Source organism: Thermus thalpophilus (assembly GCF_022760915.1).
GTDB classification, from domain to species: Bacteria; Deinococcota; Deinococci; order Deinococcales; family Thermaceae; genus Thermus; species Thermus thalpophilus.
The window spans coordinates 106,772-158,044 of sequence record NZ_JAKTNS010000002.1; the positions used below are offsets into that span (position 1 = coordinate 106,772).

Sequence of the window (51,273 nt, forward strand, 5' to 3'; positions counted from 1 at the left end):
CCCCGCACCACCTCGCCCCGCCTCGAGGGCCTCCTGCGAAGGGCCCTGGCCCGCTACCCCAACCTCAGGGTGGCCCGGTTTGAGGCCTGGAGCCTGGAAAACGTCTACTTGGGGGCGGAGCTCGCCTTCGGGCGCAGGGCCTGGCCCGTCTACCAGCCGGAGCGCGCCGAGAGGGTGCTCCTTCTGGACGTGGACCTCCACGAGCACCCAGCGGGCTACCTCTGGGGAGGCGCCCTGGCCCAAAGGCGCCTTCCCCCCATGAACCGCATCTACGCCGTGGAGAGCGGGGCGGGCCTCCTCGGAGCCTTGGCCGATCATCGCCTCGCCCTGAAGCCGAGCGGGGTGGAGGCCTTCCTCCTGGACCTGGCCCGGGCCCTGGGGGTGGTGCCGGGAAGCCCGGCCTCGGACTATGGGGGCTTCCTCCCCGCCTTGGTGGAGGACCTCGGGCGGGGTGGGGTGGTGCTTCCCGGGGTCCACCTCTCCCCCGGGGCCCAGGCTTTGGCCATGGCGGTGAACGCCCGCCTCGAGGCCCCGGTGGCCTACGTGGCCCCGCCCGAGGCGGAGCCGGCCACGCCCCAAGCCTTCCTGGAGGCGGAGCGGGCGAGCCGCCTGGTGTGGGCGGCGGAGGGGCCCTTGCCGAGCCTCATGGGCAAGGCCTTCGCCGCGGCGCTTTCCCTCTACCCCAAAGAGGCTCCCTATAGCCTCCCCCTGGCCCACCCCCTGGAGGCCTCGGGCCAGCACCGGGACGCCCTGGGGCGGCTTTGGCCTGCCCAGGCCCTGGTGAAGCCCCTCTGGGGAGGAAAGTCTCTGGAAGAGGTTCTGGCGGGCCTCCTGGGCGAGGAGCTCCCCGCCCTCTCCCCCGAGGAAAAGCGGGCCCTGGCGGAGGGCCGCCCCTTGGCGGAGGCGGAGGCCTTGGCGGTGGCCCTAAGGCCAGGCCTTATGGACCGGCTTCCCCCCTTGCGGGAGGAGGCCCCCCTGGAGCTCACCCTACGCCCGGATGCGAGCCTTTTTGACGGCCGCTACCGGGAAAACCCCTACCTCCAGGAGCTCCCCCGGCCCCTCACCCGCCTGGTCTGGGACGGGGCCCTGCTGGCGGGGGAGGGGCAGGCGGAGGCTTGGGGGCTTCTGGAGGGGGTCCGGGCCCGGGAGCGCAGGGCCGACCCCAGGAGGCCCCTCCTCCGGGTGCGGGCGGGGGCGCGGGAGGCCCTCCTGCCCCTTTGGCCTTTGCCCCTTTTGCCGGAAGGAAGCCTCGTGGCCCCCCTCTCCCACTTCTTCCACCCCGAGGGGGTGGTCTTCCCGGCGGAGGTCGCCCCCACGGGGCGGGAATACCCCTTGGTCTCCACCCAGTACCACGGCTATTTGGGGGAGGTGGAGGCGGTCCACGTTATGACCGAGGAGGAGGCCCTAAAGGAGCCCAAGGAGGAAAAGCGCCTTTCCTTCTACCCCCCTTGGCCCCAGGGGGAGCACGCCTGGGCCATGACCGTGGACCTGAGCCGCTGCCTCGGGTGCGGGCTTTGCGTGCTGGCCTGCCAGGTGGAGAACAACGTCCCCGTGGTGGGGAAGGAGGAGGTGCAGAAGGGGCGGGAGATGCACTGGATCCGCCTGGACCGCTACTTCACCCCCGAGGGGGCCCTCCACCAGCCCGTGATGTGCCAGCACTGCGAGAAGGCCCCTTGCGAGGCGGTCTGCCCGGTGGCGGCCACGGAGCACTCCGATGAGGGGCTAAACCTCATGGTCTACAACCGCTGCGTGGGCACCAAGTACTGCTCCGCCAACTGCCCCTATAAGGCCCGCCGCTTCAACTTCTTCCCCTACGCCGAGCGTTTCGTGGGCCAAGGGGACCCCCGGCGGGCCAAGGAAAGCCCCCTCGCCCTCCTCATGAACCCCGAGGTGACGGTGCGGAGCCGGGGGGTCATGGAGAAGTGCACCTACTGCGTCCAGCGGATAGAGCTCGCCCGGGCCGAGGCCGCCAAAGAGGGGCGCAAGATCCGCACCGGGGAGGTAAGGACCGCCTGCCAGGAGGTCTGCCCGGGGAAGGCCATCCACTTCGGCGACCTCCTGGACCCCGAGGACCCCATCCAGGCCCACCGCAAGGAGGGGCGGCACTACACCCTTTTGGAGGAGGCCAACACCTGGCCCCGCACCACCTACCTGGCCCACCTCAAAAACCCGAACCCGCGCCTAAGGAAGGAGGAGGCCCATGGCTAAGGAACCCCACCCGGACCGCGACCTCATCCAAGGGGAATGGACGGAGAGGAGCTTGGTGGAAAAGCTCTTGGAGCCCGTGGAGAAGCCCCCGCCAAGGCCCTGGAAGGTGGTTTTGGCCGTGGGTTTCGCCCTCACCCTGGCCTGGCTTTACGCCATCTTCGTGACCTTCGTCCAGGGCCTGGGCACCTGGGGCATCAACCAGCCCGTGGCCTGGGGGTACGATATCGTCCACTTCGTCTGGTGGATCGGCATCGGCCACGCTGGGACCCTCATCAGCGCCATCCTGGTTCTCATGCGGCAGAACTGGCGGGACTCCCTCAACCGGGTTACCGAGGCCATGACCCTCTTCGCCGTGCTCTGCGCCGCCACCTACCCCCTCATCCACATGGGCCGGCCACAACACTTCTACTGGGTCATGCCCTACCCCACCCACATGGCCCTCTGGCCCCAGTACAAGAGCCCCCTCTCCTGGGACGTGCTGGCCATCATGACCTACCTCACCATCTCCACCCTCTTCCTCTACCTGGGGCTCATCCCCGACCTGGCCCTTTTGCGGGAGAGGAGCACGGGCTGGCGGAGGAAGCTCTACGGCTGGCTTTCCTTAGGCTGGACGGGGAACGCCGTCCACTGGCAACGCTACCGGGCGGTGTACGTCCTCCTGGCGGGCCTCGCCACCCCCGTGGTCATCTCCGTGCACTCCGTGGTGAGCATGGACTTCGCCTACGGTCTGGTGCCGGGCTGGCACCTCACCGTCTTCCCCCCCTTCTTCGCCGCCGGGGCCATCTACTCGGGCTTCGCCATGGCCCTCACCCTCATCATCCCCTTGCGCCGGTGGTACCGGCTGGAGGGGGTCATCACCGACAGGCACCTGGACTGGATGGCCAAGGTGACCCTGGCCTCGGGGCTCGGGGTGGCCTACATCTACCTTTTGGAAATCTTCATCGCCTGGTATAGCGGGGAGCCGGCGGAGTGGGCCCAGCAGCTTTGGCGCATGACGGGGCCCTACGCCCCCTACTACTGGGCCATGATGCTCATCAACGTGGTCCTCCTCCAGACCCTATGGTTCCCCCGCTTCCGCAAAAACCTCACCTGGCTTTTCCTCTTTTCCATCCTGGCCAACGTGGGCATGTGGCTGGAGCGCTTCGTCATCGTGGTGATCAGCCTCTCCCACGACTTCTTGCCGGGCAACTTCCACCTCTACTACCCCACTTGGGTGGACTGGACGCTTTTCCTGGGGACCATCGGCTTCTTCCTCTTTGGCCTGGCCCTTTTCATCCGGATTTTCCCCCCCATCGCCGTGGCGGAGATGGTCCACCTCTTCCACAAGCTGCGCGGGCACTAGGAGGGCAGGATGCTCTACGGCTACATGGCCTACTTTGATACCCCAGAGGCCTTGCTGTCGGCCCTAAGGGCGCTCAAGAAGGAGGGTTACCGCCGCCTCGAGGCCCTCACCCCGAACCCCGTGGAGGGGATTGAGGAGGTTCTGGGGGGGGATGGGCGCATTCCTTGGGTGGCCTTCTTCCTGGGGGTCCTGGGGGCGGGGCTTGGGCTTTTCCTCCAGGTCTACACCACCCTGGACTACCCCCACAACGCCGGGGGCAAGCCCCTTTTGGGCTGGCCCGCCTTCATCCCCGTGACCTTTGAGCTCACCATCCTCACCATCACCGTGGGCATCTTCCTGTACCTCCTCTACATCAACGGCCTGCCCCTGGCCGCCCACCCGGCGGTGCGGGCTCCCCGGTACGTGGAGGTGCTTCTAGACCGCTACGGGGTCTTCCTCTACGCCACGGACCCCCGCTTTGACCCGGAGGCCACCCGGGCCCTCCTCCAGGCCCTGGGGGCGGAGGTGGAGGAGGTGCGGCGTGATTAGGCTCCTTCTCCTCCTCCCCCTCCTTTCCGCCTGCGGCTGGATGTGGGACCAGCCCAAGGCCAAAGCCTTCCGCCCTGCCCCCCTCCAGGTGGAGGTGCCCGAGGAGCGGGTGCGCTTCGGGGAGAACCTGAACCCCGAGGTGCGCCTTGGGGTGAAGCCGGAAGGGGGCTTTGCGGAAAACCCCTACACCTTCGCCGAGAAAGACCTGGTGCGGGGCAAGGCGCTTTACCAAAGCTTCTGCGCCATCTGCCACGGAATGAGGGGGGAAGGGGATGGCCGGGTCATCCCCTTGGGGGTTCCGAGGCCCCGCTCCTTCCACGACCCCGCCGTGCGGGGAATGCCCGAAGGCTACTTCTACTTCGCCGCCACCAACGGCTTTGGCAGGATGCTTTCCTACAAAAGCCGCATCCCCGAGAGGGAGCGCTGGCTCATCGCCCACTACATCAAGCGCTGCCTCCTGGATGCGGCCTGTCCCAAGGAGGTAATGGATGCAGAGGTCCATTGAGGCGCCCCGCGCTTGGCCTTGGGCCTTGGGCCTAGGGCTTTACGCCCTGGCCTTCCTCTTCGGTGCCCCCGCCGCCTACTTCCCCTTCGCCTTCTTCCTCCTCCTCTCCTTGGGGGCGCTCCTCGTCCTCCTCCTCCACAACGCCCTCACGAGCCGCTGGGGGGTTCCCCTGGAGCCCTACCTCTACCCCTTGGCCCGGCTCCTTCCCCTTATGGGGCTTTTGGGCCTACCCTTTTTCCTCTTCCTGCCCGAGCTTTTCCCCTGGGCGCGGCCCGAGGCCCTTGCCGACCCCATCCTGCGCCACCGCTCGGCCTACCTGAATGCCCCTTTCCTGCTCCTCCGCTACGTCCTCTTTTTCGCCCTCTTCGCCCTTATCCTGGCCCGGCTCCGCCCCGGGGAGCGCCGGGCGGAGGTGGGGGCTTATGGGCTTGCCCTCACCTTCGCCGCCGCCACCTTCCTCACCTACGACCTCTTCAAGAGCCTCGAGGCCCACTTCTACTCCGCCTCCTACGGGGCCATCCTGCTCCTTTCCGCTGTCCTCCTGGCCCTTTCCCTGGCCGTGGCCCTGGCGGTCCGGCGGGGGACGGCGGCCCTTCTGGGCCAGGCCCAAAACCACACCAACCTCCTCCTGGCCTTTTCCATCATCTGGATTTACGTGGAGGCCACCACCCTCATCATCGTCTGGGGCGGTGACCTCCCCCACGAGGTGGAGTTCTACCTGAAGCGCCTGGAGGGCCCCTGGGACGAGGTGGCGGCCTTGTGGGTGGTGGGGGGGTTTTTCCTCCCCTTCCTCTACCTCCTCACCAACCCGCCCAAGCGGGAGGCCCGCTTCCTCCTTCCCGTGGCCCTTTGGATCCCCTTCTTCCGCCTCCTCCACCTGGCCTGGTACCTCCTCCCCGCCTTGGGCCGGGGGGTGGGGGTGGGGGAGGTCCTGGGGTTCCTGGGCCTCGGCCTCCTCTTCGCCACCAGGCTACGCCAGGGCTAGGCGGGGCATTTGCACCTACCTTCACGAGGGGTCCAGGGGGAAACTGGACTTAGGGGTACACGGTATAGGTACCCAAGGAGGTAGAAGATGGCGACGAAGGTTCTGGTCCTGGGAGGCGGTTCGGGCGGCCTGGTGGCGGCCAACAAGGTGAAAAAGCTCCTCGGGAAGGAGGTGGAGGTCACCCTGGTGGACCGGAACGCCTACCACGAGTTCATGCCCGCCTACCCCTGGGTGGCCTTCGGCATGCGGGAGCCCGAGCAGGTGCGTAGGCCCCTCGCCAACCTGGAAAAGCGGGGCATCCAGTACCTCCAGGCCACGGTGGAGGCCCTGGACCCGGCCCACAACAAGGTGAGGACGAGCGCCGGGGAACTTACCTACGATTACCTCATCGTCTCCTTGGGGGCGGAGGCCATGCCTTCCCCCGCCCAGGACGGGTATGCCCCCTGGAGCCTCGAGGGGGCCCTTAGGCTCCGCCAGGCCCTGAAGGACTTCCGGGGCGGCCGGGTGGTGGTGGGGGTTTCCTCCCCCTACTACCCTTGCCCCCCTGCCCCGTACGAGGTGGCGGGCCAGGTGGAGTTCGCCCTCAAGGTGAAGGGGGTGCGGGAGAAGAGCACGGTGGAGGTCTTCCACCTAAACCCGGCGCCCTTGGCGGGTATGGGGCCGGTGATCTCCGGCAAGGTCATGGAGATCCTCCGCGCCAAGGGCATCGCCTTCCACGGGGAGTTTGAGCCGGTGGCCTTTGAGGGGGGCAAGGTGAAGGCCAAGGATGGGCGCGAGCTCGCCTACGACCTCCTCATCCTCACCCCGCCCTTCGCCCCCAACCGGGTGGTGCGGGAATCCCCCCTGGCCGGACCCAACGGCTTCCCCGAGGTGCACAAGTCCACCTTCCGCTCCCCCAAGTTCCCCAACGTCTTCGTCATCGGCGACACGGTGAACCCCTCCCTGATGCTGCCCCCCGCCGGGGTGGTGGCCCACTTCCAGGGGGAGTACGTGGCCGGGGTCATCGCCTCCGACCTCAAGGGGGCCTATATCGGCGAACCCTTCAACCCCGTGGCCATGTGCATCATGGACTTCGGGGACAACGCCCTCCTGCCCCAGTGCTCCTTTGAAAGGCTGCTGGCGGGCACGGGCATGCCCTCCTGCGGCGTGATGGCCGTGGGCAAGTGGGTGCGGGTGACCAAGATGCTCTTTGAGGGCTTCTGGTTCGCCACCCTAATCGAGTAGGAGGGGCCATGGAGAAGACCCTGACGGTGGAGGAACGCCTGGCCCGAATTGAGGAGGTTTTGGAGAAAAGCGGGCTTGGCCTGTTGGCGCAAATAGGCACGGGGGAGACCCTTGCCGAGAACCTGGGCCTCCTTCTAGATCCCAAGAACCTGGAGCTCGTTTCCCTCCTCGCCCGCTTCCTGGACCAGGCGGAGGCCCTGGGGAAGTTGGCGGAAACCCTGGAGAAGCTGGAGAAGTCCGGGGCTTTAGCCTTCCTCGGCCACCTCTCGGAGAACTTCGGCGAGGGCCTGGGGATGCTTATGGAGCCCCAGCTCCTCCGGCTCATCTCCCACGGGGCCAACGTTTTGGACATCCTCTCCCGCATTGAGCCCGCCGCCATCGGCATGATGGCGAGCGCCCTGGAGCGGGGGCTTGCGGAGACCTTCACCCCCGAGACCCTGCGGGAGCCTCCCCGGGTGGGCCTGGCGGGCATCCTCAAGCAACTGGCCGACCCCGAGGTGCAAAAGGCGCTCGGGGTGCTCTTCCTCCTCCTCAAGGCCCTGGGCAAGGCCTTTGGCCACATGAACGAGGACATGAAGGCCCTCGAGGGCCTCATGGCCAAGATGATGAAGAAGTAGCCCTGCCATGGGGGTGGGGGCCGGGAAGCTTCCCGGCCCCTTTTGTGGTAGCCTTTTCCCATGGCCGAGAACCCTGGGGGCCTTTCGGGCGAGGCGCTGCTCCTCCGCATCTTCCTCGGGGAGTCGGACCGGTTTGGGGGCCGCCCCCTTTACGAGGCCATTGTCCTGGAGGCGAAGCGGCGGGGCCTGGCGGGGGCCACGGTGCTCAAGGGCTTCATGGGCTATGGCGCCCATTCCCGCATCCACACCGCCAAGGTCCTCCAGCTTTCCGAGGACCTGCCCGTGGTGGTGGAGATCGTGGATACGGAGGAAAAGGTCCAGGCCTTTTTGCCGGTCCTGGAGGGGATGGTGAGGGAGGGGCTCATCACCTTGGAGAAGGTGCGGGTCCTCCGCTACCAAAGCCGGTAAGCGCCCTTCCTTTTTCCTTGGGCTTTCCCCGCTAGCCTAGGGGTATGGAGCGGATCCCTCCGGGCCAGATCGTCACCGAGCGCTTCCCCATCCTCACCTACGGGGAAGAGCCTAGGGTTACGCCGGAGGAGTGGCGCTTTGGCATCACGGGCCTGGTGGAAGCCCCCTTTACCCTCACCTACCAGGACCTCCTGGCCCTGCCCCAGGTGGAGGTGGTGCGGGACTTCCACTGCGTCACCCGTTGGAGCCGGCTGGACGTGGCCTGGAAGGGGGTGCGGGTCCGGGACCTTTTGGAAAAGGCCCGCCCCAAGCCCGAGGCGGTGGCCGCCTTGGTCCATTCCTACGGGGGTTACACCACCAACCTCCTCCTGGAGGACCTCCTGCGGGAGGATGTGCTCCTGGCCCACACCCTCTTCGGCAAGCCCCTTCCCCCGGAGCGGGGCGGCCCCGTGCGCCTTTTGGTCCCCCATCTCTACGCCTGGAAGAGCGCCAAGTGGGTGCGGGGCATAACGCTCCTAGACCACCTGGAGCTGGGCTTCTGGGAGCGGATGGGCTACCACTGGCGGGGGGATCCCTGGCGGGAGGAGCGCTTCCAGGAGGGCCCCATCCCCGCCGCAAGCCTTAGGTTTCGCAGTAAGAAAACTTGATATAATAGGGCTAAGGAGGTGGGAGGATGGCCCTGAGGGAAGCCCAGGTCAGGGTAGAGGAGGCCTTGCGGGCCTACGAGGCCTGTGTGGAACGGGAGGCCATGGAGTACGGGGAGGAGTACGAGCGGGTCACGTACATGGAGTACGAAGCCCCCGCGCCCGACCCCTGCGCCGAGGCCTTTTCCCGCCTGCTGGCGGCGGTGCGGGCCTACGAGGCGGCGGGGGGAAGGCGGGAGGAGCTGGACCTTAGGGGCAAGGAAGAAAAAGTCTACGAGGCCCTAGACAAGGGATAGGCCCGGGGCCTTCCCTCCTGGAAGTAGAAGGCTTCCCGGTAACCTGCCCGTAGGAGGAGCGCCGCCGCCTCCTGGAAGGCGAAGCCCACCTGGTCCGGCCGGTGGGCGTCCGAGCCCAGGACCACGCCAATGCCAAGCTCCCGGGCCCGCTTTAGAAGGACAAGGGCAGGGTAAACCTCCCGGGCCGGGTTGCGAAGCCCAGCGGTGTTCACATCCAGGAAGAGCCCCGCCTCGGCCACGGCCTTTAGGGCGGGCTCGGCCAGTTCCAAAAGGGCCTCCTCGGGCAAGCGGTGGCCGAACTTCTTGGGCAGGTCCAGGTGGCCGATGGCGTGGAAGAGGCCGCTTTGCGCCGCCCGTTCCACCTCGTGGAAATAGGAGCGGAAGACCTCCTTGAGCTCGCGCCAGGCGTACTCCTCCTGGTGGTCCGGGTGGTCCAGGGGCCAGGCGCCCAGGTAGTGGACGCTCCCGATGACGTAGTCAAAGGGGTAGCTCTTGAGGAGGGTTTGCACGAACGCCTCCGTGCCCGGGTGGAAGTCGGCCTCGAGGCCGATCCCCACATAGAGGTCCGGGTGAAGCTCCCGCACCCGTTCCAGGGCCAGGAGGTAGAAGGGAAGCTCGGAAAGGCGCATGCGGCTTTGGGGGTCGTACCAGGCGGGCATGGGGCTATGGTCGGTGAAGACGAGGCCCCTTAGCCCCACCTTCCTGGCCTGGAAGAGGTACTCCCCCGGGGCCCCTTCCGCATGGCCGCAGAGGGGGGTGTGGACGTGGCTATCCACCATGGGGCCATTCTATCCGGACGAGGCGCCCCTGCCAGGCGTAGGCCACCACCTCTTGGCCTAGGGCCTGGGCCAGGTCCAAGGACAAAAAGGGGTCCTCCTCCGGAGGCCCCGCCTCCTGCACCAAGACAGGGGTGAAGGGGGGAAGGAGGGCGGGGTAGCGTTCTAGGATGCTTTCCACCCGGAAAGCGCCCGCCCAGAGCCGCTTCAGGGCGAAGAGGGCCTCCTGGGGGGTGGGGGCGGGATGGGCCTCCCCTTTCCCTTCCCGGCGGAGGAGAAAAGGCCCTCGGCCCCTTAGCGCCGCCAGGAACGCCTCGGCCCGCTCGGGCAGGAGGTAGCTTTCCCTCACCGCCCGCATGGCCTCTTCGGCGGCCCAGACAAGCCTTTCCTCGTCAATGCGCACGCCGAAAACCCCTTGAAAAAGCCTTTCTATGCGCTCCGGAAGGTTATTTAGGCGGAAAAACTCCTCCTCTAGTCCCGCGACCCAGGTGGGGACCACGGGGAAGCCCAGGGCCTGGGCCCGCCGCAATAGGGCCACTTCCCCTTCCCCTACGGCCTTTTCCAGGGGGATTAGTCCAGGCTCCGCCATAGGTACCACGCCAGGTGGCTCCGGTAGGGGCGGAAGGGCGCGCCAAAGGCGGCTAGGGCCTCGCCCTCCACCCCGAAGAGGGCCTTGGCCGCCCGCCTTAGGCCCAGGTCCCCCACGGGCCAGACATCGGGGCGCCCTAGGCCGAACATGAGGAACATCTCCGCCGTCCAAGGGCCCACGCCCCGCACCTCCTGAAGCCGCGCCTTCACTGCCCCGTCCTCCAGGGCCTCGAGGCCCTCCAGGAGGCCTTCTTGGGCCTTCGCCGCCAGGTCCTTTAGCGCCATCGCCTTGGCCAGGGAAAGCCCCGCCTGGCGTAGGGCCTCGAGGGGGACCTGAAGCACCGCCTCGGGCCTCGGTTCCACCTGTTCCCAAAGCCTTTTGGCGATGGTTTTCGCCGCCTGGGTGGAAAGTTGCTGGGCCACGATGCTTTCCGCCAAGACCCGGAAGGGGTCCCGCTGGGGCACAGGGTGAGGGTGGAAGGGGGCGGGCCCGTAACGCTCCAAGAAGGCCAGAAGGAGGGGGTGCTCAAACAAACCGTACCCCTTCGGCCCGGGTCACCTTGCCCTGGTAGAGGAAGGTGACTTGGCGGAGGGCCGCCTGGAGGTCAAAGGGGGTGAGGGCGCTGGTGGCGTCCTCGGGCAGGACCACCTGGTACCAGCGCAAGGCGGCGGAGCCGGCGGTGTGGAGAACGCAGATGTTGGCCACGGTGCCCGTGACCACCACGTGCTTTACCCCCCATAGGTGCAGGTAGTGGTCCAAGGGGGTGCCGTAGAAGGCATCGTAGCGCACCTTCTGGACGATGAGGTCCCCGGGCTCGGGGCGGAGCTCTTCCAGGATCTCCGCCCCCCAGGTGCCGGCCACGGCGTGCCGGGGCCAGATCTGGAACTCGGGGTCGTCCTCCCGGTGCCAGTCCTGGGTGTAGACCACCCTGGCCCCCGCCGCCCGGGCCCTCTCCAGAAGGAGCCGGATGGCGGGAACGCTCTTCGGGGCGTCGGGCACGAAGAGGGCCCCTTGGGGGTGGGCGAAATCGTTCTGCATGTCCACCACGATGAGGGCCGTTTCCTTGGCGGGCAGATCTAGGCTTTCCACTTTGGGGATCTCGGGAACCTCCACCATACCCCCATTGTGCCACCCTTGACCGGGGGTGGGGGAGGGGCTACACTCCTATAGCATGAAAATACGGGACCTCCTCAAAAGCCGCCAGGGGCCCCTTTTCTCCTTTGAGTTCTTCCCCCCCAAGACGGCGGAGGGGGAGGAGGCGCTTTTCCGCACCATGGCCGAGCTCAAGGCCTTCCGCCCCGCCTTCGTGTCCATCACCTACGGGGCCATGGGGAGCACCCGGGAAAGGAGCGTGGCCTGGGCGAGGAGGATTTTGGAGCTCGGCCTAACCCCCCTGGCCCACCTCACCGTGGCCGGGCAGAGCCGGGAAGAGGTGGAGGAGGTCCTAGGGCGCTTCGTGGAAAGCGGGGTGGAAAACCTCCTTGCCCTCCGGGGGGACCCGCCCCAGGGGGAGCGGGTCTTCCGGCCCCATCCCAAAGGCTTCCGCTACGCCGCCGAGCTCGTAGCCCTCATTCGGGGGCGCTACGGGGAGAGGGTTTCCGTGGGCGGGGCTGCCTACCCGGAAGGCCACCCGGAAAGCGAAAGCCTTCAGGCTGACCTCCGCCACTTCAAGGCCAAGGTGGAGGCTGGCTTGGACTTCGCCATCACCCAGCTTTTCTTCAACAACGCCCACTACTTCGGCTTCCTGGAGCGGGCCCGGCGCATGGGCATCCACATCCCCATCCTCCCCGGCATCATGCCCATCACCAACTACGCCCAGCTCCGCCGCTTCACCGAGGTCTGCGGGGCCAGCATCCCTGGGCCCCTCCTTTCCCAACTGGAGCGCCACCAGGACGACCCCAAGGCCGTCCTGGAGATCGGGGTGGACCACGCCGTCCGCCAGGTGGCGGAGCTTCTAGAAGCCGGGGTGGAGGGGGTCCACTTCTACACCCTGAACAAAAGCCCCGCCACCCGCATGGTCCTGGAAAGGCTCGGCTTCCGCCCGGTGGCCTAGACCTCCACCCCCTCGCTGAAGGTCCCGAGCGCCACCTCCTGCCCCCGGAGGGCGAGGAGCTTGCCCAGGGCTAAAAGCTTCTCCTCTTCCCCGTGGACCAGGACCACCCGGGGTTGGCCTTCAAGCCAGTCCAAAAGCTCGTCCTGCCCCGCGTGGCCGGAGAAACCGCCCAGGGTGTGCACCTCGGCCCTAAGGGGCACCTCCTGCCCCAGGATGCGCACCCGCTCGGGCCGGGCGATGATCTCCGCTCCCAGGCCCCCTCGAGGCTGGTACCCCACGAAGACCAAGGCGTTTCGGGGATCGGCTAGCCCATGCTTCAGGTGGTGCAGGATCCTTCCCCCCGAAAGCATCCCGCTTCCCGCAATGACCACCATGGGCCCGGGTTCTTGAGCCAAGGCCCGGGACTCCTCCGCGCTTTCCACCACCCGTAGCGTCCGGGGACGGAAAGGGTTCTTCCCTTGGAGGAAGTAGGCCTGCACCTCCTCGCTAAGGTAGCGCACGAGCCTCGGGTAGAGCTCCAAAACCCGCTCCGCCATGGGGGAGTCCAGGAGGATGGGGGCCTTGGGGAGGCGGTGGCCGTTCTCGTAAAGGAGGAAAAGGATTTCCTGCGCCCGCTCCACGGCGAAGGAGGGGATGAAGACCTTCCCGCCCCGGCCCAGGACCCGCTCCAAAATCTCCAAAAACTCCACCACCGTGGCGGCGAAAGGGCGGTGAGGCCGATCGCCGTAGGTGCCTTCGCAGAGGACCAAATCCGCCTTGGGGGGAAGGGAGGGGTCGGGGAGCACCACCTTCTCGCGGTTACCCAGGTCCCCGCTATACACGAAGGTCTTCCCCTCCCCTTGGGCCACCACAAAGGCGCTCCCCGGCAGATGCCCCGCCTGGGAGAAGGAGAGGGTGAGGTCGCCTAGACGGAGCCACTCCCCGTACTCCAGGGGCTTGGCGTGGCGGAAGACCTCCTCCACGTCCTCCTCCTCAAAGAAGGGCCTTTCCATGACCTTCAGGGCGTCCTCCAGGACGATGCGCATCAGGAGGAAGGTGGCCTTGGTGGCGTACACGGGTCCGCGAAACCCCTCGCGGAAGAGCCGGGGGAGGCGGCCCACGTGGTCTAGGTGGGCGTGGGTGAGGATTACCGCCTCCACCTCCTTGGGGTCAAAGCCGAAGGGGGCGTGGTTTTTTTCCTCCTCCTTGCCCTGGAACATGCCGCAGTCCAAAAGCACCCGCCTCCCCTCGGCCAGAAGGAGGTGGCAGCTTCCCGTCACCTCCCGGGCGGCGCCAAAAGGTACGATGCGCATGCCCTTATCTTGACACTCACCCTGGGGTGTGTTAGCCTATTCCCTCGGACAGGGTCCCATCCCCGGTCCTGCCACCCTAGCTCAACAGGCAGAGCACCCGACTTGTAATCGGGGGGTTGGGGGTTCAACTCCCCTGGGTGGCTCCAAAGGAGGGCGTGGGCAGGTGCCCGAGCGGCCAAAGGGGACGGTCTGTAAAACCGTTGGCGCACGCCTACGCTGGTTCGAATCCAGCCCTGCCCACCAAACGGTGTGCCTAAGCACACCCCCATGCGGGAGTAGCTCAGTTGGTAGAGCATCGGCTTCCCAAGCCGAGGGTCGCGGGTTCGAGTCCCGTCTCCCGCTCCACGAGCTCGCGTAGCTCAGCAGGTAGAGCACACCCTTGGTAAGGGTGAGGTCGCCGGTTCGAGCCCGGCCGCGAGCTCCACTTTTTTGTCTGCCCTGGGCCTTAGGCCCCCAGGGCGGCCTTTGCGTGCAAGAAAAGAGGAGGAACCATGGCCAAGGGCGAGTTTATCCGGACGAAGCCTCACGTGAACGTGGGGACGATTGGGCACGTGGACCACGGGAAGACGACGTTGACGGCGGCGTTGACGTTTGTGACTGCGGCGGAGAACCCGAATGTAGAGGTGAAGGATTACGGGGAGATTGACAAGGCGCCGGAGGAGCGTGCGCGGGGGATAACGATCAACACGGCGCACGTGGAGTACGAGACGGCGAAGCGGCACTATTCGCACGTGGACTGCCCGGGACATGCGGACTACATCAAGAACATGATCACGGGTGCGGCGCAGATGGACGGGGCGATTTTGGTGGTATCGGCGGCGGATGGGCCGATGCCGCAGACGCGGGAGCACATTTTGTTGGCACGGCAGGTGGGGGTCCCGTACATTGTGGTGTTCATGAACAAGGTGGACATGGTGGACGACCCCGAGTTGTTGGACTTGGTGGAGATGGAGGTACGGGACCTTTTGAACCAGTACGAGTTTCCTGGGGACGAGGTTCCGGTGATTCGGGGGAGTGCGTTGCTTGCGCTTGAGCAGATGCACAAGAACCCGAAGACGAGGCGAGGGGAGAACGAGTGGGTGGACCGGATTTGGGAGTTGTTGGATGCGATTGACGAGTACATTCCCACGCCGCAGCGGGACGTGGACAAGCCGTTCTTGATGCCGGTGGAGGATGTGTTTACGATTACTGGGCGCGGGACGGTGGCTACTGGGCGGATTGAGCGTGGGAGGGTGAAGGTTGGGGACGAGGTGGAGATTGTGGGGCTATCTCCGGAGACGCGCAAGACGGTGGTGACGGGTGTGGAGATGCACCGGAAGACGCTGCAGGAGGGGATAGCTGGGGACAATGTAGGTTTGTTGTTGCGTGGGGTAAGCCGGGAGGAGGTGGAGCGGGGGCAGGTTTTAGCGAAGCCTGGGAGCATTACGCCGCACACCAAGTTTGAGGCCTCGGTGTACATCTTGAAGAAGGAGGAGGGGGGCCGGCACACGGGATTTTTCACGGGATACCGGCCGCAGTTTTACTTTCGGACCACGGATGTGACTGGGGTGGTGGAGCTGCCGGCGGGTGTGGAGATGGTGATGCCTGGGGACAATGTGACGTTTACGGTGGAGCTGATCAAGCCGGTGGCCTTGGAGGAGGGTTTGCGGTTTGCCATTCGTGAGGGTGGGCGGACCGTGGGCGCCGGCGTGGTCACCAAGATCCTGGAGTGAGGTGAGGCATGCCCAAGATCCGCATCAAGCTACGGGGCTTTGACCACAAGACCCTGGACGCCTCGGCCCAGAAGATCGTGGAGGCCGCGCGGCGCTCGGGGGCGCAGGTCTCGGGCCCCGTACCCCTGCCCACCCGGGTGCGGCGCTTCACCGTGATCCGGGGTCCTTTCAAGCACAAGGACTCCCGGGAGCACTTTGAGCTCCGCACCCACAACCGCCTGGTGGACATCCTGAACCCCAACCGCAAGACCATTGAAAGCCTCATGAACCTGGACCTGCCCACCGGCGTGGAGATTGAAATCAAGACCGTGGGAGGTGGCAAGTGAAGGGCATCCTGGGCACGAAGGTGGGCATGACCCGGATCTACAAGGACGACCGGGCCGTTCCCGTCACCGTGATCCTGGCCGGGCCCTGTCCCGTGGTGCAGCGGCGCACCCCGGAGAAGGACGGGTACCTGGCGGTCCAGCTGGGGTTTCTGCCCCAAAAGCCCAAGCGGGTGAACCGGCCCATGAAGGGCCACTTCGCCAAGGCGGGCGTGGCCCCGGTGCGGATCCTCAAGGAGATCCGGGACTTTAACCCCGAAGGCGACGTGGTGACGGTGGAGATCTTCAAGCCGGGGGAGCGGGTGGACGTCACCGGCACCTCCAAGGGCCGGGGCACCGCCGGCGTGATGAAGCGCTGGAACTTCGCCGGTGGGCCGGACTCCCACGGCGCCCACAAGATCCACCGCCACCCCGGCTCCATCGGTAACCGCAAGACCCCGGGCCGGGTGTACAAGGGCAAGCGCATGGCCGGCCGCTACGGGGCCGAGCGGGTCACGGTGATGAACCTCGAGGTGGTGGACGTCATCCCCGAGGAAAACCTCCTCTTGGTCAAGGGCGCGGTGCCGGGGCCCAACGGCGGCCTCCTGGTGGTGCGCGAAACCAAGAAGGTGGCCAAGTGAAGGCAGGTAAGGAGGACATGGTGTACCAGATCCCTGTGCTCTCCTCTTCCGGCAAGCGGGAGCTTGCCGCCGACCTCCCCGCCGAGGTCAACCCCCACCTCCTTTGGGAGGTGGTGCGCTGGCAGCTGGCGAACCGCCGCCGGGGCACCGCCAGCACCAAGACCCGGGGTGAGGTGGCCTACTCCAGCCGTAAGATCTACCCCCAGAAGCACACGGGCCGCGCCCGCCACGGGGACATCGGTGCCCCCATCTTCGTGGGCGGCGGTACTGTCTTCGGGCCCAAGCCCCGCGACTACGGCTACACCCTGCCCAAGAAGGTGAGGAAGGCGGGGCTAGCCATGGCCGTGGCCGACCGGGCCCGGGAGGGGAAGCTCCTTTTGGTGGAGGACTTCGCCGGGGTGAACGGCAAGACCAAGGAGTTCTTGGCCTGGGCGAAGGCGGCGGGACTGGACGGCTCGGAAACCGTGCTTTTGGTGGCGGAAAACGAGGTGGTCCGCCGCGCCGCCCGCAACCTACCCTGGGTGGTCACCCTGGCCCCCGATGGGCTCAACGTGTACGACATCCTGCGCACCGAGCGGCTTGTCATGGACCTGAAGGCCTGGGAAGCCTTCCAGGCCCGTTTGGGAGGTGAGGCGTGAAAACCGCTTACGACATCATCCTCGCCCCCGTCCTCTCGGAGAAGGCCTACGCTGGCTTCGCCGAGGGCAAGTATACCTTCTGGGTTCACCCTAAGGCCACCAAGACCGAGATCAAGAACGCGGTGGAGGAGGCCTTCAAGGTGAAGGTGGTGGGGGTCAACACCCTGCGGGTGCGGGGCAAGAAGAAGCGCCTGGGCCGCTACCTGGGCAAGCGCCCCGACCGCAAGAAGGCCATCGTCCAGGTGGCCTCCGGGCAGAAGATTGAGGCCTTGGAGGGCCTCATCTAGACCTAGCCGGGTGGGGTGCCCGGCCCCGATCCGGCAAGGAGGATAGAGAATGGCAGTCAAGAAGTTCAAACCCTACACCCCAAGCCGCCGCTTCATGACGGTGGCCGACTTCTCCGAGATCACCAAGACGGAGCCGGAGAAGTCCTTGGTCAAGCCCCTGAAGAAGACGGGGGGGCGGAACAACCAGGGGCGCATCACCGTGCGCTTCCGGGGGGGCGGCCACAAGCGGCTTTACCGGATCATTGACTTCAAGCGCTGGGATAAGGCAGGCATCCCCGCCAAGGTGGCGGCCATCGAGTACGACCCCAACCGCTCGGCCCGCATCGCCCTCTTGCACTACGTGGACGGGGAAAAGCGCTACATCATCGCCCCCGAGGGGCTGCAGGTGGGCCAGCAGGTGGTGGCGGGGCCGGATGCCCCTATAGGGGTGGGCAACGCCCTCCCCCTTCGCTTCATCCCTGTGGGTACCGTGGTGCATGCGGTGGAGTTGGAGCCCAAGAAAGGGGCTAAGCTGGCCCGTTCCGCTGGTACCAGCACCCAGATCCAGGGCCGGGAAGGGGATTACGTGATTCTGCGCCTGCCTTCCGGGGAACTTAGGAAGGTGCACGGGGAGTGCTACGCCACCATCGGGGCTGTGGGCAACGCCGACCACAAGAACATCGTCCTGGGCAAGGCGGGCCGCACCCGTTGGCTGGGCCGCAAGCCCCACGTGCGGGGTGCCGCCATGAACCCGGTGGACCACCCCCATGGCGGTGGTGAGGGCCGGGCACCCCGGGGCCGGCCTCCCGCTTCCCCCTGGGGTTGGCAGACCAAGGGCCTTAAGACGAGGAAGCGGCGCAAGCCTTCCAGCCGCTTCATCCTGGCCCGGCGCAAGAAGTGAGGTGAGCCATGCCGCGTAGCTTGAAGAAGGGCGTCTTCGTAGACGACCACCTCTTGGAGAAGGTCCTGGAGCTCAACGCCAAGGGGGAAAAGCGGCTCATCAAGACCTGGAGCCGCCGCTCCACCATCGTCCCCGAGATGGTGGGCCATACCATTGCGGTCTACAACGGCAAGCAGCACGTGCCCGTCTACATCACCGAGAACATGGTGGGGCACAAGCTGGGAGAGTTCGCCCCCACCCGCACCTACCGGGGGCATGGCAAAGAGGCTAAGGCCACCAAGAAGAAGTAGCCATGGAAGCGAAAGCCATTGCCCGTTACGTGCGCATCTCCCCCAGGAAGGTCCGGTTGGTGGTGGACCTGATCCGGGGGAAGAGCCTCGAGGAGGCCCGCGCCATCCTGCGCTACACCCCTAAGCGGGGGGCCTATTACGTGGCCAAGGTGCTGGAGTCCGCCGCCGCCAATGCGGTCAACAACCACGACATGCTGGAGGATAGGCTTTTTGTGAAGGCGGCCTTTGTGGACGAGGGGCCGGCCCTAAAAAGGGTGCTTCCCCGGGCCCGGGGCCGGGCGGACATCATCAAGAAGAAGACCAGCCACATCACGGTGATCCTGGGGGAGAAACATGGGAAATAAGATCCACCCCATCGGATTTAGGCTCGGCATCACCCGGGACTGGGAGTCCCGTTGGTATGCGGGCAAAAGGCAGTACCGGCATCTCCTCGTGGAGGACCAGAAGATTCGTGAGGTCCTCACCAAGGAGCTCTACCCGGCGGGTCTGGCCCGCATTGACATTGAACGGGCTGCGGACAACGTGGCCGTAACCGTGCACGTGGCCAAGCCCGGCGTGGTCATCGGCCGGGGCGGGGAGAAGATTAAGGTTCTAAGGGACACCCTTTCCCAGCTCACGGGAAAGAATGTGGCCCTGAACGTCCAGGAGATCCATAACCCTAACCTCTCGGCGCCCCTGGTGGCCCAGCGGGTGGCGGAGCAGATTGAGCGCCGCTTTGCCGTGCGCCGGGCCATCAAGCAGGCGGTGCAGCGGGTCATGGAGGCGGGGGCCAAGGGGGCTAAGGTGATCGTGTCCGGCCGCATCGGTGGCGCCGAGCAGGCCCGCACCGAGTGGGCGGCCGAGGGCCGGGTGCCCCTTCACACCCTGCGTGCTAACATAGACTACGGCTTCGCTTTGGCCCGCACCACCTACGGGGTGCTGGGGGTCAAGGCCTACGTGTTCCTGGGCGAGGTGATTGGCGGCCAGAAGCCCAAGGCCCGGCCCGAGGAGCCAAGGGCGGAGGAGAGGCCCCGCCGCCGCCGCCCAGCCGTGCGCGTGAAGAAGGAGGAGTAGGCCATGTTGATGCCCAGGCGCATGAAGTACCGCAAGCAGCACCGGGGCCGCATGAAGGGGGCGGCCAAGGGGGGTGACTACGTGGCCTTTGGGGACTTCGGCCTGGTGGCCATGGAACCCGCCTGGATCACCTCCCAGCAGATTGAGGCGGCCCGTGTGGCCATGGTGCGCCACTTCCGCCGTGGGGGGAAGATCTTCATCCGCATCTTCCCCGACAAGCCCTACACCAAGAAGCCCCTCGAGGTGCGGATGGGTAAGGGTAAGGGCAACGTGGAAGGCTACGTGGCGGTGGTGAAGCCGGGGCGGGTGATGTTTGAGGTGGCGGGGGTCACCGAGGAGCAGGCCCTCGAGGCCTTGCGCATTGCCGGCCACAAGCTTCCCATCCGGACCAAGATCGTGAGGAGGGATGCCTACGATGAAGCCCAGTGAGATCCGCAAGCTCTCTCCCAGTGAGATTGAAAAGCTGGTTCGGGAGAAGAAGCGGGAGCTGATGGAACTTCGCTTCCAGGCCTCCATCGGCCAGCTTTCCCAGAACCACCGGGTGCGGGAGACGAGGCGCCTCATCGCCCGGCTCCTCACGATCCTGAACGAGAAGAGGAGGGCCAATGCCTAAGAAGGTGCTGACCGGGGTGGTGGTGAGCGACAAGATGCAGAAGACCGTCACGGTCTTGGTGGAGCGCCAGTTCCCCCACCCCCTCTATGGCAAGGTGATCAAGCGCTCCAAAAAGTACCTGGCCCACGACCCCGAGGAGAAGTACCAGGTGGGGGACGTGGTGGAGATCATCGAGGCCCGCCCCATCTCCAAGCGCAAGCGCTTTAGGGTTTTGCGCCTGGTGGAGGGGGGTCGGTTGGACCTGGTGGAGAAGTACCTGGTGCGTAGGCAGAACTACGCCAGCCTTTCCAAGCGGGGAGGTAAGGCATGATCCAGCCCCAAACCTACCTGGAGGTGGCCGATAACACCGGGGCCCGCAAGATCATGTGCATCCGGGTCCTGAAGGGTTCCAACGCCAAATACGCCACCGTGGGGGATGTGATCGTGGCCAGCGTCAAGGAGGCCATCCCTCGCGGGGCGGTGAAGGAAGGGGACGTGGTGAAGGCGGTGGTGGTGCGCACCAAAAAGGAAGTAAAGCGCCCCGATGGCTCGGCCATCCGTTTTGACGACAACGCCGCCGTCATCATCAACAACCAGCTGGAGCCCCGGGGCACCCGTGTTTTCGGACCCGTGGCGCGGGAACTTCGGGAAAAGGGGTTCATGAAGATTGTCTCCCTGGCTCCGGAGGTGCTCTGATGCAGGCCAAGGTGCATGTGAAGAAGGGGGACACGGTTCTGGTGGCCTCCGGCAAGTACAAGGGCCAGGTGGGCAAGGTGAAGGCGGTTCTGCCCAGGAAGGGTGCGGTCATCGTGGAGGGGGTGAACATCGTCAAGAAGGCGGTGCGGGTCAGCCCCCAGCATCCCCAGGGTGGCTTTGTGGAGCAGGAAGCCCCCCTGCATGCCTCCAAGGTGCGCCCCATCTGCCCCGCATGCGGCAAGCCCACCCGGGTGCGCAAGAAGTTCCTGGAGGATGGCCGCAAGATCCGGGTTTGCGCCAAGTGCGGCGGGTCTTTGGACGTGGAGGAGTAGCATGCCTCTGGACGTTGCCCTGAAGAAGAAGTACTACGAGGAGGTCCGGCCCGAGCTCATCCGCCGCTTCGGCTACCAGAACATCTGGGAGGTTCCCAGGCTGGTGAAGGTGGTGGTGAACCAGGGCCTGGGCGAGGCTAAGGAGGACGCCCGCATCCTGGAGAAGGCCTCCAAGGAGCTCGCCCTTATTACCGGCCAGAAGCCGGCGGTGACCCGGGCGAAGAAGTCCATCTCCAACTTCAAGCTCCGCAAGGGCATGCCCATCGGCCTTCGGGTGACGCTGCGGGGGGACCGCATGTGGATCTTCCTGGAGAAGCTCCTCAACGTGGCCCTGCCCCGCATCCGCGACTTCCGGGGCGTGAACCCGGCAAGCTTTGACGGCCGGGGCAACTACAACCTGGGCCTCAAGGAGCAGCTCATCTTCCCCGAGGTCACCTACGATATGGTGGACGCCCTTAGGGGGATGGACATCGCGGTGGTCACCACCGCCAGGACCGACGAGGAGGCCAAGGCCCTTTTGGAGCTCTTGGGTTTCCCCTTCCGCAAGTGAGGCGAGCATGGCGAGAAAAGCGCTGATTGAGAAGGCCAAGCGGACCCCTAAGTTCAAGGTGCGGGCCTACACCCGGTGCGTGCGGTGCGGGAGGGCCAGGAGCGTCTACCGCTACTTCGGTCTTTGCCGGCTCTGCCTGCGGGAGCTGGCCCACAAGGGGCAGCTTCCTGGGGTGAAGAAGGCCAGCTGGTAGGCCGTGGCCGGTCGGGGGGGTTCCCTCGAGACCGCATGGCTTGGGAGTGAGGTAAAAGGAGAGAGGAAATGCTGACGGACCCCATTGCCGACATGCTGACCCGGATACGCAACGCCACCCGGGTCTACAAGGAGAGCACCGAGGTGCCCGCCTCCCGCTTTAAGGAGGAGATCCTGAAGATCCTGGCGCGGGAGGGCTTCATCAAGGGGTACGAGCGGGTGGAGGTGGACGGCAAGCCCGTGCTGCGCATCCACCTGAAGTACGGCCCCAGGCGCCCCGGGCTTGACCCCCGCCCCGAACAGGTCATCAAGCACATCCGGCGCATCAGCCGCCCGGGACGGCGGGTTTACGTGGGGGTGAAGGAGATCCCCCGGGTGCGCCGGGGTCTCGGGATCGCCATCTTGTCCACGCCCAAAGGGGTTCTCACCGACCGGGAGGCCCGCAAGCTGGGCGTGGGCGGCGAGCTCATCTGCGAGGTGTGGTGATGTCTAGGATTGGTCGGCTTCCCATTCCCCTGCCCAAGGGGGTCAGCGTGGAGGTGGCCCCGGGCCTGGTCAAGGTCAAGGGCCCCAAGGGCGAGCTTTCCGTGGCCATCTCCCCCGAGATGCGGGTGGTGGTGGAGGAGGGTGTGGTCCGGGTGGAGCGCCCTTCGGACGAGCGCCGCCACAGGAGCCTTCACGGCCTCACCCGCACCCTCATCGCCAACGCGGTGAAGGGGGTGTCCGAGGGGTACGCCAAGGAGCTCCTCATCAAGGGCATCGGTTACCGGGCGCGGCTTGTGGGCCGGGCGGTGGAGCTTACCGTGGGCTACAGCCACCCCGTGGTGGTGGAGCCCCCGGAGGGGATCACCCTCGAGGTGCCCGAGCCCACCAGAATCCGGGTGGTGGGCATTGACAAGCAGCGGGTGGGCCAGGTGGCCGCCGACATCCGGGCCATCAAGAAGCCCAGCGCCTACCACGAAAAGGGCATCTACTACGCGGGCGAGCCCGTCCGCCTCAAGCCCGGCAAGGCCGGGGCCAAGAAGTAGGGGGGATTATGGCACGGCTTACCGCATACGAGCGCCGCAAGTTCCGGGTGCGCAACCGCATCAAGCGCACGGGCCGGCTACGCCTTTCCGTCTTCCGCAGCCTCAAGCACATCTACGCCCAGATCATTGACGACGAAAAAGGGGAGACCTTGGTGGCCGAGTCCAGCCTGGCCCTCAAGCTCCAGGGCAACAAGACCGAGGTGGCCCGGCAGGTGGGGCGGGCCCTGGCGGAGAAGGCTTTGGCCAAGGGCATCAAGCAGGTGGCCTTTGACCGCGGCCCCTACAAGTACCACGGCCGGGTGAAAGCCCTGGCCGAGGGGGCCCGGGAGGGCGGTCTGGAGTTCTAAGGGGGGGACCATGCCCGAGACCGACTTTGAAGAGAAGATGATCCTGGTGCGGCGCACCGCCAAGACCTACCAGGGCGGCCGCCGCTTCCGCTTCGGGGCCTTGGTGGTGGTGGGCGATCGGCAGGGCCGGGTGGGCCTGGGCCTGGGCAAGGCCAAGGAGGTGCCCTTGGCGGTGCAGAAGGCCGGGTACTACGCCCGCCGCAACATGGTGGAGGTGCCCATCCAAAACGGCACCATCCCCCACGAGATTGAGGTGGAGTACGGGGCGTCCAAGATCCTCCTGAAGCCCGCCGCCCCCGGCACCGGGGTGATCGCCGGGGCGGTGCCCCGGGCCATTTTGGAGCTGGCGGGCATCACCGACATCCTCACCAAGGAGCTGGGAAGCCGCAACCCCATCAACATCGCCTACGCCACCATGGAAGCCCTGCGGCAGCTCCAGACCAAGGAGGACGTGAAGCGCCTCCGGAAGGGCGGGGAGGAGTGATGGCTAAGCTCAAGGTCAAGTTGGTGAAAAGCCCCATCGGCTATCCCAAGGACCAGAAGGCGGCCCTGAAGGCCTTGGGACTCACCAAGTTGCAGAAGGAGAAGGTGTTGGAGGATACCCCGGCCATCCGGGGCAACGTGGCCAAGGTGGCCCACCTTCTCCGGGTGGAGGTGCTGGAATGAAGCTCACCGACCTAAAGCCCAATCCCGGGGCGAACAAGAAGCGCAAGCGGGTGGGGCGGGGGCCGGGCTCCGGCCACGGCAAGACCGCCACCCGCGGCCACAAGGGGCAGAAGTCCCGCTCCGGTGGCCTCAAGGACCCCCGCCGCTTTGAGGGCGGCCGCTCCACCACCCTCATGCGCCTGCCCAAGCGGGGCATGCAGGGGCAGGTGCCGGGGGAGATCAAGCGCCCCAAGTACCAGGGGGTGAACCTCAAGGACCTGGCCCGCTTTGAAGGGGAGGTGACCCCGGAGCTTCTCGTGCAGGCGGGCCTTCTGAAGAAGGGGTACCGGCTCAAGGTGCTGGGGGAAGGGGAGGCCAAACCCCTCAAGGTGGTGGCCCACGCCTTCTCCAAAAGCGCCCTGGAAAAGCTGAAGGCCGCGGGCGGGGAAGCCGTCCTCTTGGAGGGCTAAGATGCTGAAGGCCTTCCGGAGCGCCCTCCAGATCCCCGAGCTTCGCCAGCGCATCCTCTTCACGCTCCTGGTCCTGGCCGCATACCGCCTGGGGGCCTTCATCCCCACCCCGGGGGTGGACCTGGATAAGGTCCAGGAGTTCTTGCGCACCACCCAAGGGGGGGTCTTCGGCATCATCAACCTCTTTTCCGGCGGTAACTTTGAGCGCTTCTCCATCTTCGCCCTGGGCATCATGCCCTACATCACCGCCGCCATCGTCATGCAGCTTCTGGTGAACGTGGTGCCGGCGTTGGAGAAGCTATCCAAGGAAGGGGAGGAGGGCCGCCGCATCATCAACCAGTACACCCGCATCGGCGGCATCGCTCTGGGGGCCTTCCAGGGCTTCTTCCTGGCCACGGCCTTCTTGGGGGCGGAGGGGGGGAGGTTCCTCCTCCCCGGCTGGTCCCCGGGGCCCTTCTTCTGGCTGGTGGTGGTGGTCACCCAGGTGGCGGGGATCGCCCTCCTCCTCTGGTTGGCGGAGCGCATCACCGAGTACGGCATCGGCAACGGCACCAGCATGATCATCTTCGCCGGCATCGTGGTGGAATGGCTGCCGCAGCTGGTGCGCACCGCGGGCCTCATCCGCACCGGGGAGGTGAACCTGGTGGCCTTCCTCTTCTTCCTGGCCTTCATCGTGCTGGCCTTCGCCGGGATGGTGGCGGTGCAGCAGGCGGAGCGCCGCATCCCGGTGCAGTACGCCCGCAAGGTGGTGGGCCGCAGGGTGTACGGGGGCCAGGCCACCTACATTCCCATCAAGCTGAACGCCGCCGGGGTGATCCCCATCGTCTTCGCCGCCGCCATATTGCAGATCCCCATCTTCCTCGCTGCCCCCTTCCAGGACAACCCCGTGCTCCAGGCCATCGCCAACTTCTTCAACCCCACCCATCTTTCCGGGCTCCTCCTCGAGGTCCTCCTCATCGTCCTCTTCACCTACGTCTACACCGCGGTGCAGTTTGACCCCAAGCGCATCGCCGAGTCCTTGCGGGAGTACGGGGGGTTCATCCCGGGCATCCGCCCTGGGGAGCCCACGGTGAAGTTCCTGGAGCACATCGTCTCCCGCCTCACCCTCTGGGGAGCCATTTTCCTGGGCCTGGTGGCGGCCTTGCCCCAGATCATCCAAAACCTCACCGGGGTGAGGAGCATCGCCTTCTCAGGGATCGGCCTGTTGATCGTGGTGGGGGTGGCCCTGGACACCCTGAGGCAGATTGAGAGCCAGCTGATGCTCAGGAACTACGAAGGGTTCCTTTCCAAGGGCCGCATCCGCGGCCGCACGCGCTAGGAGGCGGAATGGGGGAAGCGGTGATCTTCTTGGGGCCGCCGGGGGCGGGCAAGGGCACCCAGGCAGCCAGGCTTGCGGCGGAGCTGGGCTTTAAGAAGCTCTCCACCGGGGACATCCTGCGGGACCACGTGGCCCGGGGCACCCCCTTGGGCCAGCAGGTGAAGCCCATCATGGACCGGGGGGACCTGGTGCCGGATGACCTGATCCTGGCCTTGATCCGGGAGGAGCTTGCCGAGCGGGTGATCTTTGACGGCTTTCCCCGGACCTTGCCCCAGGCGGAGGCCCTGGACCGCCTCCTGAAAGAGACGGGCACCCGGCTTCTTGGGGTGGTGCTGGTGGAGGTGCCCGAGGGGGAGCTGGTCCGGCGCATGCTCAAGCGGGCGGAGCTGGAGGGCCGCTCCGACGACAACGAAGAGACCATAAGGCGCCGCCTCGAGGTCTACCGGGAGAAAACCGAGCCCCTCATTCAGTATTATGAGAAGACGGGCGCCCTGAAGCGGGTGGACGGCCTGGGCACGCCCGATGAGGTCTACGCCCGCATCCGGGCCGCCTTGGGAATCTGATGGCCATCAAGCTGAAAAGCCCCTGGGAGATTGAGCGCATGCGGGAGGCGGGCGCCCTCCTCACCGAGGTGGTGGAGGAGGTGGCCCGCCACGTGGAGCCGGGGATCACCACCAAGGAGCTGGACCGGATCGCCCACGCCGCCATCCTGAAGCGCAAGGCCAAGCCGGCCTTCCTCGGGCTCTACGGGTTTCCCGCCACCCTTTGCACCTCGGTGAACGAGGTGGTGGTCCACGGTATCCCCTCGGACAAGCCTCTCCGGGAGGGGGATATCCTCTCCGTGGACGTGGGCCTCTTCTACGGGGGCTTCGCCGCCGACATGGCCCGCACCTTTCCCGTGGGGAAGGTTTCCCCCGAGGCACAAAGGCTCATCCAAGACACGGAGGCCGCCTTCTGGGAGGGGATGAAGTACCTCAGGCCCGGCTTCCGCATCGGGGACGTGGCCCACGCGGTGCAGACCTTCTTGGAAAGCCGGGGCTACGGGGTGGTGCGGGAGTTCGTGGGCCACGGGGTGGGCCGGGAAATCCACGAAGACCCCCAGCTCCCCAACTTCGGCAAGCCGGGCACGGGGCCCAAAATCCGCCCCGGCATGACCTTGGCCCTCGAGCCCATGGTCACCTTGCGCCCGGCGCCTGTGGTAATATTGGAAGATGGCTGGACGGCGAGCGCCGGCCAAGGCAACCTCGCCGCCCACTACGAGAACACCGTCTTGGTGACGGAGGAGGGCCCGGAGCTCCTCACCGGGGTTCCCCTGGTGCGGGCGCGGTAGGAGGGGTATGGCGAAGGAGAAGGACACCATTCGGGCGGAAGGCGTGATCACCGAAGCTTTGCCCAACGCCACCTTTCGGGTAAAGCTGGACTCGGGACCGGAGATCCTGGCCTATATCTCCGGCAAGATGCGCATGCACTACATCCGCATCCTGCCGGGGGACCGGGTGGTGGTGGAGATAACCCCCTACGACCCCACGCGGGGCCGCATCGTCTATAGAAAGTAGGAGGCGCGATGAAGGTACGGGCGTCGGTCAAGAAGATGTGCGAGAAGTGCAAGGTGGTACGCCGGCACGGGCGGGTCTACGTGATCTGCGAAAACCCCAAGCACAAGCAACGGCAAGGTTAGGTAAGGAGGCAACGTGGCGAGGATTGCAGGCGTAGAGATTCCCAGGAACAAGCGGGTGGACGTGGCCCTCACCTACATCTACGGCATCGGGCCGGCCCGGGCCAAGGAGGCGTTGGAGAAGACGGGCATCAACCCCGCCACCCGGGTTAAGGACCTCACCGAGGCCGAGGTGGTGCGCCTCCGCGAGTACGTGGAGAACACCTGGAAGCTGGAAGGCGAGCTCCGGGCGGAGGTGGCCGCCAACATCAAGCGGCTCATGGACATCGGGTGCTACCGGGGGCTCAGGCACCGCCGGGGCCTGCCCGTGCGCGGCCAGCGCACCCGCACCAACGCCCGCACCCGCAAAGGCCCCCGCAAGACCGTGGCGGGCAAGAAGAAGGCTCCGAGGAAGTAATCCTAGGGCCAGCGGATACTCCGGTAGAGGGAGAGTATGGCCAAGAAAACCACCAAGAAAAAGGTCAAGCGACAGGTCGCCAGCGGGAAGGCGTACATCCACGCCTCCTACAACAACACCATCGTCACCATCACCGACCCGGACGGCAACCCCATCACCTGGTCCTCGGGCGGGGTGATCGGCTACAAGGGGAGCCGCAAGGGCACCCCTTACGCCGCCCAGCTCGCGGCCATGGACGCCGCCAAGAAGGCCATGGCCTACGGCATGCAGAGCGTGGACGTGATCGTGCGGGGCACCGGGGCGGGCCGGGAGCAGGCCATCCGCGCCCTCCAGGCTTCGGGCCTCCAGGTGAAGTCCATTGTGGACGACACCCCCGTGCCCCATAACGGCTGCCGGCCCAAGAAGAAGTTCCGCAAGGCCTCTTAGGGAGTGAGAGAAGATGGGTCGTTACATTGGACCAGTGTGCCGTCTTTGCCGCCGGGAAGGAGTCAAGCTTTACCTCAAGGGGGAGCGTTGCTACAGCCCCAAGTGCGCCATGGAGCGCCGGCCTTATCCCCCGGGCCAGCACGGGCAGAAGCGGGCCCGCCGCCCTTCCGACTACGCGGTGCGCCTGCGGGAAAAGCAGAAGCTTCGCCGCATCTACGGGATCTCGGAAACCCAGTTCCGCAACCTCTTTGAGGAGGCGAGCCGGAAGAAGGGGGTCACGGGTACCGTCTTCCTGGGGCTTCTGGAGTCCCGGCTGGACAATGTGGTCTACCGCCTGGGCTTCGCCGCAAGCCGGCGCCAGGCCCGTCAGATGGTGCGCCACGGCCACATCACCGTGAACGGGCGCCGGGTGGACCTGCCCGCCTACCGGGTGAAGCCGGGGGACGAGATCGCCATCGCCGAGGGGAGCAGGAACCTGGCCTTCATCCGGGAGAACCTCGAGGCCATGAAGGGCCGCAAGGTGGGTCCTTGGCTTTCCCTGGACGTGGAGAACATGAAGGGCAAGTTCCTCAGGCTCCCCGACCGGGAGGATCTGGCCCTGCCGGTGAACGAGCAGCTGGTGATCGAGTTCTACTCCAGGTGAGGTTTTGGGGCCCGGGCGGACCGGGCCCCCATTGCCCCTTTAGAGGAGGCCTATGTTAGAGAGCAAGCTGAAAGCCCCGGTCTTCACGGTGCGAACCCAGGGGCGGGAGTACGGGGAGTTCGTCTTGGAGCCCCTGGAGCGGGGGTTTGGCGTCACCCTGGGCAACCCCTTGCGGCGCATCCTCCTTTCCTCCATCCCCGGGACCGCGGTCACCAGCGTCTACATTGAGGACGTCCTGCACGAGTTCTCCACCATCCCCGGGGTGAAGGAGGACGTGGTGGAGATTGTTCTGAACCTGAAGGAGCTGGTGGTCCGCTTCCTGGACCCCAAGATGCAGACCACCACCCTGGTCCTGCGGGCGGAAGGCCCCAAGGTGGTCACCGCCCGGGACTTCACCCCTTCTAGCGACGTGGAGATCCTGAACCCCGACCTCCCCATCGCCACCCTCGAGGCGGGGGGGAAGCTCTACATGGAGGTCCGGGTGGACCGCGGGGTGGGGTACGTGCCGGCGGAGCGCCACGGCATCAAGGACCGCATCAACGCCATCCCCGTGGACGCCATCTTTTCCCCGGTGCGCCGGGTGGCCTTCCAGGTGGAGGACACCCGCTTGGGCCAGCGCACGGATTTGGACAAGCTCACCCTGCGCATCTGGACCGACGGCTCCGTCACCCCCCTGGAGGCCTTGAACCAGGCGGTGGAGATTCTGAAGGAGCACCTTTCCTACTTCGCCAACCCCCAGGCCACCGCCTTGCCCACCCCGGAACCCGTGGCCGAGCGGGTGGAGAAGGAGGAGGACCTGGACCTGCCCCTGGAGGAGCTCGGGCTTTCCACCCGGGTTTTGCACAGCCTCAAGGAGGAGGGGATTGAGTCGGTGCGGGCCCTTTTGGCCCTCAACCTCAAGGACCTCCGCAACATCCCCGGCATCGGGGAAAGAAGCCTGGAGGAGATCCGCGAGGCCCTGGCCAAGCGGGGCTTCGCCTTGAAGGAGTGAGACCATGCGCCACCTAAAGTCTGGAAGGAAGCTAAACCGCCACTCTTCCCACCGCCTGGCCCTTTACCGCAACCAGGCCAAAAGCCTCCTGACCCACGGCCGCATCACCACCACCGTGCCCAAGGCCAAGGAGATCACCGGCTTCGTGGACCACCTGATCCACTTGGCCAAGCGGGGGGACCTGCACGCCCGCCGCCTGGTGCTCCGGGACCTGCAGGACGTGAAGCTGGTGCGCAAGCTCTTTGACGAGATCGCCCCCAAGTACCAAAACCGCCCCGGGGGGTACACCCGGGTCCTCAAGCTGGCGGAGCGCCGCCGGGGGGACGGGGCGCCCCTGGCCCTGGTGGAGCTGGTGGAGTAGGGCGAACGGGAAGGCGTGGGGGGCGGCCACGCCCCCTAGCTTTTTTCTTCCCCTTTGGGGGAAAGGAGCCTCAAAAGCTGGTCCTCCAGCTCGCCAATGTAGGCGGCCAAGGTGTTCCCGTGCTTCTCCAGGGTTTCGGCGATGCGGGCCTCGAGGGCCCGGATCTCCTCCTTTTCCGCCTCCTTCAAGCGGGCGAACTCCGCCTCCAGGTAGCGCCTGAGCTCCGTGTAGCGGCTTTGCTCGGCGTCTTCCGCAAGCTTCTTGTACTGGAGGACCTCCCGGGCGTAGCGGCGCACCTCCAAGAGGGCGGCCGTTTCCAGGCCGATGGTGAAGAGGAGGTAAAGGAGGGAAACCACCCCCAGGGCCACCACGAGGACGAGGCCCAAGGGGGCCTCCACCCGGGTGAGGCCCAAGGACAAGGGGGCGGGCCGGGTGATCTCCCCCCAGTTGAGCCAGGCGAAAAGGGCGAGGAGGAGAAGGAAAAAGAGGGCGAAGAGGGTACGCGCGCTCATAAGACCTCCATGAAGCACCTGGGGGGATTATACTCCCTTGCCATGGGCTACCTCTTTTTGCTCCTCGCCGCCTTCTTGTGGGGCCTTATTGGCCCGGTGAGCCGCCTGGCCTTCCAGGAAGGGCTTTCCCCCCTCTTGGTGGCCTTCTTCCGCGCGGGGATCGCCTGGGCCTTCTTCGCCCTCCACGCCGCGCTTTTGCGCCAGGTCAGGGTGGCGCCGCGGGACCTACCCGTCCTCCTCCTCTTCGGTTTGGTGGGGGTTTCCCTCTTCTACGGGTCCTACCAGCTGGCGGTGGGGTACGGGGGGGCGGCGTTGGCCTCGGTCCTCCTCTACACCGCCCCCGCCTGGGTGGCCCTCCTTTCCTCCTTGGTCCTCAAGGAGCCCTTGGACCGGGTGGGGGCCTTGGCCGTGGTCCTCACCCTCCTCGGGGTGGGGCTCATGGGCCTGGGCGGGGGGAGCGAGGTGCGGGCCGGGCCTTTGGCCCTTTTCTTCGGCCTCCTTTCCGGCTTCACCTACGCCCTTTACTACATCTTCGGCAAGCTCTACCTGCCCCGCTACGCCACCCCCACCCTTTTCCTTTACGCCCTGCCCGTGGGGGCGTTGGGGCTTCTGCCCTTCGTGGACTTCGTTCCCCTAAGCCCCAAGGCCCTTCTCGCCCTCCTTTTCCTCGGGGGCTTCTCCACCTATGGGGCCTACCTGGCCTACTACGCCGGGCTCAAGCGCCTTCCCGCCACCCGGGCCAGCGTGGTGGCCACCCTCGAGCCCGTGGTGGCCAACTTCTTTGCCTTCTTACTCTTTAGAGAAGTTCTCTCCCCCTTGGGCTACCTGGGGGCGCTTCTGGTCCTCTTGGCGGTCCTCCTTTCGGTGCGGCGGTAGACTCTTGCCATGAAGCGCTTCCAACCCCTGGCGCTCTTCCTGGGCCTGGCCCTGGCCCAGGCCCACGACCCGCAAGACCCCGCCCAGTTTTCCCGCCTCCCCGAGGGGTATTCCGTCCGCTTCCAGGCCTCGGCGGAGGAGGTGCGGGAGGCTTGGGTGGTCCAGGGAGGGCGGACCTTTCCCATGGGGCGCCAACTGGTCTTTGGGGGCCAGGAGGTGTGGCGGGGGCTCATCCCGGAGGCCGCCCCCTATACCTTGCGGGTGCGGGGCACGGCGGGGGAGAAGGTCCTGGGCCCCTTCACCCCGCCCAAGGCCCCCTTCGCCGCCTTGGCCTGGGTGGGGCGAAAGGGGGGCTACCAGGTGTTCCCCGACCGCTTCCAAAACGGCGACCCGGGCAACGACGCCCTGGCCCTGGAGGACGACGAGTACCGCTACAACCCGCTCTGGCAGAGCCGCGGCGGGCCCTTGCCCCACCTCTCCGCCTGGCGGGACCCGCCCAGCCCCTTGCACTGCTGCCACCAGTACTACGGGGGCGACCTGAAGGGCCTATGGGAGCGGCTTCCCCACCTGGCGGAGCTCGGGGTGGGGCTTCTTTACCTGAACCCCATCTTCCGCTCGGGAAGCGCCCACGGGTACGACACCCACGACTACCTCCAGGTGGCCCCCCGCCTGGGGGACGAGGCCCTGTTGCGCCAGGTTTTGGACCGGGCCCACGCCTTGGGCATCCGGGTCCTCTTTGACTTCGTGCCCAACCACACGGGCCTGGGCTTTTTCGCCTTTCAGGACGTGGTGAGGCGGGGCCCCGCTTCGCCGTACTGGAACTGGTACTTCGTGCGCCGCTACCCCTTCACCCCGGGGGACGCCTCCGCCTACGAGGCCTGGTGGGGGGTGGGGAGCCTGCCCAAGCTGAACACCGGCAGCCCCGAGGTGCGGGCCTACCTCCTGGGGGTGGCGGAGCGCTGGGTGCGCTTCGGCTTTGACGGGGTGCGGGTGGACGCGCCCGAGGACCTCCTCGAGGCCCCAGCCTTCTTCCGCGAGCTCAAGCGCCGCCTGCGGGCCGTGAACCCGGAGGCCTACCTGGTGGGGGAGATCTGGCGCCGGGCCCCGGGCTGGGTGGGAGACGCCTTTGACAGCCTGATGAACTACGCCATCGGCCGGGACATCGTCCTGCGCTACGCCCAAGGGCTCCACCCGGCCCTTTTCGGCGGGCCCAGGGCCCTTAGCCTCCTTGCGGAAACCTACGCCCTTTACCCGGAGGCGGCCGCCGCCATGGGCTTTAACCTCATCAGCTCCCACGACACCTCCCGCCTCCTTTCCGACTTGGGGGGAAGCGCCCCGAAGGCCCGCCTCGCCTGGGCTCTCCTCTTCGCCTTGCCCGGGACACCCATGGTGTGGCAGGGGGAGGAGTGCGGGCTTTTGGGGGAGAAGGAGCCTTTGGACCTCCAGCGCCGCCCCATCCCCTGGGAGGCTTGCAACCAGGATTTTCGCGCCTACCTCCAAGGGCTTTACCGCCTGAAGGCCCAAGAGCCCGCGCTAAGGGGGAGCTCCTTCGCCACCTATTTGGCGGAGGGGGGCCTCCTTTCCTTCTTCCGGGGGGAAGGGGAGGAGAGGCTCCTTTTGGCCTTCAACAACCAAAGCGCCCCCGCCACTTTGCCCCTGCCCCAGGGGAGCTGGCGCGACCTCCTCACGGGGGAGGTCTTCCAGGGGCAGGCGGAGGTGCCGGGGCTTGGAGTCCGCTACTTCAAGAGGGATTCCAGGTAAGGCCGCCAGTCCTCGGGGATCTCCCGCATCTCCGCCAAAAAAAGGGGCGCCTTGGGCGCCCGGGGGGGCTTCAAGAGGCGCATGCCCGCTTCCTCCGGGGTGCGGTCCCCCTTCTTGAGGTTGCAGCTGCGGCAAGCGGCCACCAGGTTTTCCCAGGTGCGCTGGCCCCCGCGGCTTTTGGGCACCACGTGGTCCACGGTGAGGTCGCTTCCCTGGCGGCCGCAGTACTGGCAGGTGTACCGGTCCCGCCGGAGGACGTTGCGGCGGTTTAGGGGGACGCGGCTTACGCCCCGGCGCACCATGCGCTTCAGGCGGATGACGCTGGGCACGGGGATGCGGGTGGAGGGGGTGTGGAGGTGGCGCCCGCTTTCGGAAACCATCTCCGCCCCCCCGGAAAGCACCAGGAGGACGCTCCGCTTGATGCTGGCTAGGCCCAAGACCTCGTAGGCGGCGTTGAGGACCAAGACCTTGGGGGCGTCCAGGTCCAAGGGCCTCGAGGGGGGTGCCTCCACGTCTTCTAGGATAGCAAAGCGGGTTTGCTTTCCTTGGGCGTGTGCTATGCTTAGGGCAAAGACGGGTTTGGAGGCCCTTATGATGAGACGCGTTCCCAAAGCCCTGCCGCTCCTGCTGGGGTTGGGCCTGGCCCTGGCCCAGCCTTCCTTGGAGGAGGCCGAGGCCCTTTTGCGCGCTGGAGAGTACGGCAAAGCCGCGCTGGCCTACGAGGAGATCCTGGCCCAGGACTATGGCCGCCTCGAGGCCCACCTGGGCCTGGGGGTGGCCCTGGCCAAGTTGGGCCGCTTGGAGGAGGCCCGCTTCGCCTTCTTGCAGATGACCCAGGTCTTCCCCGACCGCTACGAGGGGTACTACAACCTGGGCCAGGTCTACCTGCGCCTGGCCAAGCCCAAGGAGGCGGCGGAGGCTTTTTCCAAGGCGGTGGAGCTAAACCCCACGGAGGAGGCCTACCTGGGCCTCGCCAGTGCTTTGAGCCAAGCCGGCCAAGCCCAGGAAGCGGCGCAGGCCCTCAAGCGGGGCCTCACCCCCGAGCGCACCCCCGCCTACCGCCTGGCCTTGGCCCAGGCCCTCTACGCCGCTCAGGCCCGGGTGGAGGCGGTGCCCGTGCTCTATGGCCTTGTGAACCGGGAGCCCGGCCTGGCGGAGGCCTGGGACCTTTTGGCCCGCATCCTGGCGGAGGAGGGGCTAAAGGAAAGGGCCTTGCGGGAGCTGGACCGGGGGCTAAAGGCGGTGGAGGGTAAGGAGCGGGCCAAGCTCCTCCTGCGCAAGGCCCTCCTTTCCCCCACCCCGGAACCTCTCTTGCGCGAGGCCTACGCCCTGGACCCCAGCCTTTGGCAGGCGGCTTACCTCCTTGGGCAAAGGCGCTTGGAGGCGGGCGACGCCCGGGGAGCTTTGGGCTTCCTCCAGGCGGCGTACCGGGTGAGCCCCGAGCCCGAGGTGGCCCTGGCCTTGGCCGCGGCCTATTTGCGCCTGGGGGACGCCCAGAACGCTTACCGCTACGCCGAGGAGGCGGGGCCCCCGGGGACCTTCCTCAAGGCCCAGGCGGCGGTGGCCTTGGGGCGGAAGGCGGAGGCTTTGCGCCTTTTGGAGGGGTTATCCGCGCCCGAGGCCCAGGCCCTGAGGGGGGCGCTGCTCTTGGAGGCGGGCCGGGCCGAGGAGGCGGTGGCCCTCCTCCGGCCCCTTTACGAGGCGGGCCGCAACCCCGAGGTGGGGGTGAACCTGGCGGCGGGGCTTTTGGCCCTGGGGCGGTTGGGGGAGGCGGAGCTGGTCCTTCGGGAGGTGCTGGAGCGGGCGCCTCGGCAGGCCGCCGCCTGGTATAACCTGGGCCTCGCCCTCCGGGGCCTTGGCCGGCAGCAGGAGGCGGAAAGGGCCCTGCGGCAGGCGGCGAGCCTTGGTTCCAAGGAGGCCCAGGCCCTCTTGCGGAGGTAGGATGCGCTGGCTTAAGGAGAACTGGCTGGACCTTTTCATCTTCCTCCTCATCGCCTTGGTGGCGGCGGGAATCGTCTTATACCTCACGGGCATCAACCCCTTTTCACGTCCCGCCTCCCAGGCGGTGGCCCCGTCCCCCGCGCCAAGCCCCTCCGCGGCCCCCACCCCACCTCCTTCCCCAACGCCTCCCTCCACCTCCGCTGAGCCCGTGGTCACCGTGATCCCCCTGCCCAAGGCCCCTGAGGCCCCGGCCACACCCCAGGCCACACCGAAGGCCACCCAGGGCCGGGAGGAAGGGGCCAAGCCTACTCCTTCCCCGGCGCCCACCCCCACCGCAAGCGGAGCCTACCGGGTGGTGGTGGGGGCTTTCGCCAACCCGGAAAACGCCCTTAGGTTAGAGCGGGAGCTGAAGGCCAAAGGATACCTGGCCCGCCTCGAGGCCGCGGGCAACCTCACCCGGGTGGTGGTGGGCCCCTACGCCACGGAGGGGGAGGCGGCCCGGGTAGCCCGGGCCCTGGCCTCCTACGGGGCCCAGGTTTACCGGGGCCAGGGGGCGGCGCCTCCCGAGGGCCAGGTGTATTTGCAGGTGGGGGCGTTTCAAAAGGAGGAAAACGCCTTGGCCTTGGCGGGGAAGCTCAAGGAGGTGGGCTTGCCGGTGGTCTTGGTCAAAAACGGCGTGTACCGGGTGCGGGTAGGCCCGGTGGCGGAAGGGGAGAAAGAGGCGGTGAAGGCCAAGGTGGAGGCCCTGGGCCTTACGGCGTTGGAGGTGCAATGAAGGTTCCGAGCGCCGCCATCATCCGCCTGGTCACCTATTTGCGCATCCTGGAGGAGCTGGAGGCCAAGGGGGTGCACCGCACGAGCTCGGAGCAACTGGCCGAGCTGGCCCAGGTTACCGCCTTCCAGGTGCGCAAGGACCTTTCCTACTTCGGCTCCTACGGCACCCGGGGCGTGGGGTACACGGTGCCCGTCTTAAAGCGGGAGCTCCGGCACATCCTGGGCCTGAACCGCCGCTGGGGGCTTTGCATCGTGGGTATGGGCCGTTTGGGCAGCGCCTTGGCCGACTACCCGGGCTTTGGGGAAAGCTTTGAGCTCCGGGGTTTCTTTGACGTGGACCCGGAGAAGGTGGGCCGCCCCGTGGGCAAAGGGGTGGTGGAACACATTGACCGCCTTCCCGAAAGGGTGCCGGGGCGCATAGAGATCGCCCTCCTCACCGTGCCCCGGGAGGCCGCCCAGGAGGCGGCGGACCGCCTGGTGGCGGCCGGGATCAAGGGCATCCTCAATTTTGCTCCCGCCGTCCTCGAGGTGCCCAAGGAGGTGGCGGTGGAGAACGTGGATTTTCTCGCTGGCCTTTCGCGGCTGACCTTCTCTATACTGAACCCTAAGTGGAGAGAGGAGATGATGGGATGAAGGGGAAGTGGTTGTTGGTTGGGTTATCGGGTGTGTTGGCTTTGCTCGTCTCGGGCTGTGGCAACTTTTTTGAAGGAGGGGTCATCTTTGGCGGTCCCACGGTCTTGGTGTCGCGGGAAAACTTTTCCTTCTCCACGGAAACGGACCAGAACAACAACACCACCTACACATATCGCTACGATATCGTTCTTTACGCTTTGCCCGGCTCTGGGGCGGGAAGCGTGGTTCTCCTGGACGCCCAGGACAATCCCTTGGACGCTCCCTTCCTGATCCCCCAGGCTTGCCCGCCTTCCAGTGCGGACCCTTGTGGCCCCTACACCCGCACTTACGAGAAAAAAGCTGCTACCCCCCTTTCGCCGGTGCAGGCGGTGAAGTACCGCACCACCTCCGCCAACGGCCAGTCCAAGGTGGTGCCCCTGCCCGCACCCATAGCGCTCTACTAGCCCTATACTGGGGGGCGTGACGGTCCACGAGGCCCTCGAGGCCCCCCTCCTTCGCTTTGAGGAAGCCCTTTCCGAGCTGGTGCAGTCCGAGGTCCTCTTCATCCGCCTCATCCACCAGGACCTGGTGACCGCCGGGGGCAAGCGGATCCGCCCCCGGCTCGTCTTTTTGGCCTCCAGGGCCTTGGGCGGGGCGCCCTTTGAGCTGGAGCTGGCCTTGGCCGTGGAGCTCCTCCACTCCGCCACCCTTCTCCACGACGACCTCATTGACGATGCCCAAATGCGCCGGGGCAAGGAGGCGGCCTTCCGCCGCTACGGAAACGCCGTTTCCGTGCTCTCCGGGGACTTTCTCCTGTCCCGGCTCCTCTACGTCATCGCCCAAACGGGGCGCATGGAGCTGGTGGAGCGCTTCGCCGAGGTGGCCAAAACCCTTTCCGAGGGAGAGGTTTTGCAGTTCCAGGTGGCGGCCTTGGAGGACTATTCCCTGGAAAACTACGAGCGCATCATCACCGCCAAGACCGCCGCCCTCATGGCCCTCTGCACCGAGGGACCCGCCCTTTTGCGGGGGGAAAGGGAGGAGGTGCGGGAGGCTTTGCGCCGCTTCGGCCTCCTCTACGGCCAGGCCTTCCAGATGCGGGACGACTACCTGGACCTCATGGGGACGCCCGAGGCCTTAGGCAAGCCCGTGGGCGGTGACGTGCGGGAGGGGAAGGCCACCCTCATCACCCTCCTCCTTATGGAGCGCTTTCCCGAGGCGCGGGAAATCCTGAAGCGCAAGGGGCGGGAAGAGGGGGACCTGGAGCGCCTTCGGGCCTGGGCCTGGGAAAGCGGGGTGGCGGCGGAGGTGGAAGGCCAAATCCGCGCCCGGGCGGAGGAGGCGGCGAGGGCCCTTACGCCCCTGCCGGATAGCCCCTACAAGGAGGCCCTGAAGGCGCTTGCCCTAAAGGAGGCAAAGCGGCTTTCCTAGCGGGCGGTTTGCCCCCAAGGGGCGGGGTATAATCCCCCCAGGTGATGCTATGAGCCTGCCCGCCTACCGTCCTCCCGAGGACCCCGGCCTATGGGAGGCCTTTTTGGATCGGCTAGAAAAGACCCTGAAGGTGGCCGCCGTTCACCCCACCACCTTGGAGTACCTGGCCCACCCCAAGCGCCTGGTCACGGTCTCCTTGCCCGTGGTGATGGACGACGGCAAGGTGCGGGTCTTCCAGGGCTACCGGGTGGTGCACGACATCGCCCGGGGGCCCGCTAAGGGGGGGGTGCGCCTCCACCCCAAGGTGACCCTGGGCCAGACCGCGGGCCTTGCCGCCTGGATGACCCTGAAGGCGGCGGTGTACGATCTTCCCTTCGGTGGGGCGGCGGGCGGGGTGGCGGTGGACCCCAAGCTCCTTTCCCGGAGGGAGTTGGAACGTTTGGTGCGCCGGTATACCGCCGAGCTGGTCACCCTCATCGGCCCGGACATGGACATCCTGGGCCCCGACGTGGGGACGGACCAACAGGTGATGGCCTGGATCATGGACACCTACTCCATGACCGTGGGCTCCACCGTGCCCGGGGTGGTGACGGGAAAGCCCCACGCCCTTGGGGGCACCGAAGGGAGGGACGACGCCGCCGGGCTGGGCGTGGCCCTGGTCCTGGCGGAGCTGGCCAAAAGGCGGGGCCTGCCCCTAAAGGGGGCGAAGGTGGCGGTCCAGGGCTTCGGCCAGGTGGGGGGGAGCTTCGCCCTCCACGCCGAGCGCTTGGGCCTGAAGGTGGTGGCGGTTTCCACGAGCCGGGGGGCGCTTTACCGGGAAGAGGGGCTTGCGGTGGCTGAGCTTTTGGCCCACCACGAGGCCACGGGGGAGCTTCCCGCGTACAACCTGGCCCCGGAGGAACTCTTTGGCCTTCCCGTGGACTACCTGGTCCTGGCCGCTCTGGAAGGGGCCTTGGATGGGGAGGGGGCTAAGGGGGTAAAGGCCCCGGTGGTGTTGGAGGCGGCCAACTTCGGCCTCACCGCCGAGGCCGAGGCTTACCTCCTGGGCAAGGGGGTCTTGGTGGTGCCCGACCTCCTCACCGGGGGTGGGGGGCTTCTGGCGAGCTACCTGGAGTGGGTGCAGGACCTCAACATGTTCTTCTGGAGCGCGGAGGAAGTGCAGGCGAGCTTCGCCAAGAGCGTGGCCAGGGCGGTGGCGGAGGTGTGCGCCAAGGCTGAGGGGCTTTCCCTGGACCTCCGCACCGGGGCCTTGGTCTTGGCGTTGGAGCGGTTGAACGAGGCCACACGGCTTCGCGGCGTGTACCCCTAAAGAAGAGGCGGCTATGAAGAGCGAACCCCTTTCCTACCTGGGCAAAGACGGCGGCCCTTGGGAGATTTTTACCGAGCAGGTGGACCGGGTGGTCCCCTACCTGGGGCGCTACGCCCCCCTGGCGGAGAGCCTAAAGCGGCCCAAGCGGGTCTTGATCGTGGACGTGCCCATCCACTTGGACGACGGCACCGTGGCCCACTTTGAGGGCTACCGCGTCCACCACAACACCGCCCGGGGGCCGGCCAAGGGCGGGGTGCGCTACCACCCCGAGGTCACCCTCTCCGAGGTTATGGCCCTGGCGGCCTGGATGACCATCAAGAACGCCGCCGTGGGCCTGCCCTACGGCGGGGGCAAGGGGGGGATCCGGGTGGACCCCAAGAGGCTTTCCTCCCACGAGCTGGAGCGCTTAACCCGCCGCTACACCTCGGAAATCGGCATCCTCCTGGGGCCTGACCGGGATATCCCGGCCCCCGACGTGAACACCGGGGAGCGGGAGATGGCCTGGATGATGGACACCTTCTCCATGAACGTGGGCCGCACCGCGCCCGGGGTGGTGACGGGGAAGCCCATCGCCCTGGGGGGCTCCCTGGGGCGGCGGGACGCCACGGGCCGGGGGGTCTTCGTCACCGCGGCGGCGGCGGCGGAGAAGATCGGGCTTCCCATTGAGGGAAGCCGGGTCACCTTGCAGGGCTTTGGCAACGTGGGGAACGCCGCCGCCCGCATCTTCCACGACCACGGGGCCCGGATCATCGCCGTGCAGGACCACACGGGCACCATCTACAACGAGGCGGGGATTGACCCCTACGACCTCCTCCGCCACGTGGGGGAGTACGGGGGGGTGCGGGGCTACCCCAAGGCGGAGCCTTTGCCCAACCCCGAGTTTTGGGCGGTGCCCACGGACTTCCTCATCCCCGCCGCCTTGGAGAAGCAGATCACGGAGCAGAACGCCTGGCGCATCCAGGCCAAGATCATCGCCGAGGGGGCCAACGGCCCCACCACCCCGGCCGCGGACGACATCCTGCAGGAGAAGGGGGTGCTGGTGGTGCCGGACGTGATCGCCAACGCCGGCGGGGTCACGGTGAGCTACTTTGAGTGGGTGCAGGACTTCAACTCCTACTTCTGGACGGAGGAGGAGATCAACCATAGGCTGGAGCGGGTCTTGAGGAACGCCTTTGAGGCGGTGTGGCAGGTGAGCCAGGAGAAGAAGATCCCCCTGCGCACCGCCGCTTACGTGGTGGCCGCCACCCGGGTCCTCGAGGCCCGCGCCCTAAGGGGGCTTTACCCCTAGGGGTCTTGCGCTAGGCTATCCCTTGTGGACTGGCCCCGCTATGGCCGCGTGACGCTGAAGCCCTTTAGCGCGGGGCTGAGCGAGGCGGAGTGGAAGGGCCTCTACGAGACCTTCCGCGACCCCGAGGTGGCGGAGTGGAACGGCTCTAGCCCCTTGCGCTCCCCCTTTTGGCTCTTTAGGCGCTTTGTCCAAGCGGAAACACGGCGGAAGGACCGCCTGGCCTTCGCCATCTTGGACGAGGAGGGGGGGTATTTGGGTACGCTTGAGCTTTACGACCTCACCCCGGAGGAGGCCACCTTGGGCATCCTCATCGGCAAAAAGGAGCGCTGGGGCCAAGGCTACGGCACGGAGGCGGTGCGGGCGGCCTTGGCCTACGCCTTTAGGGAGCTAGGCCTTAAGCGGGTGAAGCTCCGCACCTTCGCCCACAACCACCGGGCCCGGCGGGCCTTTCAGAAGGCGGGCTTCCGCGAGGTGGGCTTAGTCCCTGGGCCCCAAGGCAAGGAAGACGTGTACATGGAGGTGCGCCGTGAGGATTTTGGCCCCGAGGCTTAGGCAAGAGGTCTTCGCCCTCCTGCCCGAGGGGGTGGAGGTGCGCTTTTTGGACGAGCCCTGGCCCAAGACGGCGGATTTCTTCCTCCCCCCCTTCCGCCAGGAGGAGGTGGTGCGGAAGGTGCTGGCGGAGGTGGAGGTGAAGGTGGTGCAAACCCTCTCCGCCGGGGTGGACTGGATCCTTCCCCTGGTGCCGCAAGGGGTGGTGCTTTGCGACGGCTCCGGCATCCACGACGCGCCCGTGGCGGAGTGGGTGGTGATGGCCCTCCTCGCCCTCCTCAAGGACCTGCCCGGCTTTTGGGAAGCGCAGAGGGAAAGGCGCTGGGCGCCCAAGCGGCTTCTGGACTTGGAGGGGAAGACGGTCCTTCTTCTAGGCTACGGGGCCATCGGCCGGGCGGTGGCGGAAAGGCTTAAGCCCTTCGGGGTGGAGCTTTTCCCCGTGGCCCGCACCGCCCGCCCCGGGGTCTACACCCCCAAGGACCTTCCCCACCTCCTGCCCCAGGCGGACGCCGTGGTCCTCCTCCTTCCCCTAAGCCCAGAAACCCGGAGGATGGTGGACCGGGACTTCCTCGCCCAAATGAAGCCGGGGGCTTTTTTGGTGAACGCTGGAAGGGGGGCTTTGGTGGACACGGAAGCGCTCCTTGAGGCTTTAGAGGCGGGAAGGGTGCGGGCCTTTCTGGACGTCACCGAGCCCGAGCCCTTGCCGGAGGACCATCCCCTCTGGCGGGCCAAGGGGGTGGTCATCACCCCCCACGTGGCGGGGCTTTCCGAGGGCTTTAATCGGCGGGCGGCCCGCTTTTTGGCGGAGCAGGTGGGGCGGTACCTCCGGGGGGAGCCCCTTTGGAACGTGGTGCGGGAGGGGTACTAGTGGAGGTTCTCCTTCACGGCGACCTGCGCCGCTACGGCGAGCGCCTGCAGGTGGAGGCCAAAACCCCCAAGGAGGCCTTGGAGAAGCTGGGCGTTCCCTTGGAGGAGGTGTGGCTTCTGGCGGTGGGGGACAAGGTGGTGGGCCTCGAGGAGGAGGTGGAGGGCCCCTTGGAGGTCTACCCCCCCATCGCCGGGGGGTGGTATACTTGAGGTCCTGCCCCAAGGAGGCAGGGGGCGCGAAAGGGGGGGAGCCGCCCAACGCCCACCCCGCGTAGAAAGGAGAAACATGGAAAAGAAAGTCCTCCTCTCTACGCCCGTGGTCCCCATAGACATCAAGGCCTTTGACGCCGGGCCCATCCTCGAGGCCATGGGCAAGACCGCCTTCCAGGCCAGGAACCTCCACCGGGCGGCGGAGATCTACCTCAAGATGCTCCAAGACGACGCCGCCGTCATCCTCACCCTGGCGGGGAGCCTGGTTTCCGCTGGCCAAGGGCTCATCATCCACGACCTGATCCGAAAGGGCCTGGTGGACGCCATCGTGGCCACCGGGGCCAACATCGTGGACCAGGACTTCTTTGAGGCCCTGGGCCACCGCCACTACCAGGGGGACCCCAAGGCCGACGACGAGGCCCTGCGCCGCCTTTGGATTGACCGCATCTACGACACCTACATTGACGAGGAAGAGCTCCGGCACACCGACTACACCATCGCCGAGATCGCCGATGGCTTGGAGCCCCGCCCCTACTCTAGCCGGGAGTTCATCTGGCACATGGGCCGCTACCTGGCGGAAAGGGGCCTGGGGGAAACGAGCATCGTCCGGGCGGCCTATGAGGAGGGGGTGCCCATCTTCGTCCCCGCCTTTTCCGACTCCTCCGCCGGCTTCGGCCTGGTCTACCACCAGGTGAAAAACCCCAAGGCCCACGTGACCATTGACTCGGTGGCGGACTTCCGCGAGCTCACGGAGATCAAGCTAAAGGCGGGCACCACGGGGCTCGTGATGCTGGGGGGCGGGGTGCCCAAGAACTTCGCCCAGGACATCGTGGTGGCGGCGGAGGTCCTGGGGCACCAGGTGGAGATGCACAAGTACGCCATCCAGATCACCGTGGCGGACGAGCGGGACGGGGGGCTTTCTGGCTCCACGCTTTCCGAGGCGCAAAGCTGGGGCAAGGTGGACGCCGCCCTTTCCCAGATGGTCTTCGCCGAGGCCACCTTGGCCTTCCCCCTCCTCGCCTCCTACGTCTACCACCGGGCCCCCATGCGGGCCAAGCGCCGCTACGCCGACCTCTTCCGCCAGGAGGTGCCCGCTTAGGGTCCCGGGGTCTTGGGGGGCGGCTTTACCGCCCCCCTCCCTTTTTGGTACACTCCCGGCAAATGCCCGATGAGCTAAGGCTCTACCTAAAGGAGCGTTTCGGCGTTCAGGGGCCTGTTTCCCCGGGGCGGTTTGAAGCGGAGCTGGCCAAGCGCATGGGAAGCCCCGCCCGCCGGGAGCCCCTGCTCAAGGCCTGGCGCGCCTATCTGGCCGGGGGGGGCAGGGAAGCGGTGCGAAGTTTTTACCGGGAGGTGCTCAAGGTCCCCAAGGGGGAGGCCCTGGTCTACGGGATGCACCTTCCCTTCCTGGAGTTTTACGCCAAGGAGGTGCCTTCCCGGGTGGAGGGGCGGGTCTTGGAGGTGGGGGCGTTTACCGGGGCCTTGGTGGGCTACCTGCAAAGGAAGCGGCCCGAGCTTTCCTGGCACGCCCTGGACGGGGTGGAGGAGGCCGTGGACCTGGGGCGGAAGCGGGTGCCCGAGGTGGCGTGGCACCTGGGGTGGGCGGAGGAGGTGGACCTCCCCCCCTTTGACACCCTCTTGCTCCTCTCCGTCTTCCCGGAAGGGCAGGTGGACCAGGAGCTGGAAAGCCGCCTGGAGCCCGAGGCCTTTTGGAAGCGCTTCGCCTTCTTTGAGCGCCTGCCCCTCTTCGCCCGGCTCCTGAAGCCTGGGGGGCTTTTGGTCTACGGCCACGGGCCCTTTTTGGGCAAAAGCCTCGAGGGGGTGGAGGAGGGCCTGAGGCGGCTTGGGTTCCAGGAGGTGGCGCGGGTGGGGGAGGGGGAGTACTTCCTGGTGCTGGCCAGAAGGCCCGAGGCCTTGGCCGAGGTTTCGGCGGAGGAGGCCCTTTGGGAAGCGCCCGCCTTGGAGCCGGTGGCGGTTTTGGCGGAAGGGCCGGACCTGGCCCGGGTGCGGGCGCTTTTGGAGGCGGGGCAGTACGCCGAGGTGCTTTCCCTCCTGCCCGAGGGGGTGGAAGGGGAGGCGGCCCACCTGCGGGGCAAGGCCCTTTTCGCCCTTTCCCGTTTCGCCGAGGCGGAGGAGGCCTTGCGGCGGGCCCTTTCCGAGGAGGCGGAGGACCTTAGGGCCTTGGTCCTGGTGGAGCTTGGGGAGTACGCCCGGGCCCAGGGGCGCCTCGAGGCCCTGGCGGGGCGGGGCGGGCGGTACCGCTTGGCCCTGGGGCGGGTCTACCTGGCCCAGGGCCGGTACGCCGACGCCCTAAGGCAGTTCGTGGAATCGGGCCTGCCCGAGGCGGAGCTTTACGTGCGGGAGGCCCTGGAGCGCATCACCGAGCGCATGCGCCGCTACGCCAAGGAGGGGGAGTGGGCGGAGGTGAGCCGCCGGGCGGAGTTCGTGGAGGACCTTTCCCCGAGCCTCCTCACCCGGGAGATGCTCCGCCTCGGCCTGAAGGCGGCCCTTCTGCAGGGGCTCTTCGCCCGGGCGGAGCGCTACGCCCGGCGGCTTGCCGACCTGGACGAGGCGGAGGGGTTTTTGGGCCTGGCCTTGGCCGCCTTGCGCCTGCGCACCCCCTTGGACCACAAGGGGGAGGACCTCAAAGGGGTGGAGCCCTACCTCACCGAGGCCTTGGCCCGGGCGGAGATTCCGGAGGCCCTCTTGCTCCTCGGGGTTTTGCGGGAGCGGGAAGGGCGCTACCGGGAAGCCCTTCACCTCCTGGAGCGGGCGGCCCGGCACGGGGAAGGGGAGGTGGCGGGGCTCGCCTACCACCACTTGGCGGAGGTGAAGCGTGCCCTAAGGCGCCCCCTTAGGGAGGTGCTGGGGGACCACAAGCGGGCCCACGCCCTGAGGGCCTACCCCGCCCCTTACCTCTTCCGCCTGGCCCAGGAGGCCCTGGCGGGGGGAGAGGAGGTCTTGGCCCGGGAGCTCCTCTCCCGGGCCCGGGACGCCGGGCTCGCCGAGGTGGCGGAGGAGGACCTAAGGGGGCTCCTTTCCCTTTTGGAGCGGCTAGAAGGCCCCTGGGCCGCCTTCCACGTCCTCTACCAGGCCCTAGGCCGCACCCCCGAGCCTCCCCTGGAGCTTCTGGCCTTGGCCTACCGCCTTTCCCGCTCCTTCCGGGAAAGCCCGGAGGCGGAGGCGGTGCGGGGGCGGTACCTGGCGGCCCTCTACGCCTCGGGGCGGGTGGGGGAGGCGGAGGCCTTGTTAAAGGCGGAGCTTGGGCAAAACCCCCAGGCCCTGGAGGTCCTCTTTGACCTGGCGGAGCACCAGGAGGCCCAGGGGAACTGGCGCCAGGCGGCGGAGTACTGGCAGAAGGCCCTGGAGGTGGCCCTTTACCGGGAGAAGGACCTGGAACTGGCCCGGGAGCTTCTCAGGAACCTCCTCTTCCTTAGGCCCCACGACGAAAGCCTCCTCCTCTACCTGGAGGAGCTAAGGGCGGTGGCCCGGGGCCTCGAGGCCTTGGGGGAGGAGGCCAAGCCCCTGCCCGAAAGTCCGGGGGAGCTAGTGGAAGAGGCCCTGCCCCGCTTCCACGGGGAGCACCTTTTGGTGGTGGGGGGGCACACGCAACTCCGGAGCCGCCTGGTGCCCTTCCTGGAGGGCCGGGGGCTCAGGGTGGACTGGTTTGACGCGGATAGCGCCGGGGTGGGGAAGGAGGCCCTAAAGCGCATCCTGAACCGGCTGGAGCGGGCCCACGGCCTCATGATCGTTTCCAGTTACGTGGGCCACGACCTTTCCGAGCCGGTGCGCCAGGAGGCCGAGCGCCTGGGCATCCCGGTCCACATCATCCCCGGGCGGGCCCGGGGGGCCACGGGTTTCCTCCGGGCCCTAAAGGGCTTCGCCCCCGAGCTCTTCAAGCGGGCCCTCAAGGGGGTACAGTAAGGGGCATGGAGGCTTTAAAGCTCGGCTACTCCCCCTGCCCCAACGACACCTTCATCTTCTACGCCTTGGTGCACGGCGAGGTGGCGAGCCCCGTGCCCGTGGAGGCGGTCTTGGAGGATGTGGAGACCCTAAACCGCTTTGCCCTAGAGGGAAGGCTTCCCCTCACCAAGCTCTCCTACGCCGCCTACGGCCGGGTGCGGGACCGGTACGTGGCCCTAAGGAGCGGGGGGGCCTTGGGCCGGGGGGTGGGGCCCCTTTTGGTGGCCAAGAGGCCCCTAAAGCGCCTGGAAGGGGCGCGGGTGGCCATCCCCGGGCGGAACACCACCGCCTTTTTGCTCCTCTCCCTTTATGCCGAGGGCTTCCACCCGGTGGAGGTGCGCTACGACCGGATCATGCCCTTGGTGGCCCGAGGCGAGGTGGAGGCGGGGCTCATCATCCACGAAAGCCGCTTCACCTACCCCCAGTACGGCCTGGTGAAGCTTTTGGACCTGGGGGAGTGGTGGGAGGGGGAGACGGGCCTGCCCCTGCCCCTCGGGGCCATCCTGGCCCGGCGGGACCTGGGGGAGGACCTCATAAAGGCCCTGGACGAGGCGGTGCGGCGGAGCCTAGAGTACGCCTTCGCCCACCCCGAAAGGACGCTTCCCTACCTCAAGGCCCACGCCCAGGAGCTCTCCGAAGAGGTCATCTGGGCCCACGTGCGCACCTACGTGAACCCCTTTAGCCTGGACGTGGGGGAAGAGGGGGAGAAGGCGGTGGAAAAGCTCTTCGCTCTGGCGGAGGCTAAAGGGCTTATGCCGGCCTCCTCCTTACCCCTTTTTCGGTAGACTCGGGGCATGTTCCAGGAACTTCCCCTCGAGGCCCGGCGGGAACTGGCCCGCATCTTCCTGCCCCTTAGGGTGCGGCGGGGGGCCACCCTGTACGCCCTGGGGGACGGGGTGGATGGGGTCTACCTGGTGCGGGAAGGGCTTCTTTGGCTGGAGGGCCCCCGCTCGGCCACGGGCGAGGCGGCGAGCCTGGGGGTGGTGGGGCCGGGGGGGCTTTTGGGGGAGGAGGCCTTGGTGGGGGAGAGGCGGCGCACCGCCGGGGCCACGGCCCTCACCTACGCCGAGCTCCTCTTCGCCAAGGCCGAGGAGCTTTCGGCCCTAAGGCGCTTCCCGGAGGTGGAGGCCTTTTTCCTCAAGGCCCTCTACAGGAGGCTCAAGGCTGCCGAGGAGGCCCTCTGGGCCGCCCGCCACCTCTCCGTGGCCCAGCGCCTGGCCCGCCTCCTCTTGGATCTGGCCCAGGAGGGGGAGGTGGCCCTTTCCCACCAGGACCTGGCCCACATGGTGGGGGCCACCCGGGAAACGGTGACCAAGCTCCTGGGGGAGTGGGCCCTGAAGGGCCTGGTGGACCTGGGCTACCGCCGGGTGGAGCTTCAGGACAAGGAAGCCCTTGCCCGCTTGGCCGAGGCGCTATAGGCTTTAAAGCTATGGAAGCCGCCCTTTTGGCCCGCCTCCTGGGCCTGCCCCAGGGGGAGGAGGCCCTTAAGGCGCGCCTTGGGCGGGCGGCCCACCCGGGGCTTGCCCAAGCCCTAGGGGCTTACCTGAAACGCCTGGGGGCACCCCCAGAAGCCTTGGCCGCCTTGGCGGGGCTTGCCCGGGGAGCGGTGGTCACGGGGCAGCAGGCGGGGCTTTTGGGGGGGCCTTCCCTCACCTTTTACAAGGCCCACGCCGCCCTTTCCCTGGCGGGGGGGGTAGGGGGGAGCGCGGTCTTTTGGGTGGCCTCCCAGGACCACGATGTGGAGGAGGTGCGCCACCTCCACCTCCTCCTGGACGAGGAGGTGAGGACCCTCTCCCTTCCTTTGCCCCCCTTGCCCGCGGGGCGCATCCCCCTGGCCCCCTACCGGGAGGACCTCAAGGCCTTCCTCGGGCCCTGGGCCAAGGACGCGCGGGTGGCCTACGCCCTGGAGGGGAAGACCCTTTCCGAGTTTTTCGCCCGCACCCTCCTGGCCTTTTTGGGGGAGCGGGGGCTCATCCCCTTTGACCCCATGGCCGAGGAGCTTGCCCCCCTTTTCCTGGAGGCGCTAGAGCGGGAGCTTTCCGACCCCCTGGCCAGCGCCGAGGCCATCAACCAGGAGGCGGAAAGGATCCGGGCCCTAGGGGGAAAGCCCCCCTTGCGGCGCAAGCCCGGGGCCACCAACCTCTTTCTGGAAACCGATGCCCGCCGCCTCCTCTTCTACGAGGGCGGAGCCTTCACCGACGGGGTGCGCCGCTACACGGCCAAGGAGCTTGGGGAAATCGCACGGCAGGACCCTTCCCGCCTCACCCCGGCTGCGGGCTTGAGGCCCGTCTTCCAGGACCTCGTCCTGCCCACGGCGGGCTTTGTTGTGGGGCCCAACGAGTTCCGCTACGTGGCGGAGCTTTCCCGGGTCTATGCCCTTTACGGCCTTCCTGTGCCCGCCCTGTTTCTCAGGCTTCAGGCGGTAGTCCTGGAGCCCCCCATCCGGCGCATTCTGGAAAACTACCGCCTTTCCCCCTGGGCCTTCCTGGAGCGGGGAGAGGAGGCCTTTTTGGAAGCGGTCCGGGGCCTTTTGGAGGGCTACCGCTCCTTGGAGGAGGAGCTTCGGGAGCTTCTGGCCCGGCTCGAGGCCTTGCAGGCCCAGGCCAAGGCCTTGGAGCCCACCCTGGAGCGCCCCTTCCGCCGCTTTAGGGTGCGGCTTGCGGGAGAGGGGGAAAGGCTTTTGCGCAAGCTCCTCAGGGCCCGCATGGGCAAGGATGCGGTGCTCATGGGGCATCTTGAGCGGCTTAAGCGCCACCTCCTGCCCTTAGGGATGCCCCAGGAGCGGGTCTACCCCTTCGCCATGTACGCCCTGCGCCACCCGGAGGCCTTGGCCCGCTTGGCGGAGGCCCCGCCCCAGGGCAGGGCCACCCTGGTCTTGGGCTAGGATGGAGGGGAAGGCTATGGTGCGTTTCTGGCCCCTTATGTTCCTCCTTCCCCTCCTCGCCTTTTTCCCCGCCCGGGGGCAGGGGAAAGACCTCCTCCTCCGGGTGCTCCTTCGGGAGGTGCCTCCAGGGCAGGCGGTGCGCCTGGCCCTTCCTTCCGGGGAGGTACGCGCCTCTGCGGGCGGGGAAGGGGTGGTCCTGGAGGGGCGGGTTGCGCCCTCCTTTGACCTGGAGGTGCCCTACTTTAGCCTCGAGGGCCGCCCTTACCGGGGTGGGGTGCGGCTTCTCGCCCAGGGAGGCAAGCTCCTTGTGATCAACTTGGTCCTCCTGGAGGACTACCTCCTCGGGGTCCTGCCGGGGGAGATGCCCGAGGGCTTTCCCCTGGAGGCCCTGAAGGCCCAGGCGGTCCTGGCCCGCACCTTCGCCGTGAACCGCCTGAACCCCAAGGCGCCCTACGACCTCTGCGCGAGCGAGCTCTGCCAGGTCTACCTGGGCTTCGCCGCCGAGAAGCCCAAGCACGCCCAGGCGGTGGCCGCCACCCGGGGCCAGGTCCTGAGCTACGGGGGCAAGGCCATCTCCGCCCTGTACCACGCCGACTCTGGAGGCATGACGGCGGGGAGCGAGGAGGTGTTCCAAAAGGCTCTTCCCTACCTCCGCCCCCGGCCCGACCCCTACGCCAAGGGGCCCAAGAGCGCCTGGCGGGTTTCCGTGTCCAAGGAGGCGGCGGAGCAGGCCCTCAGGGCCTTGGGCTACACCCCTAAAGGGGAAGAGGCGCCCCAGGTGTTGGAGCGTAGCCCCTCGGGCCGGGCCTGGCGGGTGCGGCTTATGGGGGTGGAGGTATGGGGTCCGGAGGCCCAGCGCCTCCTCCGCCTCATGGGCCTTCCCTCCGCCTTGGCCGAGTTCCAAGGCTTTGAGGCGGTGGGCCGGGGGGCGGGGCACGGGGTGGGGCTTTCCCAGTGGGGGGCCAAGGGGATGGCGGAGGCGGGCTTTGACCACCGGGAGATCCTGGGCCACTACTTCCCCGGCACCTTCCTCTCCGAGCTCCTCCTGGCGGGGGTGCCCTAGGTGCTCCTTTCCACCCCCCTAGGCCCCCTTTGGCTGGCGGTTTCCCCCGTGGGGGTGGCGTGCCTAGAGCCCGCCCTTTTTCCCCGGGGCAAGGAGGCGCAAGGTCCCTTGGCCGAAAGGGTGCGGGAAAGCCTCGCCGCCTACTTCGCCGGAAAACGCCCGGACTTTTTGGACATCCCCCTAGACTATAGCGGGCTTTCCCCGGAGCGCATCCGCCTTTACGAGAGGGTACGCCGCATCCCCTACGGCAAGACCACGAGCTACGGGGCCCTCGCCCGGGAACTGGGGCTTTCCCCCCGGGCGGTGGGGGCGGGGCTTCGGGCCTCTCCCTTCTTCCTCCTGGTGCCCGCCCACCGGGTCATCCACCAGGATGGCCGGCTTGGGGGCTTCGCCGGGCAGGAGGGGCTAAAGCTTTGGCTCCTCCGCTTTGAAGGGGCCCTTTAGACCTCGGTCCAGACCGCCACGGAAAAGGGCGGAAGCTCGGGGCCGCAAAGCCGCCCCCCCTTGGGGGTGCAGAGGGCGCCCGAGAGGAGGTCCACCGCCTGGGCCCCCCGGGGCAGGGCCCCATGCAGGGGGATGTCCTGGAGGAAAGGCTCGGGGGTGGCGTTCACCACCACCAGGTAGGGCCCTCGGGTGAAGGCCAGGTGCCCGTCCACGGCGTAGACTCGCCCGTAAGGAGCGGTGCGGAGCTCCGGGTGCTCCCGGCGCAGGCGGGCGAGCCGCCGCACCGCTTCCCATAGGGGTTTTTTCCAGGCCGCCTCCGCCCAGACCATGCCGCCCCGGTTTTCCGGGTCGTGCCCGCCTTCCATGCCGATCTCCTCCCCGTAGTAAACCGTGGGGTTGCCGGGAAGGAGGAAGAGGAGGGAGAGGGCAAGCCGGGCCCGCTCCAGGCTTCCCCTAAGGAGGGTGAGGAGGCGGGGGGTGTCGTGGGAGGTGAGGAGGTTCATCTGCGCCCGCACCACCTCGGGACGGTATCGGGCGAAGAGGTTTTCCAGGCGGTGGCTAAAGGCCAGGGCTTGCAGGAGTTCTATGCGGCCCAGCCCGCTTCTTCCCGTCAGCTCCTGGTCCAGGGCCTCCCCACCCACGAAGCCTAAAACGGCCCTGCTCAAGGGGTAGTTCATGGTGGCGTCAAACATGTCCCCCTGGAGCCAGAAGTCCGCCTCCTCCCAGATCTCCCCCACGATGTAGGCCTCGGGGTTCGCCCCCTTGACCCGCCTGCGGAAGGCCCGCCAGAACTCGGGGTCTTGGATCTCGTTGGGCACGTCCAGCCGCCAGCCGTCGGCCCCGAAGCGGATCCAGTACTCGG

At 67.1% G+C, this 51,273-nt stretch carries 69 protein-coding genes, 4 tRNA genes and 1 pseudogene (2 of these 74 only partly in view); 66 read left to right on the forward strand and 8 right to left on the reverse strand.

The annotated features are described in order from the left end of the window. The 10 genes from L0D17_RS01580 to L0D17_RS01625 form a co-directional block, all read left to right on the forward strand. A protein-coding gene (locus tag L0D17_RS01580) for a 4Fe-4S dicluster domain-containing protein (RefSeq protein WP_243093652.1) crosses the window boundary here: on the forward strand, positions 1-2,208 show its 3' portion. Its footprint begins 426 nt before the window's first position; only the last 2,208 of its 2,634 coding nucleotides appear in the window; its start codon lies off the left edge, out of view; its stop codon occupies positions 2,206-2,208. Next, complete coding sequence (gene nrfD / locus L0D17_RS01585) at positions 2,201-3,550, forward strand: NrfD/PsrC family molybdoenzyme membrane anchor subunit (protein ID WP_234508488.1); 1,350 nt, start codon at positions 2,201-2,203, stop codon at positions 3,548-3,550. The genes L0D17_RS01580 and nrfD overlap by 8 nt, the downstream gene beginning before the upstream one ends. A gap of 9 nt (positions 3,551-3,559) precedes the next feature. Next, positions 3,560-4,078 (forward strand): DUF3341 domain-containing protein, encoded by a 519-nt coding sequence (locus L0D17_RS01590; RefSeq protein ID WP_234508485.1) that lies wholly within the window; start codon positions 3,560-3,562, stop codon positions 4,076-4,078. After that, positions 4,071-4,583, forward strand: coding sequence for a c-type cytochrome (locus L0D17_RS01595; protein WP_243092605.1), 513 nt, complete (start codon positions 4,071-4,073; stop codon positions 4,581-4,583). Before L0D17_RS01590 ends, L0D17_RS01595 begins: the two co-directional genes overlap by 8 nt. Continuing rightward, positions 4,567-5,568 carry a hypothetical protein gene (locus tag L0D17_RS01600; RefSeq protein WP_071677178.1) on the forward strand — a complete coding sequence of 334 codons (1,002 nt, stop codon included), beginning with the start codon at positions 4,567-4,569 and terminating at the stop codon, positions 5,566-5,568. The genes L0D17_RS01595 and L0D17_RS01600 overlap by 17 nt, the downstream gene beginning before the upstream one ends. A gap of 87 nt (positions 5,569-5,655) precedes the next feature. After that, positions 5,656-6,792, forward strand: coding sequence for an NAD(P)/FAD-dependent oxidoreductase (locus L0D17_RS01605; RefSeq protein ID WP_071677179.1), 1,137 nt, complete (start codon positions 5,656-5,658; stop codon positions 6,790-6,792). Between the two features lie 8 nt (positions 6,793-6,800). Further along, positions 6,801-7,409, forward strand: coding sequence for a helical membrane plugin domain-containing protein (locus L0D17_RS01610; protein WP_203226789.1), 609 nt, complete (start codon positions 6,801-6,803; stop codon positions 7,407-7,409). 60 nt (positions 7,410-7,469) lie between these two features. Next, positions 7,470-7,817, forward strand: coding sequence for a DUF190 domain-containing protein (locus L0D17_RS01615; RefSeq protein ID WP_071677180.1), 348 nt, complete (start codon positions 7,470-7,472; stop codon positions 7,815-7,817). Between the two features lie 44 nt (positions 7,818-7,861). After that, positions 7,862-8,464: a sulfite oxidase-like oxidoreductase gene (locus L0D17_RS01620; protein ID WP_243092606.1), complete on the forward strand. Its 603-nt coding sequence runs from the start codon at positions 7,862-7,864 to the stop codon at positions 8,462-8,464. 26 nt (positions 8,465-8,490) lie between these two features. Next, positions 8,491-8,757: a hypothetical protein gene (locus L0D17_RS01625; protein WP_071677182.1), complete on the forward strand. Its 267-nt coding sequence runs from the start codon at positions 8,491-8,493 to the stop codon at positions 8,755-8,757. On the opposite strand, the gene L0D17_RS01630 is transcribed toward L0D17_RS01625, so the two are convergent. The 4 genes from L0D17_RS01630 to L0D17_RS01645 are packed head-to-tail and all read right to left on the reverse strand — an operon-like array spanning position 8,733 to position 11,238. Then, a complete protein-coding gene (locus L0D17_RS01630) occupies positions 8,733-9,536 on the reverse strand; it encodes a histidinol-phosphatase HisJ family protein (protein ID WP_243092607.1) in 804 nt (267 codons plus the stop codon). The genes L0D17_RS01625 and L0D17_RS01630 overlap by 25 nt on opposite strands. Further along, positions 9,526-10,122, reverse strand: coding sequence for a hypothetical protein (locus tag L0D17_RS01635; protein WP_234508585.1), 597 nt, complete (start codon positions 10,120-10,122; stop codon positions 9,526-9,528). Before L0D17_RS01635 ends, L0D17_RS01630 begins: the two co-directional genes overlap by 11 nt. Continuing rightward, the gene (locus tag L0D17_RS01640; protein ID WP_234508473.1) at positions 10,104-10,655 is read right to left on the reverse strand and encodes a DNA-3-methyladenine glycosylase family protein; all 552 of its coding nucleotides are present in this window, start codon (positions 10,653-10,655) and stop codon (positions 10,104-10,106) included. Before L0D17_RS01640 ends, L0D17_RS01635 begins: the two co-directional genes overlap by 19 nt. Continuing rightward, positions 10,648-11,238, reverse strand: a complete 591-nt coding sequence (locus L0D17_RS01645; RefSeq protein WP_234508471.1) for a nicotinamidase — start codon at positions 11,236-11,238, stop codon at positions 10,648-10,650. The genes L0D17_RS01640 and L0D17_RS01645 overlap by 8 nt, the downstream gene beginning before the upstream one ends. Positions 11,239-11,293: 55 nt before the next feature. Here L0D17_RS01645 and metF point away from each other — a divergent pair, with 55 nt between their 5' ends. Beyond that, the gene (metF, locus tag L0D17_RS01650) at positions 11,294-12,175 is read left to right on the forward strand and encodes a methylenetetrahydrofolate reductase [NAD(P)H] (RefSeq protein WP_234508469.1); all 882 of its coding nucleotides are present in this window, start codon (positions 11,294-11,296) and stop codon (positions 12,173-12,175) included. Here metF and L0D17_RS01655 read toward each other — a convergent pair. Then, positions 12,172-13,467 (reverse strand): MBL fold metallo-hydrolase, encoded by a 1,296-nt coding sequence (locus L0D17_RS01655; RefSeq protein ID WP_234508467.1) that lies wholly within the window; start codon positions 13,465-13,467, stop codon positions 12,172-12,174. The genes metF and L0D17_RS01655 overlap by 4 nt on opposite strands. Positions 13,468-13,537: 70 nt before the next feature. Here L0D17_RS01655 and L0D17_RS01660 point away from each other — a divergent pair. The 36 genes from L0D17_RS01660 (at position 13,538) to rplQ (ending at position 29,933) form a co-directional block, all read left to right on the forward strand. Further along, positions 13,538-13,613 (forward strand) — tRNA-Thr (locus L0D17_RS01660). A gap of 11 nt (positions 13,614-13,624) precedes the next feature. Further along, a tRNA-Tyr gene (locus L0D17_RS01665) sits at positions 13,625-13,710 on the forward strand. A gap of 26 nt (positions 13,711-13,736) precedes the next feature. Continuing rightward, positions 13,737-13,812 (forward strand) — tRNA-Gly (locus L0D17_RS01670). Between the two features lie 3 nt (positions 13,813-13,815). Then, positions 13,816-13,891 (forward strand) — tRNA-Thr (locus tag L0D17_RS01675). Positions 13,892-13,958: 67 nt separating this feature from the next. After that, complete coding sequence (gene tuf, locus L0D17_RS01680; RefSeq protein ID WP_243093653.1) at positions 13,959-15,179, forward strand: elongation factor Tu; 1,221 nt, start codon at positions 13,959-13,961, stop codon at positions 15,177-15,179. An 8-nt stretch (positions 15,180-15,187) separates the two neighbouring features. Then, the gene (gene rpsJ / locus L0D17_RS01685) at positions 15,188-15,505 is read left to right on the forward strand and encodes a 30S ribosomal protein S10 (protein WP_039458086.1); all 318 of its coding nucleotides are present in this window, start codon (positions 15,188-15,190) and stop codon (positions 15,503-15,505) included. Continuing rightward, the gene (gene rplC / locus L0D17_RS01690) at positions 15,502-16,122 is read left to right on the forward strand and encodes a 50S ribosomal protein L3 (RefSeq protein ID WP_243093654.1); all 621 of its coding nucleotides are present in this window, start codon (positions 15,502-15,504) and stop codon (positions 16,120-16,122) included. Before rpsJ ends, rplC begins: the two co-directional genes overlap by 4 nt. 17 nt (positions 16,123-16,139) lie before the next feature. After that, the gene (gene rplD / locus L0D17_RS01695; RefSeq protein WP_243093674.1) at positions 16,140-16,760 is read left to right on the forward strand and encodes a 50S ribosomal protein L4; all 621 of its coding nucleotides are present in this window, start codon (positions 16,140-16,142) and stop codon (positions 16,758-16,760) included. Continuing rightward, positions 16,757-17,047, forward strand: coding sequence for a 50S ribosomal protein L23 (locus L0D17_RS01700; RefSeq protein WP_039458090.1), 291 nt, complete (start codon positions 16,757-16,759; stop codon positions 17,045-17,047). The genes rplD and L0D17_RS01700 overlap by 4 nt, the downstream gene beginning before the upstream one ends. Positions 17,048-17,096: 49 nt before the next feature. After that, entirely contained in the window at positions 17,097-17,927 is an 831-nt protein-coding gene (gene rplB / locus L0D17_RS01705; RefSeq protein WP_243093655.1) for a 50S ribosomal protein L2, read from the forward strand. 8 nt (positions 17,928-17,935) lie between these two features. Then, a complete protein-coding gene (rpsS, locus tag L0D17_RS01710) occupies positions 17,936-18,217 on the forward strand; it encodes a 30S ribosomal protein S19 (protein ID WP_011173711.1) in 282 nt (93 codons plus the stop codon). A 2-nt stretch (positions 18,218-18,219) separates the two neighbouring features. After that, positions 18,220-18,561, forward strand: coding sequence for a 50S ribosomal protein L22 (gene rplV, locus L0D17_RS01715; RefSeq protein ID WP_243029079.1), 342 nt, complete (start codon positions 18,220-18,222; stop codon positions 18,559-18,561). After that, positions 18,551-19,270 carry a 30S ribosomal protein S3 gene (gene rpsC / locus L0D17_RS01720; RefSeq protein ID WP_243093656.1) on the forward strand — a complete coding sequence of 240 codons (720 nt, stop codon included), beginning with the start codon at positions 18,551-18,553 and terminating at the stop codon, positions 19,268-19,270. Before rplV ends, rpsC begins: the two co-directional genes overlap by 11 nt. A 3-nt stretch (positions 19,271-19,273) precedes the next feature. After that, on the forward strand, positions 19,274-19,699 hold the full coding sequence (gene rplP / locus L0D17_RS01725) for a 50S ribosomal protein L16 (protein ID WP_038058331.1): 426 nt from the start codon (positions 19,274-19,276) through the stop codon (positions 19,697-19,699). Further along, positions 19,686-19,883, forward strand: a complete 198-nt coding sequence (gene rpmC / locus L0D17_RS01730; protein ID WP_243029077.1) for a 50S ribosomal protein L29 — start codon at positions 19,686-19,688, stop codon at positions 19,881-19,883. The genes rplP and rpmC overlap by 14 nt, the downstream gene beginning before the upstream one ends. Beyond that, complete coding sequence (rpsQ, locus tag L0D17_RS01735) at positions 19,876-20,193, forward strand: 30S ribosomal protein S17 (RefSeq protein ID WP_243029076.1); 318 nt, start codon at positions 19,876-19,878, stop codon at positions 20,191-20,193. Before rpmC ends, rpsQ begins: the two co-directional genes overlap by 8 nt. Continuing rightward, a complete protein-coding gene (rplN, locus tag L0D17_RS01740; protein WP_003043914.1) occupies positions 20,190-20,558 on the forward strand; it encodes a 50S ribosomal protein L14 in 369 nt (122 codons plus the stop codon). Before rpsQ ends, rplN begins: the two co-directional genes overlap by 4 nt. Continuing rightward, positions 20,558-20,890 carry a 50S ribosomal protein L24 gene (gene rplX / locus L0D17_RS01745; protein ID WP_243029075.1) on the forward strand — a complete coding sequence of 111 codons (333 nt, stop codon included), beginning with the start codon at positions 20,558-20,560 and terminating at the stop codon, positions 20,888-20,890. Before rplN ends, rplX begins: the two co-directional genes overlap by 1 nt. A gap of 1 nt (position 20,891) precedes the next feature. Then, complete coding sequence (gene rplE, locus L0D17_RS01750; RefSeq protein ID WP_039458117.1) at positions 20,892-21,440, forward strand: 50S ribosomal protein L5; 549 nt, start codon at positions 20,892-20,894, stop codon at positions 21,438-21,440. A gap of 7 nt (positions 21,441-21,447) precedes the next feature. Continuing rightward, positions 21,448-21,633: a type Z 30S ribosomal protein S14 gene (locus tag L0D17_RS01755; protein WP_018111303.1), complete on the forward strand. Its 186-nt coding sequence runs from the start codon at positions 21,448-21,450 to the stop codon at positions 21,631-21,633. Positions 21,634-21,701: 68 nt separating this feature from the next. Next, positions 21,702-22,118 (forward strand): 30S ribosomal protein S8, encoded by a 417-nt coding sequence (gene rpsH, locus L0D17_RS01760; RefSeq protein ID WP_039458124.1) that lies wholly within the window; start codon positions 21,702-21,704, stop codon positions 22,116-22,118. After that, positions 22,118-22,660, forward strand: coding sequence for a 50S ribosomal protein L6 (gene rplF, locus L0D17_RS01765; RefSeq protein ID WP_039458126.1), 543 nt, complete (start codon positions 22,118-22,120; stop codon positions 22,658-22,660). Before rpsH ends, rplF begins: the two co-directional genes overlap by 1 nt. Before the next feature lie 8 nt (positions 22,661-22,668). Next, entirely contained in the window at positions 22,669-23,007 is a 339-nt protein-coding gene (gene rplR / locus L0D17_RS01770) for a 50S ribosomal protein L18 (RefSeq protein WP_039458129.1), read from the forward strand. A 10-nt stretch (positions 23,008-23,017) separates the two neighbouring features. Then, the gene (rpsE, locus tag L0D17_RS01775; RefSeq protein WP_039458133.1) at positions 23,018-23,491 is read left to right on the forward strand and encodes a 30S ribosomal protein S5; all 474 of its coding nucleotides are present in this window, start codon (positions 23,018-23,020) and stop codon (positions 23,489-23,491) included. Continuing rightward, positions 23,491-23,673, forward strand: coding sequence for a 50S ribosomal protein L30 (rpmD, locus tag L0D17_RS01780; protein WP_039458136.1), 183 nt, complete (start codon positions 23,491-23,493; stop codon positions 23,671-23,673). Before rpsE ends, rpmD begins: the two co-directional genes overlap by 1 nt. Then, the gene (gene rplO / locus L0D17_RS01785; RefSeq protein ID WP_039458138.1) at positions 23,670-24,122 is read left to right on the forward strand and encodes a 50S ribosomal protein L15; all 453 of its coding nucleotides are present in this window, start codon (positions 23,670-23,672) and stop codon (positions 24,120-24,122) included. The genes rpmD and rplO overlap by 4 nt, the downstream gene beginning before the upstream one ends. 1 nt (position 24,123) lies before the next feature. Then, positions 24,124-25,440: a preprotein translocase subunit SecY gene (secY, locus tag L0D17_RS01790; RefSeq protein WP_039458140.1), complete on the forward strand. Its 1,317-nt coding sequence runs from the start codon at positions 24,124-24,126 to the stop codon at positions 25,438-25,440. Between the two features lie 8 nt (positions 25,441-25,448). Continuing rightward, positions 25,449-26,003: an adenylate kinase gene (locus L0D17_RS01795; RefSeq protein ID WP_039458142.1), complete on the forward strand. Its 555-nt coding sequence runs from the start codon at positions 25,449-25,451 to the stop codon at positions 26,001-26,003. Next, positions 26,003-26,770: a type I methionyl aminopeptidase gene (gene map / locus L0D17_RS01800; RefSeq protein ID WP_039458145.1), complete on the forward strand. Its 768-nt coding sequence runs from the start codon at positions 26,003-26,005 to the stop codon at positions 26,768-26,770. The genes L0D17_RS01795 and map overlap by 1 nt, the downstream gene beginning before the upstream one ends. A gap of 7 nt (positions 26,771-26,777) precedes the next feature. Then, the gene (infA, locus tag L0D17_RS01805; RefSeq protein ID WP_016328575.1) at positions 26,778-26,996 is read left to right on the forward strand and encodes a translation initiation factor IF-1; all 219 of its coding nucleotides are present in this window, start codon (positions 26,778-26,780) and stop codon (positions 26,994-26,996) included. Positions 26,997-27,004: 8 nt separating this feature from the next. Continuing rightward, positions 27,005-27,118 carry a 50S ribosomal protein L36 gene (rpmJ, locus tag L0D17_RS01810; RefSeq protein WP_014514895.1) on the forward strand — a complete coding sequence of 38 codons (114 nt, stop codon included), beginning with the start codon at positions 27,005-27,007 and terminating at the stop codon, positions 27,116-27,118. 13 nt (positions 27,119-27,131) lie between these two features. Further along, entirely contained in the window at positions 27,132-27,512 is a 381-nt protein-coding gene (rpsM, locus tag L0D17_RS01815; RefSeq protein ID WP_039458154.1) for a 30S ribosomal protein S13, read from the forward strand. Between the two features lie 36 nt (positions 27,513-27,548). Further along, a complete protein-coding gene (rpsK, locus tag L0D17_RS01820) occupies positions 27,549-27,938 on the forward strand; it encodes a 30S ribosomal protein S11 (RefSeq protein WP_039458156.1) in 390 nt (129 codons plus the stop codon). 13 nt (positions 27,939-27,951) lie between these two features. Continuing rightward, on the forward strand, positions 27,952-28,581 hold the full coding sequence (gene rpsD, locus L0D17_RS01825; RefSeq protein WP_039458158.1) for a 30S ribosomal protein S4: 630 nt from the start codon (positions 27,952-27,954) through the stop codon (positions 28,579-28,581). A gap of 52 nt (positions 28,582-28,633) precedes the next feature. Beyond that, positions 28,634-29,572 carry a DNA-directed RNA polymerase subunit alpha gene (locus L0D17_RS01830; RefSeq protein ID WP_039458161.1) on the forward strand — a complete coding sequence of 313 codons (939 nt, stop codon included), beginning with the start codon at positions 28,634-28,636 and terminating at the stop codon, positions 29,570-29,572. A 4-nt stretch (positions 29,573-29,576) separates the two neighbouring features. After that, positions 29,577-29,933, forward strand: coding sequence for a 50S ribosomal protein L17 (rplQ, locus tag L0D17_RS01835; protein WP_039458163.1), 357 nt, complete (start codon positions 29,577-29,579; stop codon positions 29,931-29,933). A gap of 35 nt (positions 29,934-29,968) precedes the next feature. On the opposite strand, the gene L0D17_RS01840 is transcribed toward rplQ, so the two are convergent. Continuing rightward, entirely contained in the window at positions 29,969-30,445 is a 477-nt protein-coding gene (locus L0D17_RS01840; RefSeq protein ID WP_039458165.1) for a hypothetical protein, read from the reverse strand. 42 nt (positions 30,446-30,487) lie between these two features. On the opposite strand from L0D17_RS01840, the gene L0D17_RS01845 reads away from it, so the two are divergent. Both L0D17_RS01845 and L0D17_RS01850 read left to right on the forward strand, forming a co-directional pair. Next, on the forward strand, positions 30,488-31,321 hold the full coding sequence (locus L0D17_RS01845) for a DMT family transporter (protein ID WP_243093657.1): 834 nt from the start codon (positions 30,488-30,490) through the stop codon (positions 31,319-31,321). A gap of 9 nt (positions 31,322-31,330) precedes the next feature. Then, positions 31,331-33,082: an alpha-amylase family glycosyl hydrolase gene (locus L0D17_RS01850; RefSeq protein ID WP_279231463.1), complete on the forward strand. Its 1,752-nt coding sequence runs from the start codon at positions 31,331-31,333 to the stop codon at positions 33,080-33,082. Here the strand turns inward: L0D17_RS01850 and L0D17_RS01855 are convergent. Then, a complete protein-coding gene (locus tag L0D17_RS01855; protein WP_243093676.1) occupies positions 33,058-33,570 on the reverse strand; it encodes an HNH endonuclease in 513 nt (170 codons plus the stop codon). The two genes, L0D17_RS01850 and L0D17_RS01855, sit on opposite strands and share 25 nt — an antisense overlap. A 103-nt stretch (positions 33,571-33,673) precedes the next feature. On the opposite strand from L0D17_RS01855, the gene L0D17_RS01860 reads away from it, so the two are divergent. The 17 genes and pseudogenes from L0D17_RS01860 (at position 33,674) to L0D17_RS01940 (ending at position 50,411) form a co-directional block, all read left to right on the forward strand. Beyond that, on the forward strand, positions 33,674-35,023 hold the full coding sequence (locus tag L0D17_RS01860) for a tetratricopeptide repeat protein (RefSeq protein ID WP_243093658.1): 1,350 nt from the start codon (positions 33,674-33,676) through the stop codon (positions 35,021-35,023). A 1-nt stretch (position 35,024) separates the two neighbouring features. Further along, a complete protein-coding gene (locus L0D17_RS01865; RefSeq protein WP_243093659.1) occupies positions 35,025-35,798 on the forward strand; it encodes an SPOR domain-containing protein in 774 nt (257 codons plus the stop codon). Further along, complete coding sequence (locus L0D17_RS01870) at positions 35,795-36,430, forward strand: redox-sensing transcriptional repressor Rex (protein WP_071677275.1); 636 nt, start codon at positions 35,795-35,797, stop codon at positions 36,428-36,430. Before L0D17_RS01865 ends, L0D17_RS01870 begins: the two co-directional genes overlap by 4 nt. 32 nt (positions 36,431-36,462) lie before the next feature. Beyond that, positions 36,463-36,873, forward strand: a complete 411-nt coding sequence (locus tag L0D17_RS01875; protein ID WP_243093660.1) for a hypothetical protein — start codon at positions 36,463-36,465, stop codon at positions 36,871-36,873. Between the two features lie 16 nt (positions 36,874-36,889). After that, positions 36,890-37,837, forward strand: a complete 948-nt coding sequence (locus L0D17_RS01880) for a polyprenyl synthetase family protein (protein WP_243093661.1) — start codon at positions 36,890-36,892, stop codon at positions 37,835-37,837. Between the two features lie 49 nt (positions 37,838-37,886). Then, positions 37,887-39,146 carry a Glu/Leu/Phe/Val family dehydrogenase gene (locus L0D17_RS01885; protein WP_243093662.1) on the forward strand — a complete coding sequence of 420 codons (1,260 nt, stop codon included), beginning with the start codon at positions 37,887-37,889 and terminating at the stop codon, positions 39,144-39,146. A 13-nt stretch (positions 39,147-39,159) separates the two neighbouring features. Further along, entirely contained in the window at positions 39,160-40,434 is a 1,275-nt protein-coding gene (locus tag L0D17_RS01890) for a Glu/Leu/Phe/Val family dehydrogenase (protein WP_039458186.1), read from the forward strand. A gap of 24 nt (positions 40,435-40,458) precedes the next feature. Then, a complete protein-coding gene (locus L0D17_RS01895; RefSeq protein ID WP_039458189.1) occupies positions 40,459-40,986 on the forward strand; it encodes a GNAT family N-acetyltransferase in 528 nt (175 codons plus the stop codon). Further along, on the forward strand, positions 40,961-41,851 hold the full coding sequence (locus L0D17_RS01900) for a 2-hydroxyacid dehydrogenase (RefSeq protein WP_243093663.1): 891 nt from the start codon (positions 40,961-40,963) through the stop codon (positions 41,849-41,851). Before L0D17_RS01895 ends, L0D17_RS01900 begins: the two co-directional genes overlap by 26 nt. Beyond that, a pseudogene (locus tag L0D17_RS01905) lies at positions 41,851-42,070 on the forward strand (hypothetical protein); the annotation flags it as partial. The gene L0D17_RS01900 and the pseudogene L0D17_RS01905, both read left to right, overlap by 1 nt. A gap of 66 nt (positions 42,071-42,136) precedes the next feature. After that, positions 42,137-43,159: a 1,9-bis(guanidino)-5-aza-nonane synthase gene (locus tag L0D17_RS01910; RefSeq protein ID WP_243093665.1), complete on the forward strand. Its 1,023-nt coding sequence runs from the start codon at positions 42,137-42,139 to the stop codon at positions 43,157-43,159. 62 nt (positions 43,160-43,221) lie between these two features. Next, positions 43,222-45,981 (forward strand): tetratricopeptide repeat protein, encoded by a 2,760-nt coding sequence (locus tag L0D17_RS01915; RefSeq protein ID WP_243093666.1) that lies wholly within the window; start codon positions 43,222-43,224, stop codon positions 45,979-45,981. 5 nt (positions 45,982-45,986) lie between these two features. Then, positions 45,987-46,805, forward strand: coding sequence for a menaquinone biosynthesis family protein (locus L0D17_RS01920; RefSeq protein ID WP_243093667.1), 819 nt, complete (start codon positions 45,987-45,989; stop codon positions 46,803-46,805). A 9-nt stretch (positions 46,806-46,814) separates the two neighbouring features. Continuing rightward, positions 46,815-47,438, forward strand: a complete 624-nt coding sequence (locus L0D17_RS01925; RefSeq protein WP_039458205.1) for a Crp/Fnr family transcriptional regulator — start codon at positions 46,815-46,817, stop codon at positions 47,436-47,438. Between the two features lie 11 nt (positions 47,439-47,449). Beyond that, positions 47,450-48,904: a bacillithiol biosynthesis cysteine-adding enzyme BshC gene (bshC, locus tag L0D17_RS01930; RefSeq protein ID WP_243093668.1), complete on the forward strand. Its 1,455-nt coding sequence runs from the start codon at positions 47,450-47,452 to the stop codon at positions 48,902-48,904. A 37-nt stretch (positions 48,905-48,941) separates the two neighbouring features. Beyond that, complete coding sequence (locus L0D17_RS01935) at positions 48,942-49,967, forward strand: SpoIID/LytB domain-containing protein (protein ID WP_423247943.1); 1,026 nt, start codon at positions 48,942-48,944, stop codon at positions 49,965-49,967. Further along, on the forward strand, positions 49,968-50,411 hold the full coding sequence (locus L0D17_RS01940; protein WP_152607349.1) for a methylated-DNA--[protein]-cysteine S-methyltransferase: 444 nt from the start codon (positions 49,968-49,970) through the stop codon (positions 50,409-50,411). Here the strand turns inward: L0D17_RS01940 and L0D17_RS01945 are convergent. Continuing rightward, on the reverse strand, positions 50,408-51,273 hold the 3' portion of the coding sequence (locus L0D17_RS01945; RefSeq protein ID WP_243093670.1) for a glycoside hydrolase family 13 protein. 562 nt of this gene lie beyond the right edge of the window; 866 of the gene's 1,428 nt are visible here — the last part of the coding sequence; the start codon falls outside the window, past its right edge; the stop codon is at positions 50,408-50,410. The two genes, L0D17_RS01940 and L0D17_RS01945, sit on opposite strands and share 4 nt — an antisense overlap.

What these genes read in the sequence shown, in the direction of transcription:
- rplN (WP_003043914.1), top strand. Translation starts at nt 20,190, where the DNA reads ATGATCCAGCCCCAAACCTACCTGGAGGTGGCCGATAACACCGGGGCC.
- L0D17_RS01925 (WP_039458205.1), top strand. Translation starts at nt 46,815, where the DNA reads ATGTTCCAGGAACTTCCCCTCGAGGCCCGGCGGGAACTGGCCCGCATC.
- L0D17_RS01920 (WP_243093667.1), top strand. Translation starts at nt 45,987, where the DNA reads ATGGAGGCTTTAAAGCTCGGCTACTCCCCCTGCCCCAACGACACCTTC.
- rplO (WP_039458138.1), top strand. Translation starts at nt 23,670, where the DNA reads ATGAAGCTCACCGACCTAAAGCCCAATCCCGGGGCGAACAAGAAGCGC.
- rplQ (WP_039458163.1), top strand. Translation starts at nt 29,577, where the DNA reads ATGCGCCACCTAAAGTCTGGAAGGAAGCTAAACCGCCACTCTTCCCAC.
- rpmC (WP_243029077.1), top strand. Translation starts at nt 19,686, where the DNA reads ATGAAGCCCAGTGAGATCCGCAAGCTCTCTCCCAGTGAGATTGAAAAG.
- rpmJ (WP_014514895.1), top strand. Translation starts at nt 27,005, where the DNA reads ATGAAGGTACGGGCGTCGGTCAAGAAGATGTGCGAGAAGTGCAAGGTG.
- rplD (WP_243093674.1), top strand. Translation starts at nt 16,140, where the DNA reads ATGGTGTACCAGATCCCTGTGCTCTCCTCTTCCGGCAAGCGGGAGCTT.
- bshC (WP_243093668.1), top strand. Translation starts at nt 47,450, where the DNA reads ATGGAAGCCGCCCTTTTGGCCCGCCTCCTGGGCCTGCCCCAGGGGGAG.
- rpsE (WP_039458133.1), top strand. Translation starts at nt 23,018, where the DNA reads ATGCCCGAGACCGACTTTGAAGAGAAGATGATCCTGGTGCGGCGCACC.
- L0D17_RS01840 (WP_039458165.1), bottom strand. Translation starts at nt 30,445, where the DNA reads ATGAGCGCGCGTACCCTCTTCGCCCTCTTTTTCCTTCTCCTCCTCGCC.
- infA (WP_016328575.1), top strand. Translation starts at nt 26,778, where the DNA reads ATGGCGAAGGAGAAGGACACCATTCGGGCGGAAGGCGTGATCACCGAA.
- L0D17_RS01625 (WP_071677182.1), top strand. Translation starts at nt 8,491, where the DNA reads ATGGCCCTGAGGGAAGCCCAGGTCAGGGTAGAGGAGGCCTTGCGGGCC.
- L0D17_RS01885 (WP_243093662.1), top strand. Translation starts at nt 37,887, where the DNA reads ATGAGCCTGCCCGCCTACCGTCCTCCCGAGGACCCCGGCCTATGGGAG.
- rpsQ (WP_243029076.1), top strand. Translation starts at nt 19,876, where the DNA reads ATGCCTAAGAAGGTGCTGACCGGGGTGGTGGTGAGCGACAAGATGCAG.
- L0D17_RS01630 (WP_243092607.1), bottom strand. Translation starts at nt 9,536, where the DNA reads ATGGTGGATAGCCACGTCCACACCCCCCTCTGCGGCCATGCGGAAGGG.
- L0D17_RS01845 (WP_243093657.1), top strand. Translation starts at nt 30,488, where the DNA reads ATGGGCTACCTCTTTTTGCTCCTCGCCGCCTTCTTGTGGGGCCTTATT.
- L0D17_RS01860 (WP_243093658.1), top strand. Translation starts at nt 33,674, where the DNA reads ATGATGAGACGCGTTCCCAAAGCCCTGCCGCTCCTGCTGGGGTTGGGC.
- L0D17_RS01830 (WP_039458161.1), top strand. Translation starts at nt 28,634, where the DNA reads ATGTTAGAGAGCAAGCTGAAAGCCCCGGTCTTCACGGTGCGAACCCAG.
- L0D17_RS01605 (WP_071677179.1), top strand. Translation starts at nt 5,656, where the DNA reads ATGGCGACGAAGGTTCTGGTCCTGGGAGGCGGTTCGGGCGGCCTGGTG.
- rpsC (WP_243093656.1), top strand. Translation starts at nt 18,551, where the DNA reads ATGGGAAATAAGATCCACCCCATCGGATTTAGGCTCGGCATCACCCGG.
- L0D17_RS01590 (WP_234508485.1), top strand. Translation starts at nt 3,560, where the DNA reads ATGCTCTACGGCTACATGGCCTACTTTGATACCCCAGAGGCCTTGCTG.
- rpsH (WP_039458124.1), top strand. Translation starts at nt 21,702, where the DNA reads ATGCTGACGGACCCCATTGCCGACATGCTGACCCGGATACGCAACGCC.
- L0D17_RS01935 (WP_423247943.1), top strand. Translation starts at nt 48,942, where the DNA reads ATGTTCCTCCTTCCCCTCCTCGCCTTTTTCCCCGCCCGGGGGCAGGGG.
- L0D17_RS01655 (WP_234508467.1), bottom strand. Translation starts at nt 13,467, where the DNA reads ATGCGCATCGTACCTTTTGGCGCCGCCCGGGAGGTGACGGGAAGCTGC.
- tuf (WP_243093653.1), top strand. Translation starts at nt 13,959, where the DNA reads ATGGCCAAGGGCGAGTTTATCCGGACGAAGCCTCACGTGAACGTGGGG.
- rplR (WP_039458129.1), top strand. Translation starts at nt 22,669, where the DNA reads ATGGCACGGCTTACCGCATACGAGCGCCGCAAGTTCCGGGTGCGCAAC.
- rplV (WP_243029079.1), top strand. Translation starts at nt 18,220, where the DNA reads ATGGAAGCGAAAGCCATTGCCCGTTACGTGCGCATCTCCCCCAGGAAG.
- rpsD (WP_039458158.1), top strand. Translation starts at nt 27,952, where the DNA reads ATGGGTCGTTACATTGGACCAGTGTGCCGTCTTTGCCGCCGGGAAGGA.
- rplX (WP_243029075.1), top strand. Translation starts at nt 20,558, where the DNA reads ATGCAGGCCAAGGTGCATGTGAAGAAGGGGGACACGGTTCTGGTGGCC.
- rplE (WP_039458117.1), top strand. Translation starts at nt 20,892, where the DNA reads ATGCCTCTGGACGTTGCCCTGAAGAAGAAGTACTACGAGGAGGTCCGG.
- L0D17_RS01910 (WP_243093665.1), top strand. Translation starts at nt 42,137, where the DNA reads ATGGAAAAGAAAGTCCTCCTCTCTACGCCCGTGGTCCCCATAGACATC.
- L0D17_RS01645 (WP_234508471.1), bottom strand. Translation starts at nt 11,238, where the DNA reads ATGGTGGAGGTTCCCGAGATCCCCAAAGTGGAAAGCCTAGATCTGCCC.
- metF (WP_234508469.1), top strand. Translation starts at nt 11,294, where the DNA reads ATGAAAATACGGGACCTCCTCAAAAGCCGCCAGGGGCCCCTTTTCTCC.
- L0D17_RS01850 (WP_279231463.1), top strand. Translation starts at nt 31,331, where the DNA reads ATGAAGCGCTTCCAACCCCTGGCGCTCTTCCTGGGCCTGGCCCTGGCC.
- L0D17_RS01600 (WP_071677178.1), top strand. Translation starts at nt 4,567, where the DNA reads ATGCAGAGGTCCATTGAGGCGCCCCGCGCTTGGCCTTGGGCCTTGGGC.
- L0D17_RS01915 (WP_243093666.1), top strand. Translation starts at nt 43,222, where the DNA reads ATGCCCGATGAGCTAAGGCTCTACCTAAAGGAGCGTTTCGGCGTTCAG.
- rplF (WP_039458126.1), top strand. Translation starts at nt 22,118, where the DNA reads ATGTCTAGGATTGGTCGGCTTCCCATTCCCCTGCCCAAGGGGGTCAGC.
- rplB (WP_243093655.1), top strand. Translation starts at nt 17,097, where the DNA reads ATGGCAGTCAAGAAGTTCAAACCCTACACCCCAAGCCGCCGCTTCATG.
- L0D17_RS01635 (WP_234508585.1), bottom strand. Translation starts at nt 10,122, where the DNA reads ATGGCGGAGCCTGGACTAATCCCCCTGGAAAAGGCCGTAGGGGAAGGG.
- rpsS (WP_011173711.1), top strand. Translation starts at nt 17,936, where the DNA reads ATGCCGCGTAGCTTGAAGAAGGGCGTCTTCGTAGACGACCACCTCTTG.
- rpsJ (WP_039458086.1), top strand. Translation starts at nt 15,188, where the DNA reads ATGCCCAAGATCCGCATCAAGCTACGGGGCTTTGACCACAAGACCCTG.
- rpsK (WP_039458156.1), top strand. Translation starts at nt 27,549, where the DNA reads ATGGCCAAGAAAACCACCAAGAAAAAGGTCAAGCGACAGGTCGCCAGC.
- map (WP_039458145.1), top strand. Translation starts at nt 26,003, where the DNA reads ATGGCCATCAAGCTGAAAAGCCCCTGGGAGATTGAGCGCATGCGGGAG.
- L0D17_RS01865 (WP_243093659.1), top strand. Translation starts at nt 35,025, where the DNA reads ATGCGCTGGCTTAAGGAGAACTGGCTGGACCTTTTCATCTTCCTCCTC.
- L0D17_RS01610 (WP_203226789.1), top strand. Translation starts at nt 6,801, where the DNA reads ATGGAGAAGACCCTGACGGTGGAGGAACGCCTGGCCCGAATTGAGGAG.
- L0D17_RS01620 (WP_243092606.1), top strand. Translation starts at nt 7,862, where the DNA reads ATGGAGCGGATCCCTCCGGGCCAGATCGTCACCGAGCGCTTCCCCATC.
- L0D17_RS01755 (WP_018111303.1), top strand. Translation starts at nt 21,448, where the DNA reads ATGGCGAGAAAAGCGCTGATTGAGAAGGCCAAGCGGACCCCTAAGTTC.
- secY (WP_039458140.1), top strand. Translation starts at nt 24,124, where the DNA reads ATGCTGAAGGCCTTCCGGAGCGCCCTCCAGATCCCCGAGCTTCGCCAG.
- rpmD (WP_039458136.1), top strand. Translation starts at nt 23,491, where the DNA reads ATGGCTAAGCTCAAGGTCAAGTTGGTGAAAAGCCCCATCGGCTATCCC.
- L0D17_RS01890 (WP_039458186.1), top strand. Translation starts at nt 39,160, where the DNA reads ATGAAGAGCGAACCCCTTTCCTACCTGGGCAAAGACGGCGGCCCTTGG.
- L0D17_RS01615 (WP_071677180.1), top strand. Translation starts at nt 7,470, where the DNA reads ATGGCCGAGAACCCTGGGGGCCTTTCGGGCGAGGCGCTGCTCCTCCGC.
- nrfD (WP_234508488.1), top strand. Translation starts at nt 2,201, where the DNA reads ATGGCTAAGGAACCCCACCCGGACCGCGACCTCATCCAAGGGGAATGG.
- L0D17_RS01870 (WP_071677275.1), top strand. Translation starts at nt 35,795, where the DNA reads ATGAAGGTTCCGAGCGCCGCCATCATCCGCCTGGTCACCTATTTGCGC.
- L0D17_RS01795 (WP_039458142.1), top strand. Translation starts at nt 25,449, where the DNA reads ATGGGGGAAGCGGTGATCTTCTTGGGGCCGCCGGGGGCGGGCAAGGGC.
- rplP (WP_038058331.1), top strand. Translation starts at nt 19,274, where the DNA reads ATGTTGATGCCCAGGCGCATGAAGTACCGCAAGCAGCACCGGGGCCGC.